This window comes from Streptomyces sp. NPDC001315 (assembly GCF_042896175.1).
In the GTDB taxonomy this organism is placed as follows: Bacteria; Actinomycetota; Actinomycetes; order Streptomycetales; family Streptomycetaceae; genus Streptomyces.
The window spans coordinates 26,760-83,148 of the sequence record NZ_JBIAWZ010000003.1; the positions used below are offsets into that span (position 1 = coordinate 26,760).

Annotated in this window: 51 protein-coding genes, 9 tRNA genes, 1 other RNA gene and 3 pseudogenes (1 of these 64 running past the window's edge); 36 read left to right on the forward strand and 28 right to left on the reverse strand. The window is 71.0% G+C overall.

What is annotated here, in order from left to right; translation table 11 throughout:
- From ACFY16_RS10530 to ACFY16_RS10540, 3 genes are all read right to left on the reverse strand, one after another.
- Positions 1–2,019: DEAD/DEAH box helicase (locus ACFY16_RS10530; protein WP_390646730.1), on the reverse strand; the 2,019-nt coding region annotated here is incomplete at its 3' end.
- Positions 2,020–2,280: 261 nt separating this feature from the next.
- Positions 2,281–2,811, reverse strand: coding sequence for a hypothetical protein (locus ACFY16_RS10535; RefSeq protein ID WP_390646731.1), 531 nt, complete (start codon positions 2,809–2,811; stop codon positions 2,281–2,283).
- Between the two features lie 120 nt (positions 2,812–2,931).
- Positions 2,932–3,282, reverse strand: coding sequence for a metallopeptidase family protein (locus ACFY16_RS10540; RefSeq protein ID WP_390646732.1), 351 nt, complete (start codon positions 3,280–3,282; stop codon positions 2,932–2,934).
- 94 nt (positions 3,283–3,376) lie between these two features.
- On the opposite strand from ACFY16_RS10540, the gene ACFY16_RS10545 reads away from it, so the two are divergent.
- The 7 genes from ACFY16_RS10545 (at position 3,377) to ACFY16_RS10575 (ending at position 10,174) form a co-directional block, all read left to right on the forward strand.
- Positions 3,377–4,927, forward strand: a complete 1,551-nt coding sequence (locus ACFY16_RS10545; RefSeq protein WP_390646733.1) for a metallophosphoesterase — start codon at positions 3,377–3,379, stop codon at positions 4,925–4,927.
- 80 nt (positions 4,928–5,007) lie between these two features.
- Positions 5,008–5,080, forward strand: a tRNA-Glu gene (locus ACFY16_RS10550).
- 50 nt (positions 5,081–5,130) lie between these two features.
- Positions 5,131–5,205: transfer RNA gene (locus ACFY16_RS10555), tRNA-Asp, on the forward strand.
- Between the two features lie 24 nt (positions 5,206–5,229).
- Positions 5,230–5,303 (forward strand) — tRNA-Phe (locus ACFY16_RS10560).
- Positions 5,304–5,467: 164 nt separating this feature from the next.
- The gene (hrpA, locus tag ACFY16_RS10565; RefSeq protein ID WP_390646734.1) at positions 5,468–9,436 is read left to right on the forward strand and encodes an ATP-dependent RNA helicase HrpA; all 3,969 of its coding nucleotides are present in this window, start codon (positions 5,468–5,470) and stop codon (positions 9,434–9,436) included.
- A 93-nt stretch (positions 9,437–9,529) separates the two neighbouring features.
- A tRNA-Asp gene (locus ACFY16_RS10570) sits at positions 9,530–9,604 on the forward strand.
- A gap of 378 nt (positions 9,605–9,982) precedes the next feature.
- Entirely contained in the window at positions 9,983–10,174 is a 192-nt protein-coding gene (locus ACFY16_RS10575) for a DUF6274 family protein (RefSeq protein WP_390646735.1), read from the forward strand.
- A 510-nt stretch (positions 10,175–10,684) separates the two neighbouring features.
- Here the strand turns inward: ACFY16_RS10575 and bldC are convergent.
- Both bldC and ACFY16_RS10585 read right to left on the reverse strand, forming a co-directional pair.
- Complete coding sequence (gene bldC, locus ACFY16_RS10580) at positions 10,685–10,891, reverse strand: developmental transcriptional regulator BldC (RefSeq protein WP_003949541.1); 207 nt, start codon at positions 10,889–10,891, stop codon at positions 10,685–10,687.
- 543 nt (positions 10,892–11,434) lie between these two features.
- Complete coding sequence (locus ACFY16_RS10585; RefSeq protein WP_390646736.1) at positions 11,435–12,286, reverse strand: hypothetical protein; 852 nt, start codon at positions 12,284–12,286, stop codon at positions 11,435–11,437.
- Between the two features lie 222 nt (positions 12,287–12,508).
- On the opposite strand from ACFY16_RS10585, the gene ACFY16_RS10590 reads away from it, so the two are divergent.
- Together ACFY16_RS10590 and ACFY16_RS10595 are read left to right on the forward strand one after the other, a co-directional pair.
- Entirely contained in the window at positions 12,509–13,606 is a 1,098-nt protein-coding gene (locus ACFY16_RS10590; protein WP_390646737.1) for a Leu/Phe/Val dehydrogenase, read from the forward strand.
- Positions 13,607–13,914: 308 nt separating this feature from the next.
- Entirely contained in the window at positions 13,915–14,172 is a 258-nt protein-coding gene (locus tag ACFY16_RS10595; protein ID WP_351139419.1) for a DUF3073 domain-containing protein, read from the forward strand.
- Between the two features lie 279 nt (positions 14,173–14,451).
- Here the strand turns inward: ACFY16_RS10595 and purM are convergent, their stop codons facing one another.
- The 3 genes from purM to ACFY16_RS10610 form a co-directional block, all read right to left on the reverse strand.
- Positions 14,452–15,519 (reverse strand): phosphoribosylformylglycinamidine cyclo-ligase, encoded by a 1,068-nt coding sequence (gene purM / locus ACFY16_RS10600; RefSeq protein WP_390646738.1) that lies wholly within the window; start codon positions 15,517–15,519, stop codon positions 14,452–14,454.
- A gap of 42 nt (positions 15,520–15,561) precedes the next feature.
- Positions 15,562–17,091, reverse strand: a complete 1,530-nt coding sequence (gene purF / locus ACFY16_RS10605) for an amidophosphoribosyltransferase (protein WP_390646739.1) — start codon at positions 17,089–17,091, stop codon at positions 15,562–15,564.
- 231 nt (positions 17,092–17,322) lie between these two features.
- A complete protein-coding gene (locus ACFY16_RS10610; protein WP_390646740.1) occupies positions 17,323–18,120 on the reverse strand; it encodes a sterol carrier family protein in 798 nt (265 codons plus the stop codon).
- 138 nt (positions 18,121–18,258) lie between these two features.
- Between ACFY16_RS10610 and ACFY16_RS10615 the strand changes: the two genes are divergently transcribed.
- Complete coding sequence (locus ACFY16_RS10615; RefSeq protein WP_390646741.1) at positions 18,259–18,477, forward strand: hypothetical protein; 219 nt, start codon at positions 18,259–18,261, stop codon at positions 18,475–18,477.
- A 60-nt stretch (positions 18,478–18,537) separates the two neighbouring features.
- Here the strand turns inward: ACFY16_RS10615 and purL are convergent, their stop codons facing one another.
- Genes purL through purS form a run of 3 tightly spaced genes read right to left on the reverse strand, consistent with a single transcriptional unit; the run spans position 18,538 to position 21,733 of the window.
- Entirely contained in the window at positions 18,538–20,796 is a 2,259-nt protein-coding gene (gene purL / locus ACFY16_RS10620; protein WP_390646742.1) for a phosphoribosylformylglycinamidine synthase subunit PurL, read from the reverse strand.
- Positions 20,793–21,473, reverse strand: coding sequence for a phosphoribosylformylglycinamidine synthase subunit PurQ (gene purQ / locus ACFY16_RS10625; RefSeq protein WP_390646743.1), 681 nt, complete (start codon positions 21,471–21,473; stop codon positions 20,793–20,795). Before purQ ends, purL begins: the two co-directional genes overlap by 4 nt.
- Positions 21,470–21,733, reverse strand: coding sequence for a phosphoribosylformylglycinamidine synthase subunit PurS (gene purS, locus ACFY16_RS10630; RefSeq protein WP_030043829.1), 264 nt, complete (start codon positions 21,731–21,733; stop codon positions 21,470–21,472). The genes purQ and purS overlap by 4 nt, the downstream gene beginning before the upstream one ends.
- Positions 21,734–22,073: 340 nt before the next feature.
- Here purS and ACFY16_RS10635 point away from each other — a divergent pair, with 340 nt between their 5' ends.
- The 6 genes and pseudogenes from ACFY16_RS10635 to ACFY16_RS10660 all read left to right on the forward strand — a co-directional run bounded on the left by ACFY16_RS10635 (position 22,074) and on the right by ACFY16_RS10660 (position 24,366).
- Complete coding sequence (locus ACFY16_RS10635; RefSeq protein WP_351139402.1) at positions 22,074–22,391, forward strand: Lsr2 family protein; 318 nt, start codon at positions 22,074–22,076, stop codon at positions 22,389–22,391.
- 126 nt (positions 22,392–22,517) lie between these two features.
- Positions 22,518–22,589, forward strand: a tRNA-Gly gene (locus tag ACFY16_RS10640).
- Between the two features lie 80 nt (positions 22,590–22,669).
- A tRNA-Gly gene (locus tag ACFY16_RS10645) sits at positions 22,670–22,745 on the forward strand.
- A 208-nt stretch (positions 22,746–22,953) separates the two neighbouring features.
- Positions 22,954–23,600: pseudogene (locus tag ACFY16_RS10650) on the forward strand (sensor histidine kinase); the annotation flags it as partial.
- A gap of 9 nt (positions 23,601–23,609) precedes the next feature.
- Positions 23,610–24,267, forward strand: a pseudogene (locus tag ACFY16_RS10655) (LuxR C-terminal-related transcriptional regulator).
- A gap of 23 nt (positions 24,268–24,290) precedes the next feature.
- A tRNA-Gly gene (locus ACFY16_RS10660) sits at positions 24,291–24,366 on the forward strand.
- Positions 24,367–24,414: 48 nt separating this feature from the next.
- Here ACFY16_RS10660 and ACFY16_RS10665 read toward each other — a convergent pair.
- The 6 genes from ACFY16_RS10665 to ffs form a co-directional block, all read right to left on the reverse strand.
- On the reverse strand, positions 24,415–25,311 hold the full coding sequence (locus tag ACFY16_RS10665; RefSeq protein ID WP_390646744.1) for a phosphoribosylaminoimidazolesuccinocarboxamide synthase: 897 nt from the start codon (positions 25,309–25,311) through the stop codon (positions 24,415–24,417).
- Between the two features lie 69 nt (positions 25,312–25,380).
- Entirely contained in the window at positions 25,381–26,883 is a 1,503-nt protein-coding gene (locus tag ACFY16_RS10670) for a N,N-dimethylformamidase beta subunit family domain-containing protein (protein WP_390646745.1), read from the reverse strand.
- Positions 26,884–27,043: 160 nt separating this feature from the next.
- Entirely contained in the window at positions 27,044–28,834 is a 1,791-nt protein-coding gene (locus ACFY16_RS10675; protein ID WP_390647230.1) for a hypothetical protein, read from the reverse strand.
- A gap of 306 nt (positions 28,835–29,140) precedes the next feature.
- Entirely contained in the window at positions 29,141–30,394 is a 1,254-nt protein-coding gene (purD, locus tag ACFY16_RS10680; RefSeq protein WP_390646746.1) for a phosphoribosylamine--glycine ligase, read from the reverse strand.
- Positions 30,395–30,625: 231 nt separating this feature from the next.
- Positions 30,626–32,917 (reverse strand): DNA polymerase III subunit gamma and tau, encoded by a 2,292-nt coding sequence (locus ACFY16_RS10685; RefSeq protein ID WP_390646747.1) that lies wholly within the window; start codon positions 32,915–32,917, stop codon positions 30,626–30,628.
- Between the two features lie 45 nt (positions 32,918–32,962).
- Positions 32,963–33,061: signal recognition particle sRNA small type (ffs, locus tag ACFY16_RS10690), an RNA gene on the reverse strand.
- 96 nt (positions 33,062–33,157) lie between these two features.
- Here ffs and ACFY16_RS10695 point away from each other — a divergent pair.
- Positions 33,158–33,245 (forward strand) — tRNA-Ser (locus ACFY16_RS10695).
- Between the two features lie 79 nt (positions 33,246–33,324).
- On the opposite strand, the gene ACFY16_RS10700 is transcribed toward ACFY16_RS10695, so the two are convergent.
- The 6 genes from ACFY16_RS10700 to ACFY16_RS10725 form a co-directional block, all read right to left on the reverse strand.
- A complete protein-coding gene (locus ACFY16_RS10700; protein WP_390646748.1) occupies positions 33,325–34,149 on the reverse strand; it encodes an Fpg/Nei family DNA glycosylase in 825 nt (274 codons plus the stop codon).
- Positions 34,150–34,225: 76 nt separating this feature from the next.
- Complete coding sequence (locus ACFY16_RS10705; RefSeq protein ID WP_390647231.1) at positions 34,226–35,977, reverse strand: copper resistance CopC/CopD family protein; 1,752 nt, start codon at positions 35,975–35,977, stop codon at positions 34,226–34,228.
- 217 nt (positions 35,978–36,194) lie between these two features.
- The gene (locus ACFY16_RS10710; protein WP_390646749.1) at positions 36,195–36,962 is read right to left on the reverse strand and encodes an SDR family NAD(P)-dependent oxidoreductase; all 768 of its coding nucleotides are present in this window, start codon (positions 36,960–36,962) and stop codon (positions 36,195–36,197) included.
- Positions 36,959–37,432 (reverse strand): cupin domain-containing protein, encoded by a 474-nt coding sequence (locus ACFY16_RS10715; RefSeq protein WP_390646750.1) that lies wholly within the window; start codon positions 37,430–37,432, stop codon positions 36,959–36,961. Before ACFY16_RS10715 ends, ACFY16_RS10710 begins: the two co-directional genes overlap by 4 nt.
- Positions 37,429–38,049, reverse strand: coding sequence for a GNAT family N-acetyltransferase (locus ACFY16_RS10720; protein WP_390646751.1), 621 nt, complete (start codon positions 38,047–38,049; stop codon positions 37,429–37,431). Before ACFY16_RS10720 ends, ACFY16_RS10715 begins: the two co-directional genes overlap by 4 nt.
- Positions 38,042–40,111, reverse strand: coding sequence for a penicillin acylase family protein (locus ACFY16_RS10725; protein WP_390646752.1), 2,070 nt, complete (start codon positions 40,109–40,111; stop codon positions 38,042–38,044). Before ACFY16_RS10725 ends, ACFY16_RS10720 begins: the two co-directional genes overlap by 8 nt.
- An 81-nt stretch (positions 40,112–40,192) precedes the next feature.
- Between ACFY16_RS10725 and ACFY16_RS10730 the strand changes: the two are divergent.
- From ACFY16_RS10730 to ACFY16_RS10750, 5 genes and pseudogenes are all read left to right on the forward strand, one after another.
- Positions 40,193–40,473 (forward strand): annotated as a pseudogene (locus ACFY16_RS10730) (SIP domain-containing protein).
- 24 nt (positions 40,474–40,497) lie between these two features.
- Complete coding sequence (locus ACFY16_RS10735) at positions 40,498–41,082, forward strand: HhH-GPD-type base excision DNA repair protein (protein ID WP_390646753.1); 585 nt, start codon at positions 40,498–40,500, stop codon at positions 41,080–41,082.
- 60 nt (positions 41,083–41,142) lie between these two features.
- On the forward strand, positions 41,143–41,814 hold the full coding sequence (locus tag ACFY16_RS10740) for an HdeD family acid-resistance protein (RefSeq protein WP_390646754.1): 672 nt from the start codon (positions 41,143–41,145) through the stop codon (positions 41,812–41,814).
- Between the two features lie 118 nt (positions 41,815–41,932).
- Positions 41,933–42,262, forward strand: coding sequence for a hypothetical protein (locus tag ACFY16_RS10745; protein WP_390646755.1), 330 nt, complete (start codon positions 41,933–41,935; stop codon positions 42,260–42,262).
- A gap of 57 nt (positions 42,263–42,319) precedes the next feature.
- Positions 42,320–42,466 (forward strand): hypothetical protein, encoded by a 147-nt coding sequence (locus ACFY16_RS10750; protein WP_390646756.1) that lies wholly within the window; start codon positions 42,320–42,322, stop codon positions 42,464–42,466.
- 44 nt (positions 42,467–42,510) lie between these two features.
- Here the strand turns inward: ACFY16_RS10750 and ACFY16_RS10755 are convergent, their stop codons facing one another.
- Complete coding sequence (locus ACFY16_RS10755; protein WP_390646757.1) at positions 42,511–44,085, reverse strand: helicase HerA-like domain-containing protein; 1,575 nt, start codon at positions 44,083–44,085, stop codon at positions 42,511–42,513.
- 104 nt (positions 44,086–44,189) lie between these two features.
- Between ACFY16_RS10755 and ACFY16_RS10760 the strand changes: the two genes are divergently transcribed.
- The gene (locus ACFY16_RS10760; protein WP_010352268.1) at positions 44,190–44,486 is read left to right on the forward strand and encodes a type II toxin-antitoxin system VapB family antitoxin; all 297 of its coding nucleotides are present in this window, start codon (positions 44,190–44,192) and stop codon (positions 44,484–44,486) included.
- Between the two features lie 120 nt (positions 44,487–44,606).
- A complete protein-coding gene (locus ACFY16_RS10765; protein ID WP_390647232.1) occupies positions 44,607–45,227 on the forward strand; it encodes a LytR C-terminal domain-containing protein in 621 nt (206 codons plus the stop codon).
- 171 nt (positions 45,228–45,398) lie between these two features.
- Here the strand turns inward: ACFY16_RS10765 and upp are convergent, their stop codons facing one another.
- Positions 45,399–46,034 (reverse strand): uracil phosphoribosyltransferase, encoded by a 636-nt coding sequence (upp, locus tag ACFY16_RS10770; protein ID WP_390646758.1) that lies wholly within the window; start codon positions 46,032–46,034, stop codon positions 45,399–45,401.
- A 136-nt stretch (positions 46,035–46,170) separates the two neighbouring features.
- On the opposite strand from upp, the gene ACFY16_RS10775 reads away from it, so the two are divergent.
- The 9 genes from ACFY16_RS10775 to ACFY16_RS10815 all read left to right on the forward strand — a co-directional run bounded on the left by ACFY16_RS10775 (position 46,171) and on the right by ACFY16_RS10815 (position 51,486).
- Positions 46,171–46,365 (forward strand): hypothetical protein, encoded by a 195-nt coding sequence (locus tag ACFY16_RS10775; protein ID WP_390646759.1) that lies wholly within the window; start codon positions 46,171–46,173, stop codon positions 46,363–46,365.
- Between the two features lie 303 nt (positions 46,366–46,668).
- Complete coding sequence (locus ACFY16_RS10780) at positions 46,669–47,211, forward strand: hypothetical protein (RefSeq protein ID WP_390647233.1); 543 nt, start codon at positions 46,669–46,671, stop codon at positions 47,209–47,211.
- Between the two features lie 56 nt (positions 47,212–47,267).
- Positions 47,268–47,699, forward strand: a complete 432-nt coding sequence (gene tadA / locus ACFY16_RS10785; RefSeq protein WP_390646760.1) for a tRNA adenosine(34) deaminase TadA — start codon at positions 47,268–47,270, stop codon at positions 47,697–47,699.
- 68 nt (positions 47,700–47,767) lie between these two features.
- Positions 47,768–47,852 (forward strand) — tRNA-Ser (locus ACFY16_RS10790).
- 152 nt (positions 47,853–48,004) lie between these two features.
- Positions 48,005–48,184: a hypothetical protein gene (locus tag ACFY16_RS10795; RefSeq protein ID WP_390646761.1), complete on the forward strand. Its 180-nt coding sequence runs from the start codon at positions 48,005–48,007 to the stop codon at positions 48,182–48,184.
- Between the two features lie 9 nt (positions 48,185–48,193).
- Positions 48,194–48,487, forward strand: a complete 294-nt coding sequence (locus ACFY16_RS10800) for a Dabb family protein (RefSeq protein ID WP_390646762.1) — start codon at positions 48,194–48,196, stop codon at positions 48,485–48,487.
- A gap of 147 nt (positions 48,488–48,634) precedes the next feature.
- Positions 48,635–49,528, forward strand: coding sequence for an RNA polymerase sigma factor SigF (locus tag ACFY16_RS10805; protein WP_390646763.1), 894 nt, complete (start codon positions 48,635–48,637; stop codon positions 49,526–49,528).
- A gap of 269 nt (positions 49,529–49,797) precedes the next feature.
- Positions 49,798–50,700 (forward strand): RNA polymerase sigma factor SigF, encoded by a 903-nt coding sequence (locus ACFY16_RS10810; protein WP_390646764.1) that lies wholly within the window; start codon positions 49,798–49,800, stop codon positions 50,698–50,700.
- 54 nt (positions 50,701–50,754) lie between these two features.
- The gene (locus ACFY16_RS10815) at positions 50,755–51,486 is read left to right on the forward strand and encodes a hypothetical protein (protein WP_390646765.1); all 732 of its coding nucleotides are present in this window, start codon (positions 50,755–50,757) and stop codon (positions 51,484–51,486) included.
- Positions 51,487–51,507: 21 nt separating this feature from the next.
- On the opposite strand, the gene ACFY16_RS10820 is transcribed toward ACFY16_RS10815, so the two are convergent.
- The gene (locus tag ACFY16_RS10820; RefSeq protein ID WP_390646766.1) at positions 51,508–51,711 is read right to left on the reverse strand and encodes a hypothetical protein; all 204 of its coding nucleotides are present in this window, start codon (positions 51,709–51,711) and stop codon (positions 51,508–51,510) included.
- A gap of 207 nt (positions 51,712–51,918) precedes the next feature.
- On the opposite strand from ACFY16_RS10820, the gene ACFY16_RS10825 reads away from it, so the two are divergent.
- The 3 genes from ACFY16_RS10825 to ACFY16_RS10835 all read left to right on the forward strand — a co-directional run bounded on the left by ACFY16_RS10825 (position 51,919) and on the right by ACFY16_RS10835 (position 55,866).
- Positions 51,919–52,410, forward strand: a complete 492-nt coding sequence (locus ACFY16_RS10825; protein WP_390646767.1) for a MarR family winged helix-turn-helix transcriptional regulator — start codon at positions 51,919–51,921, stop codon at positions 52,408–52,410.
- A 13-nt stretch (positions 52,411–52,423) separates the two neighbouring features.
- Positions 52,424–54,937, forward strand: a complete 2,514-nt coding sequence (locus tag ACFY16_RS10830) for an MFS transporter (RefSeq protein ID WP_390646768.1) — start codon at positions 52,424–52,426, stop codon at positions 54,935–54,937.
- Between the two features lie 107 nt (positions 54,938–55,044).
- Positions 55,045–55,866: a YceI family protein gene (locus ACFY16_RS10835; RefSeq protein WP_390646769.1), complete on the forward strand. Its 822-nt coding sequence runs from the start codon at positions 55,045–55,047 to the stop codon at positions 55,864–55,866.
- A gap of 41 nt (positions 55,867–55,907) precedes the next feature.
- On the opposite strand, the gene ACFY16_RS10840 is transcribed toward ACFY16_RS10835, so the two are convergent.
- Complete coding sequence (locus ACFY16_RS10840) at positions 55,908–56,303, reverse strand: hypothetical protein (protein WP_390646770.1); 396 nt, start codon at positions 56,301–56,303, stop codon at positions 55,908–55,910.
- A 58-nt stretch (positions 56,304–56,361) separates the two neighbouring features.
- Positions 56,362–56,389, reverse strand: partial view of an ANTAR domain-containing protein gene (locus ACFY16_RS10845; RefSeq protein ID WP_390646771.1) — the 3' end only. The gene runs 695 nt beyond the window's last position; 28 of the gene's 723 nt are visible here — the last part of the coding sequence; its start codon lies beyond the right edge, outside the window; its stop codon occupies positions 56,362–56,364.

Sequence of the window (56,389 nt, forward strand, 5' to 3'; positions counted from 1 at the left end):
TCGGCGCTCGAAGGAACGGCCACCACGGTCGTTGTCCCGACGCTCGAACCCACGGTCGTCACGACGCTCGAAGGAACGGCCACCACGGTCGTCACGGCGGTCGTCGCGGCGGAAGCCGCCACGATCGTCACGGCGCTCGAAGGAACGGCCACCACGGTCGTTGTCCCGACGCTCGAACCCACGGTCGTCACGACGCTCGAAGGAACGGCCACCACGGTCGTCACGACGGTCGTCACGGCGGAAGCCGCCACGGTCGTCACGACGGTCCCGGTCGCGGTTGAACCCGCCCCGGTCGTCACGACGCTCGAAGGAACGGCCACCACGGTCGTCACGACGGTCGTCACGGCGGAAGCCGCCACGGTCGCCACCCCGGTCGTCGCGACGGTCGTCCCGACGGAAGCCGCCACGGTCGTCACGACGCTCGTACGAGGAGGACGACGTCGTACGCTCCTCGCGCTCGGCCCGGTCGACGTCCTGCGCCGCCGGCTGCTCCGGCACCGAGACCTCGGCGACCGACTGCGACGCCTCGGCCTGCGCCTCGGCGACCGCCGCCTCCGGGTCCTCGCCGCGCTCACGGGCGACCCGGGCGACGAGGCGGTCGGCATCCTCGCGCAGCTCGGTCGCGCGGCGCTGCGCCCGCTCCAGCTCCTTGGTCAGCTGGGCGACCTCGCGCTCGGCCTGCTGGGCGGCGTTGCCCGCGGACTCGGCCTGGACCTCGGTCATCGACCGGGCGCCGGTGATCTCGGCGACCTCCGGCTCGAAGGCGGTACCGCCCTGGATGATGTGGCGCCCGGCGTCGACGCCGGCGTCCTCCATGAGGCGGAAGATCTGGCGGCGCTGGTGCGGGAGGGAGAGGGAGACCACGGTGCCCGTGCGACCGGCGCGGGCCGTACGGCCGGCGCGGTGCAGGTAGTCCTTGTGGTCGCCGGCCGGGTCGACGTTCAGGACCAGGTCGATCCCGTCGACGTGAATGCCTCGCGCGGCCACGTCGGTGGCGACCAGGACGTTGACGTAACCGTCCTTGAAGTCCGCCAGCGTCCGGGTCCGGGCGCCCTGGGTCATGCCGCCGTGCAGCGCGTCGGCCTTCACACCGGCGTCGCGCAGCTGCTCGGCGACGCGGTCGGCGCCCAGCTGGGTACGGACGAAGATGATCGTGCGGCCCTTGCGGGAGGCGATCGCGGCCGTGACCGGCGCCTTGTCCTTGGGCTTCACGATGAGGATGTGGTGGGACATCGTCGTGACCGCGCCCTGCGCCGCGTCGACCTCGTGGCTGACCGGGGCGTTGAGGTAACGGTCGACGAGGGTCTTGATCTCGTTCTCCATCGTCGCGGAGAAGAGCATGCGCTGACCGCCGGCCGGGACCTGGTCCAGCAGCTCGGTGACCTCGGGCATGAAGCCCAGGTCGGACATCTGGTCGGCCTCGTCGAGGACGGCGATCTGCACGTTCTCGAGGGAGCAGGCACCGCGGTTGATGATGTCGCGGAGGCGGCCGGGGGTGGCGACCAGGATGTCGACGCCGCGCTCGAGGGCGTAGATCTGGTTGCCCATCGACGTACCGCCGCAGACGACCTTCATCTTCAGGCCGACGACGTCGCCGTACGGCTGCAGCGCGTCCGCGACCTGCATGGCGAGCTCACGGGTCGGCGTGAGGATGACGGCGCGCGGCTTGCGCTTCTCGGTGCGACCGCCGGCCAGCGTGGCCAGGGTCGGCAGACCGAAGGAGAGGGTCTTGCCGGAGCCGGTGCGGCCACGGCCGAGGATGTCCTTGCCGGCCAGGGCGTCCGGGATGGTCGCGGCCTGGATCGGGAAGGGGGTGGTCACGCCGTTCTGGGCGAGCTTGCGCACGACGCCCTCGGGGAGGCCGAGGTCCGCGAAGGTGATCTGCGGGGCCTCGGTCGTCGTCTCGGTCTCGGCGACGGCCTCGACGGTCGTCTCGACAGCCGTCTCGACGCTCTCGGCGTCGATGGGGTTCTCGCCGTTCTCGGGCACGACGACGTGATCAGTACTGGAAATGGACATGCGAATGCGAAACCTTCCGGAGTCTCGTCGGCACGCGCCCGTCAACTCCGTGTTTCGCAAACGACCGCCTCAATGCGGTCAGCCACGGCAAGGGAGAGTACGCGCCACACGGCGCGCTCTGCATTGGCGCCGGGCAAATGGGATCAAACGATCTGCCACCATACGCACCCTCCACCCCCCAAGGCAAATCCGACCCTATAACCGCAGGTCAGGAATAGTTTCCCACCTTGGAAACCATGGCCGTGACGGCCGTCGTGGTCATCAGGGCGCCGGCGATCCCGCCTCCGGCGCCGGTTCCCGCTGCACCAGCTGAGGCCCGGTCTCCTCGTGCGCCGACGACGACGGCTCCGCCACCGTCGGGTCCGGCGACACCGGCGGCTGCGGCGACGGCTCCTTGGTCGGCTCCGGCGGCGGAGTGGTCCTCGTCGGGCTCGGCTGCGCCCCGGTCGGCGACGGCTCCCCCGGCTTCACGGTCTGGCCCGGCCCGGCGTCCGCCGACGCGCCCGCGCTCGCGCCCCCCGACGGCGAGGCCGACGGGGACGCCGACTTCCCGTCCTTCCCCTCGTCGTCCTTGCCGTGCCCGTGCTCACCGCCGGCCGCCGCCCCGCCGTACCCGGCACCGCCGCCGGAGACGGCCTGTCCCCCGTCCGGCGCCGCACCGCCCCGCTGCCCCGCCGAGTGCGACGGCCTGGCCCGGCCTCCGTCGTCGCCCCCCACGCTCATGCAGCCGGCGGCGGCGGCCACGGCCATGACCGTCACGGCCAGGCGGACGGGTACGTACAAGGGGCGCACGGGAGCCACCTCCGGGTGGGCGAAGAAGTCAACGTGCCCAACTCCCGCCGCCCACAAGAAGACACGCGCCCGCCGGCCGTACCCGAGCGCGCCCCACCGGCCGCACCCGAGGACGTCCCGTCAGCCGTACCCGAGCGCGTGCAGCCGCGCGTCGTCGATGCCGAAGTGGTGGGCGATCTCATGCACCACCGTCACCTCGGTCTCCGCGACGACGTCCTCCCTCGTGTCGCACATCCTGAGCGTGGGCCCCCGGTAGATCGTGATCCGGTCCGGCAGCACGCCCGCGTACCACTCGCCGCGCTCCGTCAGCGGAGTCCCCTCGTACAGCCCGAGCAGCTCGGGGTCGTCGGCAGGCGGTTCGTCCTCGACGAACACCGCGACGTTGTCCATCAGCCGAGTCAGCTCCGGCGGAATCCGGTCGAGCGCCTCGGCGACCAGTTCCTCGAACTCCTCGCGCGTCATCTCCAGCACAGGGCCATTGTCCGGTACGACAGCCCCGCAAGCCCCGTCCGAGAGTCGCGCGCTCGTCCGCATACCCGCCCCTGGGCGTGGGCATACGGGACCAATGGTCCGCGTCCCCGTCGCCGCCCTGAACCGCATCCGCAGGGCGCCCCACGCCCTGTCCCGCCGCCGCCGAACCCGCCGCCCCCAGCCGGCCGTCGAGCTCGTCCCCCAGCCGCGCCCCTGGGCCCGTGCCCTCGGTCTGGTGACCGTGGTCCTCGCCGGGGCCTGGCTGGGACTGCTGATCGTCGGGAACGTGCGGGTCCCGGTGGGCCCGATGGACACCACCATGACCCTGCGCCCCTCCCTGACCGGGGGCACGAAGATCAACGTCTCCCCGCTGGGCGCGCTGAGCCTGGACAGCCACGTCGCGCCCGTCCGGCTGGACGTGAACGTCGACCAGCTCGACCCGGTCCGCTCCCAGGCCCTGGTCGACCACCCCGAGCGCATCACGGGCCTCCAGGACGAGGTCACCCGGGACGTGGAGCAGGGCACGCTCGACCTGGCCGTACGCTCCTGCGTCGCCGTGGTCTCCGGCGCCACCGCCCTCGGTCTCGCGGTCTACCGCCGCCCCCGCCGCGCCCTCGCGGCCGGCGGACTGGCCCTGGCCCTGCTCGCGGCCTGCGGCGGAACGGCGTACGCCACCTGGAACCCGAAGTCGGTCCTGGAACCGAGGTTCTCGGGCCTGCTGTCCTCCGCGCCCTCCCTGGTGGGCAACGCGCGCAGCATCGTCACCGAGTTCGACGTCTACCAGCAGGAGCTGGCACGCCTGGTGACGAACGTGACGAAGCTGTACGACGTCACGTCCACGCTGCCCACCTACTCGCCGGACCCGAGCACCATCCGCGTCCTGCACGTCTCGGACATCCACCTCAACCCGGCGAGCTGGAAGATCATCGCCTCGCTGGTGGAGCAGTACAAGGTGAACGTGATCGTCGACTCCGGCGACACCATGGACCACGGCACGGCGGCGGAGAACGGCTTCCTGGACCCGATCGCGGACCTCGGCGCCCCCTACGTGTGGGTCCGAGGCAACCACGACTCCCTCCTCACCCAGCGCTACCTGGAGCGGATGAAGAACGTGCACGTCCTCGACGAGGGCCACGCGGAGACCGTCGCGGGCCTGCGCTTCGCGGGCATCGGCGACCCGCAGTTCACGCCGGACCGCTCGACGCAGCCGAGCGGCGGCGCGGCGGAGGAGCTGGCGGGCGCCCGCCTGGCCTCGGCCCTGCGCGACCAGAAGGCCGCGGGCGCCCCGGTCGACGTGGCCATCGCCCACGAGCCCTCCGCCGCCCGCGGGACGGACGGCGAGGTGCCCCTCGTCCTGGCCGGCCATCTGCACCACGAGGGGACGGAGGTCATGAAGTACGGCACCCGGCTCCGGGTGGAGGGCTCGACGGGCGGCAGCGGACTGCGGGCCGTGGAAGGCAAGTACCCCGACCCGATCGAGGCATCGATCCTCTACTTCGACCGCGACTCCCGGCGCCTCCAGGCCTGGGACGAGATCGAACTGGGCGGCCTGGGCCTGACAACGGCCGAGGTCAGCCGCCATCTCCCGAAGGAGAACCAGCCGGGAGCCCCCCAGTCCCCCACTTCCTCCACCAGTGCCCCGTAAACCGTTTTGGCGATACCTCCCGCCATCCCATATGCTTCTCACGTCCCCGACGCGCTGAGAAGCGCCCAGGCGGGCCGATAGCCCTCATCGTCTAGCGGCCTAGGACGCCGCCCTTTCAAGGCGGTAGCACGGGTTCGAATCCCGTTGGGGGCACGCAGTATGGTGTGCGACACTTACGTTCGCTGGTTCGCACACAACAGCATGGTCCTGTGGAGCAGTTTGGAGTGCTCGCCACCCTGTCAAGGTGGAGGCCGCGGGTTCAAATCCCGTCAGGACCGCTGAGGTTTCCTCGGAAGCCTCGTGGCTGGGTAGCTCAGTTGGTACGAGCGATCGCCTGAAAAGCGATAGGTCGCCGGTTCGACCCCGGCCCCAGCCACAAGCCAAGGGCCCTGTCCATATGGACGGGGCCCTTGTCGTGCACTCCCTCCGTACTTCCGGCGCGGCGCGACCTCCGATCTGCGCCACCCCTGACCTGCGCCACGCGCCGGAGGCAATAAGTGTTCGCCACGGATTTCCCCGGGATGAGATCCTGGATCGCGTATGTCTACGCACCCTGCCCCCGCCCTCGGCGCCCTCGCCCCCCGCCTGACCGAGCTGACCCTGCGCGACGCGCACCGGCTCGGGCGCAGGCTCGAGGGTGCGCGCAAGATCCGTAAGCCGGAGGCCCGCGCCGCCGTCCTCGCCGAGATCGAGGCGGAGGTCGCGAAGGCCGAGGGCCGGATGGGTGAGCGGCGCGCCCGCGTGCCGGCCGTCACCTACCCCGAGCAGCTGCCGGTCAGCCAGAAGAAGGACGAGATCGCGGCCGCCATCCGTGATCACCAGGTCGTCATCGTCGCCGGCGAGACCGGGTCCGGAAAGACCACGCAGATCCCCAAGATCTGCATGGAGCTGGGGCGTGGCGTGCGCGGCATGATCGGGCACACCCAGCCCCGCCGGATCGCCGCCCGTACCGTCGCCGAGCGGGTCGCCGAGGAGCTGCGGACCCCCCTCGGGGAAGCCGTCGGCTGGAAGGTGCGGTTCACCGACCAGGTGAACCCGGACGCCACCTTCGTCAAGCTCATGACGGACGGCATCCTGCTCGCCGAGATCCAGACCGACCGCGAGCTGCGCGCCTACGACACGATCATCATCGACGAGGCCCACGAGCGGTCCCTCAACATCGACTTCCTGCTCGGCTACCTCGCCCAGCTGCTGCCCAAGCGCCCCGACCTCAAGGTCGTCATCACCTCGGCGACCATCGACCCCGAGCGCTTCTCCCGGCACTTCGGCGACGCCCCGATCGTCGAGGTCAGCGGGCGCACCTATCCCGTCGAGGTGCGCTACCGCCCCCTCCTGGAGGAGGACGGCGACGACTCCGACCGCGACCAGATCACCGCGATCTGCGATGCCGTCGAGGAGCTCCAGGCAGAAGGCAAGGGCGACATCCTCGTCTTCCTCTCCGGAGAGCGGGAGATCCGGGACACGGCCGACGCGCTCGTGAAGAAGAACTACCGCTTCACCGAGGTCCTCCCCCTCTACGCCCGGCTCTCCCACGCCGAGCAGCACCGCGTCTTCCAGCCCCACACCGGCCGCAGGATCGTTCTGGCGACCAACGTCGCGGAGACCTCGCTGACCGTCCCGGGCATCAAGTACGTCATCGACCCGGGCTTCGCCCGTATCTCCCGGTACAGCCACCGCACCAAGGTCCAGCGGCTCCCCATCGAGCCGGTCTCCCAGGCCAGCGCCAACCAGCGCAAGGGCCGCTGCGGTCGTACGTCCGACGGCATCTGCATCCGCCTGTACTCCGAGGACGACTTCGTCACCCGGCCGGAGTTCACGGACGCGGAGATCCTCCGTACGAACCTCGCCTCCGTCATCCTCCAGATGACCGCGGCCGGCCTCGGCGACATCGAGAAGTTCCCCTTCATCGACCCGCCGGACCACCGCAACATCCGCGACGGTGTGCAGCTGCTGCAGGAACTGGGTGCCCTCGACCCGGCTCAGAAGGATGTACGCAAGCGGCTCACGGACACCGGCCGCAAGCTCGCCCAGCTGCCTGTCGACCCCCGCCTGGCCCGCATGGTCCTGGAGGCCGACAAGAACGGCTGCGTCCGCGAGGTCATGGTGATAGCGGCCGCGCTCTCCATCCAGGACCCGCGCGAGCGCCCCGCCGACAAGCAGACCCAGGCCGACCAGCAGCACGCCCGCTTCAAGGACGAGACGAGCGACTTCCTCGCCTTCCTCAACCTCTGGCGCTACATCCGCGAGCAGCAGAAGGAGAGGGGTTCCTCCGCCTTCCGCCGGATGTGCAAGCAGGAGTACCTGAACTTCCTGCGCATCCGCGAGTGGCAGGACATCTACACGCAGCTCCGCACGGTCGCCAAGCAGATGGGGATTCATCCCAACGAGGACGACGCCCCCGAGCAGAGCGTGCACGTCTCGCTCCTCGCCGGCCTCCTCTCCCACATCGGGATGAAGGACGTGAAGGAGGCCGGAGGGGAGAGCGGGAGGAACACGGCGAAGAACGAGTACCTGGGCGCCCGCAGCGCCAAGTTCGCGATCTTCCCCGGCTCGGCCCTCTTCAAGAAGCCCCCGCGTTTCGTGATGTCGGCGGAACTGGTGGAGACGAGCCGCCTCTGGGCCCGCGTCAACGCGAAGATCGAGCCGGAGTGGATCGAGCCGCTCGCCGAGCACCTCCTCAAGCGCACGTACAGCGAGCCGCACTGGGAGAAGGACCAGGCGGCCGTGATGGCGTACGAGAAGGTCACGCTGTACGGCGTGCCGATCATCGCCCAGCGGAAGGTCAACTACGGGCGGATCGACCCGGAGACGTCCCGCGAACTTTTCATTCGCAACGCCCTCGTCGAGGGCGACTGGCGCACGCACCACAAGTTCTTCGCCGACAACCGCAAGCTCCTGACCGAGGTCGAGGAGCTGGAGCACCGCGCCCGGCGCCGGGACATCCTGGTCGACGACGACACCCTCTTCGACTTCTACGACCAGCGGGTGCCCGAACACGTCGTGTCGGGCGCCCACTTCGACTCCTGGTGGAAGCACAAGCGGCACGAGCAGCCCGACTTCCTCGACTTCGAGCGGGAGATGCTCATCCGGGAGTCGGCGGAGGCGGTCACCAAGGCCGACTATCCGGACTCCTGGCGGCAGGGGCCGCTGAAGTTCCGCGTCACCTACCAGTTCGAGCCGGGCGCGGACGCCGACGGTGTGACCGTGCACATCCCGCTCCAGGTCCTCAACCAGGTCACGGACGAGGGCTTCGACTGGCAGATCCCGGGCCTGCGCGAGGAGGTGGTGACGGAGCTCATCCGTTCCCTCCCCAAGCCGATCCGCCGCAACTACGTGCCCGCGCCGAACTACGCGAAGGCGTTCCTGGAGCGGGCGGTGCCGTTGCAGGAGCCGCTCACCACCACCATGGCCCGTGAGCTGAAGCGCATGGTCGGCGTCCCCTTCGAGGCCGACGACTTCGACTGGGCCAGGGTCCCCGACCACCTGAAGATCACCTTCCGGATCGTCGACGAGCGGCGCCGCAAGCTGGCCGAGGACAAGGCTCTGGAACCCCTGAAGCTCCGGCTCAAGCCGAAGGCCCGCCAGGCCCTCTCCCAGGCCGCGGCAGCCACCGCCGAGCGCCAGGGCGGCGAAGCCATTGAACGGACGGGCCTGACCGACTGGACCATCGGCGCGCTCACCCGCGTCTTCGAGACCCGCCGCGCCGGCCAGCCGGTGAAGGCGTACCCGGCGCTGGTCGACGACGGCGACACGGTTTCCGTACGCCTCTTCGACACGGAGGCGGAACAGGCCGAAGCCATGTGGAAGGGCACGCGGCGCCTGATCCTCCGCAACATCCCGGTGAACCCGGCGAAGTTCGCGTCCGAGAAGCTGACGAACGCCCAGAAGCTCGCCCTGTCCGCGAACCCGCACGGCTCGATCCAGGCGCTGTTCGACGACTGCGCGATGGCCGCGGCGGACAAGCTGATCGGCGACTTCGGGGGGCCGGCGTGGGACGAGGAGTCGCACCGGAAGCTGTACGACAAGGTCCGCGCGGAGATCGTCGACACGACGGTCCGTACGGTCGGACAGGTGCAGCAGGTGCTGGCCGCCTGGCAGGCCTGTGAGCGCCGTCTGAAGGGCGTACGCAGCCCCGTCCTCCTGGCAAACCTCCAGGACGTACGCAAGCAGCTGGACGCCCTCGTGAAGCCCGGTTTCGTCACGGCGGCCGGGTTGCGGCGCCTGCCCGACCTGATGCGCTATCTGGTGGCCGTCGATCGCCGCCTCCAGCAGATGCCGACCAACGTCCAGCGGGACACGACCCGCATGGAGAAAGTCCACGAGATGCAGGACGAGTACGCGTGGCTGCTGGAGCAGATGCCCCAGGGCCGCCCGGTGCCCTCCTCGGTCCTCGACATCCGCTGGATGATCGAGGAGCTCCGGGTCAGCTACTTCGCCCACGCGCTGGGCACGGCGTACCCCGTCTCCGACAAGCGGATCGTGAAGGCGATCGACGCGGCGGTGCCGTAACGGCGTACACACTCTGGGTGAGTTCGACCAGGGGCTCACCCTCCTGTACAGTTTCTTCTCGCAGCGCAACGCAGGAAAAGCGCCGCGAAACCTGGTCCTGTGGAGCAGTTTGGAGTGCTCGCCACCCTGTCAAGGTGGAGGCCGCGGGTTCAAATCCCGTCAGGACCGCACAGATCGACTGAGGCCCGCGCCCATCATGGGAAGCGGGCCTCAGTCATTCCCGCCAGGACTCCCCTCCCCGGACAAGACGGAGGCCGCGCCCGCGGCGCAGCCGCAATCAGGCACGGCACATCCCGTCAGGACCGCACAGATCGACCGAGGCCCGCGCCCGTCACGGGAAGGCGGCCTCGGTCATTCCTGTGTCCCTGTCAGGACCGCATGGGGCAAGAGCGCCCCGGCCTTCGGAGCCGGGCCCGCCCGCACGCGTCCACGCCTCGCCTTCTGTCGACCGCACAGGCCCCCGGCACCCACGCCGTCTTGACGCCGTCACATCCGCCCAGTACCCAGAGAGCAGGTCCCTTCCCCGCACGGCCCCGGAGGTGGCGTATGGCGGCGTCGGCCAGGCATGAGACGCGGGCGTTGCTCCGTGCGCATCTGGCGGCCGCGTCGTCCTACCGGCATCTGACGCGCCACTGCCCGGTCTGTCACCGCCTGCTGCGGCTGGCGATGGACGCGGCTCCCCGAGGCACGGAAGGTGCCCCGGAGGCCGTCGAGGACGAACGCGCCGCCACGGCATGACCGGCGCAGCCGCGCCTCTTTTAGCGCACATGAGCCAGAGGCAACAAGGAGTTCGGCGTGTGACGGGTGTCACCGCATGAGTTTTTGAAAGCGCGGTACTTAACCGGCTCCTACAACTAGTCAATTTAATATGTGCAATTGCACCGGTGTCGGCACCCGCACACAGGAGATCCGACACGCCTCCCCAGACTCCGACAAGGCCGCTCACAGGCCGACCGCCGGCACATGGTCGGGGCACCGACCGGGCACCACCGGTTCACATCGGTACACCGTCAGGGCCACGCCGGGGCACCCGCCAGGGCGACGCCAGGGCGGGTGCGGGCACAAAAAAAGATCGCGCTGGACCCGGCGGAGTCCAGCGCGATCCACGACGCACCCTGTTCAGTTGCCTGACCGCTTGGGCGGGGGGCCTGTTGGGGCAGGACCCGCGTCGCTTGGAGCTGTGATGTCGGGCGCCTCGGCGGGTTGGGGGGCCTGCCGGTTTGCCCGGTATTCAGTTGTTCAGGCTGTTCAGGCCTCGCTGCGCTGCTGCGGGATGCCCGCGAGCAGCGCGCGGACCTCAGCCTCGCGGTAACGGCGGTGTCCGCCGAGCGTGCGGATGGACGTGAGCTTGCCGGCCTTCGCCCACCGCGTGACCGTCTTGGGGTCGACGCGGAACATGGTGGCGACCTCAGCCGGGGTCAGCAGCGGCTCGGCATCAGGGGTGCGAGCGGTCATGAGCGGCCTCCTCGGGAGAACCGAACCTTCTCGGTTCTTTCCTCTAAATTCTGCACCTTGACCCGCGTTGCCCGAAATGGCGGACGCGAGTCGAGTCGGTTATAGGACGAACGGCTTGTCCTCGGCACTACAACTACACCATCTGTCCAGCCGCGTCGGCCAAACCGATGGAATTGCCCTCCCAGGTGTTCATCAGCGACGGAAGCCGATGGACCATGCCATAGCGGACAGTCACGCCACTGTGACGATCAGTCACAGTGGCGATCAGGAGTCACCAGACCCCCTAAAGCACGCAATACCGAGAATCCGCCCACAGTGGAGCACAGTTGGACAGACGGAGCCCTCCCCGGACTCCTTGTCCTATTTTGGCACGAGGGGGGGCAAGGGATGCAAGAGACGGGTACGTGCGATCTGTCACGCTTGATACGAAAGCCCGGATCGGGACCTACGTCCCGTCAGTTCCTCGAAGTCCGGTAGACCGTACGTCGTTCGAAGCGCTCTCGGATCGTGACGTACGTCACCCCCGTAACGCCTGTCACCTCGTCAGTTCGCCGAACGCCGGTCCCGTACCGACCGCCACCGCTCCACGAGCCGGACGTACGCCTCGCCCGCCGCGGCCCCGTCGCCACGCCGCAGCGCCTCGATCCCCTCGGCCACGTCCGCCGCCGAGTGGTCGTCCTCCAGCTCGCCGGCCGGCAGGACGTGCACCAGGCCGCCGTAGTCCAGCTCCACCAGCGAGCGCGGATGGAACTCCTCCAGCCAGCGCCCCACGTCCACCAGCCCGTCGATGAGCGGCCCCTCGTCCATGGCGCCCCTGAGGGTGCGCAGCCCACGCGCCACCCGGCGCCGCGCCTGCACCATCGGCGTGCGGTATCGCAGCACGGGCGGCTCGTCCTCGGCGGCGCCGGCTCCCTTGTCGTACTCCCGCTCCTCGTCGGAGACGAGCACGAACCAGCTCAGCGGCACCTGCCAGGTCGCCGTGCGGATCCAGGGGCGGGCGTCCGGGTTGCGGGCGAGCCAGCGCTCGTAGTCCTGGGCGGCCTGCCCGCGCACGAGCGGCGGGAGCACGGCGTCCAGCACCGTCCTCGGCAGCTCCTCGGGCAGCTCCTCCAGCGCCTGCCAGCCGCGCAGCCGGGTGCGCCAGGGGCAGACGCAGAGCACCCCCTCCACGTCGAGCACGAACCCGTCCCCGCTCTCGTGCACCGGCACCGGGACCGGCGGGGTGGGCAGCAGGTCGGCCAGCGAGCGGCGCAGCTCGTCCTGGTAGGAGGGTTGCTCCGCACGCCGGGCGTAGCGCGCCCAGTGGCTTCGCTCCGGTTCCGGGAAGGCGGCCAGCGGTTCGTAGACGCGTAGATAGGTCGCGTACGGGACGATCACCGAGGACACCTTGGGCACGCCTGCTCCATCCCCCACGGACCGACCGGGAAACCTGCGGAACTCGCGCACGAACACGCGGGAAAACTATGCAAATGGTCGCACGGCCGTACTCCGGGGGTAGGTGATCCTCAGCACTGCGCGGTCGGCGGGCACGGGCAGGCTCTACCCTCATGCCACAGCGCCCGCCACCTGTACGGGAGCTGGTCTCCGACCGCCGCTACTTACCCAGGAGTCACCACAGTGACCGATGTAACCGGCGCGCATGCTGATGTACTGCACACCCTGTTCCACTCGGACCAGGGGGGTCATGAGCAAGTCGTGCTCTGCCAGGACCGCGCCACCGGCCTCAAGGCCGTCATCGCCATCCACTCCACCGCCCTGGGCCCCGCCCTCGGTGGTACGCGCTTCTACCCGTACGCGACCGAGGCGGAGGCCGTCGCCGACGCCCTGAACCTCGCGCGCGGGATGTCGTACAAGAACGCCATGGCCGGCCTGGACCACGGCGGCGGCAAGGCCGTGATCATCGGTGACCCCGACAGGATCAAGACGGAGGAGCTGCTCCTCGCCTACGGCCGTTTCGTCGCCTCGCTCGGCGGCCGGTACGTCACCGCCTGCGACGTCGGTACGTACGTCGCCGACATGGACGTCATCGCGCGCGAGTGCCGCTGGACCACCGGGCGCTCGCCCGAGAAGGGCGGCGCCGGCGACTCGTCCGTCCTCACCGCCTTCGGGGTCTACCAGGGCATGCGGGCCTCCGCCCAGCACCTGTGGGGCGACCCCTCGCTGCGCGGCCGCACGGTCGGCATCGCGGGCGTCGGCAAGGTCGGGCACCACCTGGTGGAGCACCTGCGGGCGGAGGGCGCCCAGGTCGTGATCACGGACGTGCGCGCGGACGCCGTACGGCGGATCCTCGACAGGCACCCGGAGGGTGTGTCCGCCGTGGCCGACACCGACGCGCTGATCCGGGTCGAGGGCCTCGACATCTACGCCCCCTGCGCGCTCGGCGGGGCGCTGAACGACGCCACCGTGCCGGCGCTGACCGCCAGGATCGTCTGTGGCGCGGCCAACAACCAGCTCGCCCACCCGGGTGTGGAGAAGGACCTCGCCGATCGCGGGATCCTCTACGCGCCGGACTATGTGGTGAACGCCGGCGGGGTCATCCAGGTCGCCGACGAGCTGCACGGTTTTGACTTCGAGCGGTGCAAGGCGAAGGCCGCGAAGATCTTCGACACCACGCTGGCCATCTTCGCACGTGCGAAGGCGGACGGGATTCCGCCGGCCGCCGCGGCCGACCGGATCGCCGAGCAGCGGATGGCGGAGGGCCGTACAGCACACTGATCGGGGGCGCACCGAGCGTGCGCTCGCGGGTTCGAGCGGTACCCGTCGGCGGGAACTTGGAGAGAACTCTCACGTCCACCGGCGGGTCGTGCTCGGATAAGTGGTTAAAATCGCCACTGACCAGCGAGGACAGGGCGCCTCGAAGGTCCTGCGCACACGCGCGTCCTGCGGGCGACGTACCGTATGGGCGCGGGCTCAGGTACCGTGGAAGCCCTACGGACCGGCCTCTCTGCGGAGAGTCCGTTCCGGATCATGAACGCGTGTCAGACTCTGGGGCCGTCGAGCCCCGTCACCGAGGGGGTCGAGCCATGGGGCGCGGCCGGGCCAAGGCCAAGCAGACGAAGGTCGCCCGCCAGCTGAAGTACAACAGCGGTGGGACTGACCTGTCGCGTCTGGCCAGCGAGCTGGGCGCATCGACTTCGAGCCAGCCGCCGAACGGCGAGCCGTTCGAGGACGACGACGAAGAAGACGACCCGTACGCGCAGTACGCGGATCTGTACAACGACGACGATGAGGACGAGGACGACGAGTCCGGTCCCTCGTCGCAACAACGTCGCGGCGCTTGACGCAGCAGCGCCTCCTGCAGTTTCCGCGACTCTCGTAGCAACTGCACCTCACCCGGTCCGGGGCATCAGCACCGGACCGGGTTTCGTGCTGTCGTGTCTGAGACCGGCGTGCCTGACACGGTCGCGTCTGGGACCGTCATATCCGAGACCGGCGCGGCTGGGCTGCCGCGGGTCCAGGGCGGCCGTCTCTCGGACTGCCATGCCCCGGACCGCCGTGCCTCGGACCGCCATGTCCCGGACCGCCGTGCCTCGGACCGCCATGTCCCGGACCGCCGTGTCTCAGGCGGCGTAGTCGCCGACCAGCTCGGCGCCCGTCGCGTGGTCGCCCCGGTCCGTGATCTCACCGGCGACCCAGGCCTCGACCCCGCGGTCGGCCAGCGTCGCCAGGGCCACGTCGGCAGACTCCTCCGGCACGATCGCGATCATGCCGACGCCCATGTTCAGGGTCTTCTCCAGCTCCAGACGCTCGACGTTGCCGGTCTTCCCGACGAGGTCGAAGATCGGCGCCGGGGTCCAGGTCGAGCGGTCGACGATCGCGTGCAGGCCGTCCGGGATGACGCGGGCCAGGTTGGCGGCCAGTCCGCCGCCGGTGATGTGCGAGAAGGCGTGCACATCGGCGGTGCGGGTCAGGGCCAGGCAGTCCAGCGAGTAGATCTTGGTGGGCTCCAGGAGCTCCTCGCCCAGCGTGCGGCCGAGCTCCTCGATCCGCGCGTCCAGCGACAGGCCCGCCTGGTTCAGCAGGACGTGCCGGACGAGGGAGTACCCGTTCGAGTGAAGCCCGGACGCCGCCATGGCGATCACGGCGTCACCCTCGCGGATGCGATCCGCGCCGAGCAGCCGGTCGGCCTCCACAACGCCCGTACCGGCGCCGGCGACGTCGAAGTCGTCCGCACCCAGCAGGCCCGGGTGTTCGGCCGTCTCACCGCCCACCAGGGCGCATCCGGCCAGCACACAGCCCTCGGCGATGCCCTTGACGATGGCGGCGACACGCTCGGGGTGGACCTTGCCGACACAGATGTAGTCGGTCATGAACAGCGGCTCGGCGCCGCACACGACGATGTCGTCCATGACCATCGCGACCAGGTCGTGGCCGATGGTGTCGTACACGCCCAGCTGCCGGGCGATGTCGACCTTCGTGCCGACGCCGTCCGTGGCGGAGGCGAGCAGCGGACGCTCGTAGCGCTTGAGTGCGGAGGCGTCGAAGAGGCCGGCGAAGCCGCCGATGCCACCGAGGACCTCGGGACGCTGGGCCTTCTTCACCCACTCCTTCATCAGCTCTACGGCGCGGTCGCCCGCTTCGATGTCGACGCCCGCGGCTGCGTAGCTGGCACCAGTTGTCTCAGACATGACGGTGAGAACTTTCGTGTCGTACGGCAGGTATGACGAGCTCTACGGGCGACGGATCGCGTCGGTCGCGGCCGTGGCGGCCGGTCCGGCGGCCAGCTCGGTCTCCAGGAGCTGCTTGCCGAGCAGTTCGGGGTCCGGGAGCTCCATCGGGTACTCACCGTCGAAGCAGGCGCGGCAGAGGTTCGGCTTGGCGATGGTGGTCGCCTCGATCATGCCGCCGATGGAGATGTACGCCAGGGAGTCCGCGCCCAGCGAGGTGCCGATCTCTTCGATGGTCATGCCGTTGGCGATGAGCTCGGCGCGGGTCGCGAAGTCGATGCCGAAGAAGCAGGGCCACTTCACGGGCGGGGACGAGATCCGGATGTGGACCTCCGCCGCGCCCGCCTCGCGGAGCATGCGGACCAGGGCGCGCTGGGTGTTGCCGCGCACGATCGAGTCGTCGACGACGACCAGACGCTTGCCCTTGATGACTTCCTTGAGGGGGTTCAGCTTCAGGCGGATGCCGAGCTGTCGGATGGTCTGCGAGGGCTGGATGAAGGTCCGGCCGACGTACGCGTTCTTGACCAGGCCGGCGCCGAAGGGGATGCCGGAGGCCTCCGCGTAGCCGATCGCGGCCGGCGTGCCTGACTCCGGGGTCGCTATGACGAGGTCCGCCTCGGCCGGGGCTTCCTTCGCCAGCCGGCGGCCCATCTCGACCCGGGAGAGGTACACGTTGCGGCCCGCGATGTCGGTGTCCGGGCGGGCCAGGTACACGTACTCGAAGACGCATCCCTTGGGCTTCGCTTCCGCGAACCGGGAGGTGCGCAGGCCGTTCTCGTCGATCGCCACGAACTCGCCCGGCTCGATCTCGCGGACGTACGCGGCGCCGCAGATGTCGAGGGCGGCGGACTCGGAGGCGACGACCCAGCCGCGCTCCAGGCGGCCGAGGACCAGCGGGCGGATGCCCTGCGGGTCACGGGCGGCGTAGAGGGTGTGCTCGTCCATGAAGACGAGGCTGAAGGCGCCCTTGACCTGCGGGAGGACCGCGTGGGCGGCCTCCTCGATGGTCAGCGGCTTGCCGTCGGCGTCGACCTGGGCCGCGAGGAGCGCGGTGAGCAGGTCGGTGTCGTTGGTGGCGGCCACACGGGTGGAGCGGCCGTTGGTGTCCTTGGGCAGGTCGGCGACCATTTCGGCGAGCTGCGCCGTGTTCACCAGGTTGCCGTTGTGACCGAGCGCGATGGAGCCGTGCGCGGTGGCGCGGAACGTCGGCTGGGCGTTCTCCCACACGGAGGCGCCGGTGGTCGAGTAGCGGGCGTGTCCGACCGCGATATGACCCTGGAGCGAACCGAGCGAGGTTTCGTCGAAGACCTGGGAGACGAGGCCCATGTCCTTGAAGACGAGGATCTGGGAGCCGTTGCTGACCGCGATTCCCGCGGATTCCTGACCCCGATGCTGGAGGGCGTAGAGCCCGAAGTAAGTGAGCTTGGCGACCTCTTCGCCGGGAGCCCAGACACCGAAGACGCCGCAAGCGTCCTGGGGGCCTTTCTCACCGGGGAGCAGATCATGACTGAGTCGACCGTCACCACGTGGCACGCCACCGAGTGTAGGCGAGATCGACCACTGGTCCGAATTGGGGATACCCGGCGGTAATGGATCACTCGTCCTGGACCCCTTGTAGGGTCTCGCCGTTTTCGCTGGTCAGCGCGGGTATACGGTGGTCCGGCCGGTGGCCGACCGGACCATCCCGGAGCCTCGGCGGCGTCCGTTCCGTGTGCATGAGTGAGGCGTCGCACATCTTCGGGTGGTGGACCGGGCCGGTTACCGCTACGCCATCAACGGCAGTAGTCCCCCGAGGTCCGCCCGCTCACCGCTCGCGCTGACCCTCGCCTCGTCCACCGCGTCCTTCCACTCCGCCCGCCCGGTCGCCAGCCGGATCCAGGTCAGCGGGTCGGTCTCGACGACGCTGGGCGGGGTGCCGCGGGTGTGCCGGGGCCCCTCGACGCACTGCACGACGGCGTACGGCGGGATCCGCACCTCCGTGGAGCCGCCGGGTGCCCGCACGGCGAGCGCGTCGGCGAGGAGGCGGGTGCAGGCGGCGAGGGCCTGGCGGTCGTAGGGGATGTCGAGGCCCGGCACGGCGGCGTTCAGGTCGTCGGTGTGGACGATGAGCTCGACGGTGCGGGTGACGACGTAGTCGGCCAGCGGCATGGCGCCGACGTTGGTGGCGAGCAGTCGGGTGCCGGGGTGAGCGTCGAGGTGCTCGGTGACGCGCCGCTCGATGTCGGCGAGGAACATGTCGAGGTCGGGGTTCCGCTCGGCGAGCAGGTGGGCCATGGCGTCGATGCCACCGGAGTTCGCGGAGGTCGCGAACGGCCAGTCGAGGACCGTGGCGTCCTGCTTCACCGGCTCCGGCTTGTCGAGGAACCGGCCGACGGCCATGAGCGCCATCCCGATGTGCGCGACCAGTTCCCGTACGGTCCACTCCCCGAGCCGGGTGGGGAGCACGAGCTGTTCGGGGGTGAGGGTGCGGACGGCTTCCCGTACGTTCCCGAACTGGGCGAGGACCGCCGTACGGGTCTTGGCGGGATCGTAGGTCCGGGTGCGCTTCTTTGCCGGGGACATGGCGTGAGCGTAGTGCGGCAGCACGCCTCGCGGGCGTAGTCGCTCAGGCCGCTCTCCACCAACGCGAAGGCACGCTCGGCGAGTCGGGGTGCGCCGGCGGCGATGGCGTCGAGGGGTTCACCGGCCTCGAGGCGGCGGTTGTGCTCCTCGATCAGGGCGTTGCGGGCGGCGCTCAGCGTGGATGCGGCGATCAGTGCGGGCGCGGTGTCGGAGGCGTACGTCGCCGCCATGGACACCGTGTTCCTGTGCGGGGCCGCGCTGATGGCGCTGTGCCTGGTCCTGGCGCTGCGGCTGCCCAAGCCGAGGCCCTCGGCGGACGTGGACCCGGCGCCGGAGGAGGAGCCGGTGCCGGTGTGAACGGCACGCCGAAGGCCCCGCCCGTGGGAACGGGCGGGGCCTTCGGCGTCGTACGGCTTCTTACGCGAGCAGCGCCGGGATCGTGCCCTCGTGGGCCTCGCGCAGCTCCTCCAGGGACAGTGCGAACTCGCCCTGCACGTCCACCGCGTCCCCGTCGACGACGCCGATGCGGGCGACGGGCAGACCGCGCGCCCCGCACATGTCGTTGAAGCGGACCTCCTCCGAACGCGGAACGGCGACGACCGCACGGCCCGCCGACTCCGAGAAGAGGAAGGTGAAGGCGTCGAGCCCGTCCGGTACGACCAGACGCGCGCCCTTGCCGCCGAGCAGCGCCGACTCGACCACGGCCTGGATCAGACCGCCGTCGGACAGGTCGTGCGCGGAGTCGATCATGCCGTCGCGGGAGGCGGAGATCAGGATCTCGCCGAGCAGCCGCTCCCGCTCCAGGTCGACCTTGGGCGGCAGCCCGCCCAGGTGGTCGTGGACCACCTGCGACCAGGCCGACCCGCCGAACTCCTCGCGGGTGTCGCCGAGGAGGTAGAGCAGCTGGCCCTCCTCCTGGAAGGCGACGGGCGTGCGGCGGGCGACGTCGTCGATGACGCCCAGCACGGCCACGACCGGCGTGGGGTGGATGGCCGCCTCGCCCGTCTGGTTGTAGAGCGAGACGTTGCCGCCGGTCACCGGGGTGCCCAGCTGCTGGCAGGCGTCGGCGAGGCCGCGGATGGCCTCCGCGAACTGCCACATGACGGCCGGGTCCTCGGGCGAGCCGAAGTTCAGGCAGTCGGAGACCGCAAGCGGCTTGGCGCCGGTGGTGGCGACGTTGCGGTACGCCTCCGAGAGGGCCAGCTGCGCGCCCGCGTACGGGTCGAGCTTCGCGTACCGGCCGTTGCCGTCGGTCGCGATGGCGACGCCGAGCCCGCTCTCCTCGTCGATGCGGATCATTCCGGAGTCCTCGGGCTGGGCGAGAACCGTGTTGCCCTGCACGAAGTGGTCGTACTGGGAGGTGATCCACTTCTTGGATGCCTGGTTCGGGGAGGAGACCAGCTTCAGGACCTGGTCCTTCAGCTCCTCACTCGTCGCCGGCCGGGGCAGCTTGTTCGCGTCGTCGGCCTGGAGCTCGTCCTGCCAGGACGGGCGGGCGTACGGACGCTCGTAGACCGGGCCCTCGTGGGCGACCGTGCGCGGGTCGACGTCGACGATCTTGCCGCCGTGCCAGTAGATCTCGAGGCGGTCGCCGTCGGTCACCTCACCGATGACGGTGGCGATGACGTCCCACTTCTCGCAGATCTCGAGGAACCGGTCGACCTTCTCCGGCTCGACGACCGCGCACATCCGTTCCTGCGACTCGCTCATGAGGATTTCCTCGGGCGAGAGCGTGGAGTCACGCAGCGGTACGTCGTCCAGGGTCACGCGCATACCGCCGGAGCCGTTGGAGGCGAGCTCGGACGTGGCGCAGGACAGGCCCGCCGCGCCGAGGTCCTGGATGCCGACGACCAGCTTCTCCTTGAAGGCCTCCAGGGTGCACTCGATGAGGAGCTTCTCCTGGAAGGGGTCACCGACCTGCACGGCGGGACGCTTCGACGGCTTGGCGTCGTCGAAGGTCTCGGAGGCGAGGATCGAGGCGCCGCCGATGCCGTCGCCGCCCGTGCGGGCCCCGTACAGGATGACCTTGTTGCCGGTGCCGGACGCCTTCGCGAGGTGGATGTCCTCGTGCCGCATGACGCCGATGGCACCGGCGTTGACCAGCGGGTTGCCCTGGTAGCAGGAGTCGAAGACGACCTCGCCGCCGATGTTCGGCAGGCCGAGGCAGTTGCCGTAGCCGCCGATGCCGGCGACGACACCGGGCAGGACGCGCTTGGTGTCGGGGTGATCGGCCGCGCCGAAGCGGAGCGGGTCGACGACCGCGACCGGGCGCGCGCCCATCGCGATGATGTCGCGCACGATGCCGCCGACGCCGGTCGCGGCGCCCTGGTAGGGCTCGACATACGACGGGTGGTTGTGCGACTCGACCTTGAAGGTGACCGCGTAACCCTGGCCGACGTCGACGACACCGGCGTTCTCGCCGATGCCGACGAGGAGGGCGTCGGACTCGGGGGCCTTCTCGCCGAACTGGCGGAGGTGGACCTTGGAGGACTTGTAGCTGCAGTGCTCGGACCACATGACCGAGTACATGGCGAGCTCGGCACCGGTGGGCCGGCGGCCGAGGATCTCCACGACCCGCTCGTACTCGTCCTTCTTCAGGCCGAGCTCGGCCCAGGGCAGCTCGACGTCGGGGGTCGCGGCCGCGTGCTCGACCGTGTCCAGAGGCGTCCGGCTCATGCGTTGACCAGCTTCTTGAGGATCGAGGTGAAGAACGGGAGGCCGTCGGTGCGGCCGGAACCGATCAGCGGCTCGACGGCGTGCTCGGGGTGCGGCATGAGGCCGACGACGTTCCCGGCCTCGTTGGTGATGCCGGCGATGTCCCGCAGCGAGCCGTTCGGGTTGAAGTCCACGTACCGGAAGGCGACCCGGCCCTCGGCCTCGAGCTTGTCGAGGGTGTACTCGTCGGCGACGTACCGGCCGTCCATGTTCTTCAGCGGGATGTGGATCTCCTGGCCGGCCGAGTAGTCGGCGGTCCAGGCGGTGTCCGCGTTCTCCACCCGCAGCTTCTGGTCGCGGCAGATGAAGTGAAGGTGGTTGTTGCCGAGCATCCCGCCCGGGAGCAGGTGGGCCTCGGTGAGGATCTGGAAGCCGTTGCAGATGCCGAGGACCGGAAGACCGGCCTTCGCCTGCGCGATGACGGTCTCCATCACCGGCGAGAAGCGGGAGATGGCCCCGGCGCGCAGATAGTCGCCGTAGGAGAAACCGCCGGGCAGCACCACGGCGTCGACCTGGTGAAGGTCCTTGTCCTTGTGCCAGAGCGCGACCGGTTCGGCGCCCGCGAGGCGGATCGCGCGCTGTGTGTCCCGGTCGTCGAGGCTTCCAGGGAAAGTGACGACGCCAATACGAGCGGTCACTTCGCGGCCTCCGCGACTTCCTCCACCTTGACGGAGAAGTCCTCGATCACGGTGTTCGCGAGGAAGGATTCCGCAAGATCGTGGATGCGGGCGAGGGCGGCCTCGTCGACCGGGCCGTCAACTTCCAGTTCGAATCGCTTTCCCTGACGTACGTCGGAGATGCCTTCGAATCCCAGCCGCGGCAGTGCGCGCTGCACCGCCTGGCCCTGGGGGTCGAGGATCTCCGGCTTGAGCATGACGTCGACTACGACGCGTGCCACTGGCACTCCCGGTGTGTGGTGCTGAGCAGGTTCCTTCAGACTACCCGCACAAAATTTCTACGCGGGTAGAGTTGTAGGAAAGTACGTGACGACCATCACGATCCGGCATCGGAGGGGTGCCCTCACGAAAATTTCCGGGAAAGATCCGGGATCTGCGCCCGGCGCCTATTGCGCCCCGGACACGCAGGGAGATTTAGTCGGGCTTCACATTGCAATGCCGGGCACTGTACAAATGAATTGGCAATAGCCGATACTTTGTCCAATAACAGGCGGACAGTCGGCATCTCCGAGACGTCCTGGCACGTCATCGCGGAGATGTCGCACGAAGGGACCGATATTCGTGGCGCAGAAGGTCGTGGTCACTCTCTTTGACGACATCGACGGCTCGGAAGCGGCGGAAACGATCGCCTTCGGACTCGACGGCAAGTCGTACGAGATCGACCTGAATGAAGCCAACGCCAGGAAACTGCGCAAGGCACTCGCCCCGTACGTGGACGCCGGCCGCAAGCGGTCGAAGTCGGGCAAGGCCTACCGGCAGACGGAGGTCGCCCCCGACCCGGCGGCGGTCCGGGCCTGGGCCCAGGCGAACAAGATGGACGTTCCCGCGCGCGGGCGGATCCCCAAGAAGGTCTACGAGGCGTTCGCCGAGGCTCAGTGAGGCCTGGGCCGACGGCCGGTCACTCGCCCTTCGGGACAACCGACTTGCGCTGCACCCCTCCTGGTCAGCTAGAGTCTGGAGCACGCCGAGGGGCGAGGCCGAAAGGCCCCACCTCACGGAGTACATGCGGGTGTAGTTCAGTAGCAGAACATCCCCCTTCCAGGGGGAAGGCGCAGTGTGCAATTCCTGTCACCCGCTCTGCAGCACAGTCTCAACCACTCTTGTGGATCAGGTAGGCTGGTGCTTGCACCGATCGGTGAGAGCCGGTCGGAGGCAATGCGGACGTAGCTCAGTTGGTAGAGCGCAACCTTGCCAAGGTTGAGGTCGCGAGTTCGAGCCTCGTCGTCCGCTCCACGAAAGCCCCGGTCATCGCGACCGGGGTTTTTTCGTGCCTCCCCTCGCCTTCCCCCCCCGCTTCTGACATTTGCCATGCGGAGTGATGACAGCGCGCACTCCTGCCGGGCCCTGTCCGTCGGGACGCTGAGGTCATGGACACCGACGAACGCGAGCACGTGATCGAGGTCACCGACCTGCGGCGCGCGTACGGGGCGGGTTCGAAGCCGTGCGCGCCCTCTACGAACTCGACGAGGCCCGCGAGACCCGCGCCCGGCTCGCCGTCGCCGTCGCCGGGAAACGGCTGCGGTTCGGGCGGGATCTGCACGACGTGATGGAGCGCAACCTCGCCCTGGTCGCGCGGAAGAGCGAGCCGGCCGTGCAGCCGGCCCGGCGCGGGCAGCTCGAAGCGGTGGAGCAGAGGATCGAGGTGCAGCGGATCGCGCAGGAGTCGCAGCGCACGGTGCGGGATGTCGTACGCGGCTGTCGCGCGGCCGGCCTCGCGGTCCAACTCGCGGGGGCACAGGGGGTGCTGACGACGGCCGGGATCGCGTGCGAGGTCGGGGGAGACGGCCGGGCTGCCCGCCGCGGTGCAGCCGGCGCTCGGCCGGGTGGTGCGGAAGGCGACGCCGAACGTGCTGCGGCACGGGCACGCCGGGCGGTGCACAGTGCGCCTACTGGTGCTGGAGGAACGGGTGGTGCTGACGGTGGAGGACACCGGGCGGCCACCGAGGAAGGCGAGACCGGGGACTCGGGACTCGCGGGGCTGCGGGAGCGGCTGCGGGCGGTGGACGGGACGCTGGAGGCGGGGCCCTCGGCGGGGACGGGTCCCGGCTGGTGGCGGAGGCGCCCCTGACCCGCGGGCGCTGTGAGTGAGGTCACGGCGTGACGACTCCGGTCCGGCTGCTGCTCGCCGACGACGACGAGCACCTCATCCGGGGGCGCTCGCCGCGCTGCTCTCCCCGGAGGACGACCCGTTGATCGTCACCGAGGCGGCCACCGGGTCCGAGGCGCCGGCGAGGGCGCGGGTGCACGAACCCGACATCGTCGTGCTGGACCTCCAGAACCCCGCGCCGACGGTGTGAGGGTCGCCACATCACTGCGGGCCGAACTTCCGTCCTGCCAGCTGCTGATCGGCACCAGTCACGGCCGGCCGGGGATCTGAAGCGGGCGCTTGCAGGGGTGCGCGGGTTCGTCCCGAAGACGGTCAGCACGTAGCGGCTCGCGGAGATCATCCGTACCGTGCACGCCGGAAACGTCCCCCACTGCCTTGAAGGCGTCTGCCTTAAAGGCGTGGCGGGACCCCACCGTTGGCCCCCAGTCGGCCGCCGCCGCCATCACCTCCAGGGACTCACCGCTGACCGCACGGGAGGCCGAGGTGATGGAACTCGCGGCCGACGGGGCACCCGTCGCGGAGATCGCCGAGCAGGTCGCGCTGGCGCAGGGGACCGTACGGAACCACCTGTCGTCGGCCGTCTCCAAGCTCGGGGCGGAGAACCGGCACGCCGCGGTGCGTCTCGCACACGCGCGAGGTTGGGTATAGTTGCTCTCGCGCCACGGCGCACTGCGGACGTAGCTCAGTTGGTAGAGCGCAACCTTGCCAAGGTTGAGGTCGCGAGTTCGAGCCTCGTCGTCCGCTCCAGAGAAAAGCCCCCCGGCTCCGGCCGGGGGGCTTCTTTCTTCACCGGCTTTACCAGCTGACGCCCGTCAGTCGCTCGTACGCCTCCACGTACTTGGCGCGGGTCGCGTCCACGACGTGCTGCGCCAGCGCGGGCGGGGGCTGCTCGCTCTTGCGGTCCCAGCCGGACTCCGCGGAGGTCAGCCAGTCCCGGACGAACTGCTTGTCGTACGACGGCTGCGCGCGGCCCGGCTGCCACTGGTCGGCCGGCCAGAAGCGGGACGAGTCCGGGGTGAGGACCTCGTCCGCGAGGACCAGGTCCTCGCCCTCGAAGCCGAACTCGAACTTCGTGTCCGCCAGGATGATCCCCCGGTCCCGGGCGATGTCGCGGGCGCGGCCGTAGACCGCGAGCGTCGCCTGGCGCAGCTGGGCAGCGGTGTCGGCGCCGACCTGGCGGGCGACCTCCTCGTACGACACGTTCTCGTCGTGCTCGCCGACCGCTGCCTTGGTAGCCGGGGTGAAGATCGGGGCGGGCAGCTCCGAGCCGTCGACCAGGCCCTCGGGGAGGGCGAGACCGCAGACCGTACGGGACTCGTTGTACTCGAGCAAGCCCGAGCCGGTGAGGTAGCCGCGGGCCACGCACTCCACCGGGACCATCTGAAGGGACTTGCAGACGAGGGTGCGGCCGAGCCAGTCGGCGGGGGCCCCGGCGGGCAGTTCGGTGCTCAGGACGTGGTTGGGAGCCAGGTCGGCGAGCTGGTCGAACCACCACAGCGAGAGCTGGGTGAGGATGCGGCCCTTGTCGGGGATCTCCGTGGGCAGCACCCAGTCATAGGCGGACATGCGGTCGCTGGCGACCATCACGAGGTCGCCCGCCTCGTTCTGGTACAGGTCGCGCACCTTGCCGGTGTGCAGATGTACCAGACCCGGAACCTGGATCGGCTCGGGCTTTTCGACGAATCCGGACACGGTTCCTCCCCGTGGTTCTGTCCAAGTGGCTCGATTGTCCCGTATGCGGGGCCGGAGCCGGACAGCGGGTCAGTCGCGCTTGCAGATGCGGTCCAGAAGGTTCGCGGTGGCTCGCTGGACGCGTGGGTCGACGTGGCCCGGGCGGTCCAGGGCCGGTGACCAGGCGAACGTTCCCGACGCGAAGACCAGGGCGCCGGAGGGGGCTCGGTACAGGGACGTCTCCTGGTGCCGCAGGACGCCGTCGTTGTCGGTGTACGGAGAGTGGGCGAGCAGGATGCGCTCCTCGTGGTCGGGGAGCGGGGTGCGCGGGAAGTAGCGGTCGGCCTCGCCCGCGACCAGGCCGTCGAGCGCGTCGCCCTCGTGTGCGCCGGTCGCGTCCCACAACCAGTGGTCGGCGTTGCGGACGATCAGGGGGTGGGGCTCGGGGACCCTGCCCGCGTACTGGATGCCGACCAGCTGCTGCTCGGGACGGTCGATCTCGCGCCACAGCGAGGGCTTGCCCGGGCCCTTGCGCTTGCGGCAGGTCAGCAGGCGGTCGGGGACACCTGACGGGGAGGGGCCCAGCTCCACCTGCCAGTACATGGTGTTGGCGGAGAGGAAGACGAGCGAGGTGCCGTACTCCCGGGCGAGTTCCACGGTGCGGCGCATGGCCGTCGACCAGTACTCGTCGTGGCCGGGGAAGACCAGGCCGCGGTAGCGGGTGGGGTCGACGCGGCCGGCGTGCAGGTCGCGGGCGTCGGCGTAGGCGAGGTCGTAGCCGTAGCGCTCCGCCCAGCGGATGAAGTCGTAGGCGTGGCCGACGTGGAGCGGGAGGCCCGCGCCGGCGTACGGGCGGTCGAAGGAGACCGTCGTCGCGGCGTCGGCCTCGCCGAGGAGGCGGCCCTGCTCGTCCCAGGCGTGGTAGAGGCTGGCTCCGGTGCGGCCGTCCTCCGGGTAGAGGTTGTAGGCCTGCCAGGTGATGTCGGGCAGGAGCAGTAGCAGGTCCGCGGGGTGCTGGTCACGGACGGTGAACGGGATGTGGGAGCGGTAGCCGTCGACGGTGGTGAGGACGGCGACGTACGCGCCGATGCTCCAGTGGGGCGGGATCTGGAGCCGCCAGGACAGCCACCAGTGGTGGCAGGAGACCGTGCGGTCGGCGGTGAGCGGGGGCGGCTGGACGATGCCGGACAGCCGGGGGCTGGTGGTGATCTTGGCGGCGCCGTCACCGCCGTAGTGGCCGATGCGGTAGATGTCGACGGCGAATTCCTGGGGCGGGTCGACGGTGACATGGAAGTCGACTGCTTCGCCGGGCGCGACCGCGCCGGTGGAGATGAAGCCCTTGATCTGGCGGTGGACGTCGTCGGCGGAGCGCGGACCGCCGCCGGGGGCGGGGCGAGGGGCGGGGATCCGGGGGGTGCCCTGCTGCGTCGCGTGGCCCGGGGCCGGGTCGACGTACCAGGGGACGACGTGGCCGGTGTCGTCGAAGTACGTCTCGCTGCCTCGGAGCCAGGGAACGGGGCCCTGGCCGAAGGGGTCCGTCACGGCGTGCGCCAGTGCTCCCGACTCCCAGCGACGGATCTGCTCCGATCCCATGCTCGCTCCCCTCCCTCGCTCCCCGGCTGTCGTATGTCGCAAGCGCATGCCATGTGCGCGTTCGGTCCCAGCACATCACATTACGCACGCATGCTGTCACTATTCGTTGCGAATTCGCCGAAAGTGGAACCGGGGGCTCCGACAGGAAGCTCGGCGGCCGTCAGACGAGGCGTACCGGCTTCTCCGGCCGTATCCCGCACTCGACCAGCCACGTCCGCAGCGGAGCCGGGTTGCCGTCCTCTATGAGGCTCAGGACTCTCGGCGTCAGGTCGGTCGTGCGTTCGCCGCCGATCAGCAGGGAGGGGCCGTCGAGCCAGTCGAGGCCGGGGGTGGCGCCGGCGGTGTCCATCGCGGCACAGCAGACCATCGCGGTGACGTGGTCGGCGAGGAGTTCACGGGGGGTGCGTGGGGGCTGGAGGGGGAAGAGCGGGAGAGCGCCGTCGTCCCAGAGGGCCATGTCGGGGCCCTGGCCCGCGATACCGGCGGGCGGCTTCCGTACCGCCGGGGCGTCGGCCTCTTCGCGGGCCAGTTCCGCGGTGAGCCCGGAGGCCAGCGCCATGCTCCGCTCGGTGCCGCCCCCGGGTGTCTCCTCGTCGCCCTCGGCGGCCATCGCCTCGTAGGGCTGCGGCGGGGGTTTCGGGGTGCTGGTGGGGCGAGTCGGGTCCGGGGCCGCCAGGTGGTCGAGTACGCGGGCCAGGGTGGGCCCGTCGCGGTGCGGTGCGGTGCGGTCGGCGCAGCGGCGGACGCCCAGCCTGTCCAGGACGCGGTGCAGACGGGCTGCGTCGGTGCGCCACTTGCGGTCGACGACCTCGTCCGGGTACTCCTGCCAGTCCACCGGGGCCCAGTCCGGGCCGGCCTCGGCGGGGCCGCCGTGGAAGAGACGGGCGGCCAGCAGCGAGGCGGCCTCGTCCACCAGGCCGGGCTCTTCGAGCAGGTCGCAGGCGGGGCGCTCGCCCAGGCGGGACGTGAAGCCCTCGGCGAGACGGTCGCGGCGGGACAGCTCGGTGAGGGCGGCCACCACCCCCGCGTCCAGGCGGGAGGGCCAGCGGCCCATCCGCCAGGCGGGCAGCGCGACCCGGGTCAGCAGTCGGTCCCAGCCCGCGTACGCCAGGCCCACCTGTTCCTGGGCGACGATCCTGAGTCCGTAGTCCACAGCCTGTGCACGCTCGGCGGCGGCTGCCGCCACGCCCCGCTCCATCAGCGCCGCGTGCTCCCGGCAGCCGCGCAGCAGCAGCCGGGCCACCCAGCCGATGCCGGCGCACACCACGCGGGACAGCGGGCAGCGGCCGGGCGTCGAGGCGACGGCCACCGCCGCGTCCAGGCCCCGCACGAAGCGGCGGGCGGCGGCTATGTCCGGGTGCGCCGAAGGTCCCGTACCGGCGACGACCGGGGCGAGAACCGCGCGCAGTTCGCCGACGCGCATCCACCACAGGAACGGGGAGCCGATCACGAGGACGGTGGCGGCGGTGCGGCGGGGCGGCCTGCCCAGGGCGGCCATCTCGTCGCGGTCGTGGCCGTCCGGCGGCGCGGGCGGGCCGTGCGGCGGGTGGGTGCGGTCCTCCAGCCAGCTGTCGCAGTCCGGGGTGAGCGCTATGGCCGACGGCGCGGGGACGTCGAGGCGGTCGGCGAGGTCGCGCACCAGCCGGTACAGATCGGGGGCCGACTCCTCGGCGATCGGGACCGTCGGGCTGACGGCGGGACGGGCCCTGGCCACCACCAGCGCGATGACGCCGGCGGCGAGCAGCACGAGCACCGCGACGGGGGTCACGATCCAGCGGGCGAGATCCCAGCCCCGGCCCACCAGGTGCCCGGTGGAACCGCCGGCCAGCAGGATCACCGCCACAGCGGCCGGCAGCAGGGCGACCGCCAGCGCCCGGCCACGGATGCGCAGCACGGCCAGGCCCCTCGAGCGCGCGGCCTGCGCGCCCACCTCCACACCGATCCCGGTCACGGCCGGACTCACCCCCTCCCTGCTGGCCTGGCTGTCCCGGCTCTCCCGGTTGTCCTGGTGAAGCTCACTCCCCCACTGTGGCACCCGCCACTGACATCGCAATGCCGGTGGGCCAAGTGCCCGAACGCTTGCGCCGCACCCTAGTTGGGGCTCCGGCCCCCGTCAGCCGGATAGGGCATCGGTCACTCGATGGAATGGCTTTGGTCAGAGGTGGACGACGGACAGCAAGGATCAGGCCCCGGATTTCTCCGGGGCCTGATCGACGGAAAAGGGGTGGCCGGCGTGAGCGGCGGCGGGGTTCGGGTGTTACGCGCCCGCCGCCGCCTTCGCCGCGATGTCCGTACGGTGCTGGGAGCCGTCGAGCCCGATGCGCGAGACCGCCTGGTAGGCGCGGTCACGGGCCTCGGAGAGGTCCTTGCCGGTCGCGGTGACCGAGAGCACCCGGCCGCCCGCGCTGACCACGACGTCGCCGTCGTGCTTCGTGCCCGCGTGCAGGACGTACGCGTGGGGGGCGTCCTGGGCGGCCACCTCGTCGAGGCCGGTGATCGGGTCGCCGGTGCGCGGGGTGTCGGGGTAGTTGTGCGAGGCGACGACCACGGTGACCGCGGCGTCGTCGCTCCAGCGCAGCGGCGGGAGGTCGTGGAGGGTGCCGTTCGCCGAGGCCAGCAGGACACCGGCCAGCGGGGTCTTCAGGCGGGCCAGGACCACCTGGGTCTCGGGGTCGCCGAAGCGGGCGTTGAACTCGATGACCCGTACGCCCCGGCTGGTGATCGCGAGCCCCGCGTAGAGCAGACCGGAGAACGGCGTGCCGCGGCGGCGCATCTCGTCGACGGTGGGCTGGAGAACGGTCTCCAGCACCTCGTCCACCAGCTTCGGGTCGGCCCACGGCAGCGGGGAGTACGCGCCCATGCCGCCGGTGTTCGGACCCTCGTCGCCGTCCAGCGCGCGCTTGAAGTCCTGGGCGGGCTGGAGCGGGACGACCGTCTCGCCGTCGGTGATCGCGAAGAGGGACACCTCGGGGCCGTCGAGGAACTCCTCGATGACGACGCGGTCGCAGGCGGCCGCGTGCGCCTTGGCCGCGTCGATGTCGGAGGTCACGACGACGCCCTTGCCGGCCGCGAGTCCGTCGTCCTTGACGACGTACGGGGCGCCGAACGCGTCGAGGGCCTCGGTGGCCTCGTCGGGGTTCGTGCAGACGTAGGACCGTGCGGTGGGGACGCCGGCCCGTGCCATGACGTCCTTGGCGAAGGCCTTCGAGCCCTCGAGCTGCGCGGCCTCCTTGGACGGGCCGAAGACCGGGATGCCCGCCTCGCGGACGGCGTCCGCGACGCCGGCGACCAGCGGGGCCTCCGGGCCCACGACCACCAGCTCGGCGCCGAGCTCCGTGGCCAGCGCGGATACGGCCGCGCCGTCCAGGGCGTCGACCTGGTGCAGCTCGGCGACCTCCGCGATGCCGGCATTGCCGGGGGCGCAGTACAGCGCCGTGACGTCGGGGTCGAGGGACAGGGAGCGGCACAGGGCGTGTTCGCGGGCGCCGCTGCCGATGACGAGGACCTTCACGGGGTCAGCCTAACGGGCACGGGCCAGGATGCTTTGTGCGGGCTTCCGAGGCGGAGGGGGCGGGGCGGTTGTGGGTTCCTCCAAGCCGGGGGCGCGGACGGGACCGTGGAGTCGGGTTCGGGTTCGGGCTCCGGGTCGGAGCCGCGTACCGGGTCGGCCTGGAGTCAGCCCAGGATTCAGCCCGGAGTCAGCCCCGGCCTCGGGCTCGGGGCCGGGGCCGGGGCTCGCGGACTACTCGTTCGAGATCTCCTCCACCACCGTCGCCCCGAGCTCCCGCACGATCAGTTCGTGCCCGGAGAGGGCCGACTCGTCGAGGTCGGGGTCGTCGTCCTCGGGGATGTCGTCCTCGGGGGAGACCGGAGGCGGCTCGGGGGCGGAGGACTGGGGGGTGGGAGCGGGGGTGGAGGCCGGGTAGGCCGACGTGTCGGCGGGTGCCGGAGTGGAGGACGCGGGCTGCGTGGGTGCCGGGCGCTGGGCGGCGGGGGCGCCACCGCCGTAGCCACCGGCCCCGCCTCCGTAGCCACCAGCACCGCCGTAGGCGCCGCCACCGCCTCCGTAGCCGGCGGGCGCGCCCGTCGCCGGGGGTGTCGAGGTGCCGCCCGACGGGTCGACGACCGCCTCGATCTTCCATTGGACGTTGAACTGCTCGGCCAGCGCCTGCCGCAGTACGTCCTCGCTGCCGCTGCTCGTGAAGTTGTCGCGGGCACCGGCGTTGACGAAGCCGAGTTGGAGGGTGGTGCCGTCGAAGCCGGCCACCTGGGCGTTCTGGCTGAGCAGGATCCAGGTGAACCGGCGGCGGTTCTTCACCGCCTCCAGGATGTTCGGCCAGAGATTGCGGGGGTCGAGGCCACCGGCGGGGGGCGCGTAGGCGGCGGACGCAGCCGGGGCTGGGGCGGCGGGGGCAGGCGTGGCTGGGGCAGGCGTCGCCGGAGGCCTGCTGCCGCCGCTGCCCGCGGGCGCTGCGGTGGGCCAGCCGCCCGGGCGTCGGCCACTGCCGACGGCCGTGGCGGTGGGCCAGGCGCCCGGGGGCGGCGTCTGCGTGCTCGCGTCGGCAGCGGCCGCGGCGTCCTGCGCCGGAGGCGCGCTGGTCGCGGCCGCGGCAGGAGCTGGGGTCGGGGCCGGTGCCTGAGGGGCGGCAGCCGGAACCTGCGCGGCGGCCGGAGCGCCCGTTCCCGGCGCCGGTGCACCCGTCGTCCCCGGACCCCGCACCGCGGCCCGGGCCGCCGCGGCCCCGCCCCCGGGCGGAATCGCCACACCGCCGGAAGGCTGCTGCTGGGCGGGCGGAGCACCGACCGGCGCCGCTCCCCCGTGCGCCTCGGGCCCGGGCACGTATGCCACCGCGGGCGCGCCGCCGGCGGAGAAGTTCACGCCGCGCTCGACGCGGTCCAGGCGAGCCATCACCGAACGTTCGTCGCCGTAGGCGGCGGGCAGCAGCACGCGCGCGCAGATGAGCTCGAGCTGGAGGCGGGGCGAGTTGGCGCCGCGCATCTCGGTCAGCCCTTGGTTGACGAGGTCGGCGGCGCGGCTGAGCTCGGCGGCGCCGAAGATGCCGGCCTGGGCCTGCATGCGCTCGACGACGTCGGCGGGGGCGTCGATGAGTCCCTTTTCGGCCGCGTCCGGCACAGCGGCCAGAATCACCAGGTCCCGGAGCCGCTCCAGCAGGTCGGCGACGAAGCGCCGCGGGTCGTTGCCGCCCTCGATGATGCGGTCGACGACCTCGAAGGCGGCGGCGCCGTCACCGGTGGCGAAGGCCTCGACGACGGAGTCGAGCAGCGAGCTGTCGGTGTAGCCGAGGAGGGACGTCGCCATGGCATACGTCACACCGTCCGCCCCGGCGCCGGCCAGCAGCTGGTCCATGACGGACATGGAGTCACGTACGGACCCGGCACCGGACCGCACGACGAGCGGCAGAACGCCGTCCTCGACAGGGATGGCCTCCTTCTGGCACACCTCGCCGAGGTAGTCCCGAAGGGTCCCGGGCGGCACGAGCCGGAAGGGGTAGTGATGGGTCCGCGACCGGATCGTCCCGATGACCTTCTCGGGCTCGGTGGTCGCGAAGATGAACTTCAGATGCTCCGGAGGCTCCTCGACGACCTTCAGCAGGGCGTTGAAGCCGGCCGGCGTGACCATGTGGGCCTCGTCGATGATGTAGATCTTGTACCGGCTGCGGGCGGGCCCGAAGAAGGCCTTCTCCCGCAGGTCACGGGCATCGTCCACACCACCGTGCGATGCGGCGTCGATCTCGATGACGTCGATGGACCCGGGCCCGTTCCGCGCCAGGTCACGGCACGAGTCGCACTCGCCGCACGGGGTCGGCGTGGGACCTTGCTCACAGTTCAGGCACCTGGCGAGGATCCGCGCACTGGTCGTCTTGCCGCACCCGCGGGGCCCGCTGAACAGGTACGCGTGATTGACCCGGTTGTTCCGCAGCGCCTGCTGCAGCGGGTCGGTGACATGCTCCTGCCCGATGACCTCGGCGAAAGACTCCGGGCGATAGCGGCGGTACAGCGCGAGAGACGACACACATACGAGGTTATAGGCGCCCACTGACAACCAGCCCCGCCCGCGAACGCAAGCGCCCCCCACGCACCCGCCAGAGCCGACCTACCCTTGCTGCCTTCCGGCCCTGGGGGAGTTCAGTCAGATAGCGCCGCGTGAGGGGCTGCTCAAACAGTACCCGATACCGGGGGTCGGGCAGTAACCGATGCCAGGGGTCGGGAACGAGTTCGCGAGCACTCCTCAACGTCTTGTATTGTTTGCGGCGGAGGATTCGCCTAGAGGCCTAGGGCGCACGCTTGGAAAGCGTGTTGGGGGCAACCCCTCACGAGTTCGAATCTCGTATCCTCCGCCAGTGCCTCACCGGGCACGATGTCGAAGGGCCCCACCGCTTGCGGTGGGGCCCTTCGACGTTGTCCGTTTCGGTTTCCGCCTCAGTTTCCGTCTCCGTCGGATTTTCCCGGGGCTCTGGACTCCTCCGGCTGGCAGCGCGGGCACCACACCGTGGTGCGGCTTGCCATACGGGACCGGCGTAGGTGGCCGTCGCAGCGCGGGCAGGTCGGGTCGGGGGCGTCGCGGTGGCCGGTGAGCCAGGAGGCACGCGGTGGGACGCGGCCGGCGGTGACCGCGGAGCGCAGGGTGCGGCGCATCTGTGAGTACAGGCGGCGGCGCTCGGCATCGGTGAGATCGTTCGCCCGGCGGGCAGGGCTCAGCCCGGCACGCCACAAGATCTCGTCGGCGAGCAGGTTGCCGAGTCCGGCCAGGACGGACTGGTCGGTGAGGACGGTCTTGACGCGGCCACGGCGTGCGGAGAGCGCGGCCTCGAAGTCCTCACGGTCGACCGCCATCGCGTCGGGGCCCTGGTCGTCCAGCAGCCGTGCGACGTCGGAGTCGTCGTCGGCCAGCCAGAGCCCCTGGAGCTTGCGCTGGTCGCGATAGCGGAGCTGACGGTCGCCGCTCACGGTGAACAGGACGCGGTCGTGGGCTTCTGCCGCATCGTCCGGGCGGCCGCAGACCAGGCGACCGGTCATGCCGAAGTGCAGCATGAGGGTCGGGCCGTCTCCGGTGCGGGCGAGCAGCCACTTCCCGTGCCGCTCCGGCTCGGTGAACCGCCGGCCTTCCAGCGCCTCGCGCAGCCGCCGCCTGCTCACGCCGTGCAGTACGCCCGCGTCGCGGACGTCGACGCGCTCGATGACCCTGCCCTTCGCACAGGACTCGAGCACCTTCCGGAATCCCTCGACATCTGGCAGCTCGGGCACGGGGTCCATCCTTCAACCGGCTGAGGCCCGGCGCGTCCTGGGCGCGGCCACAGGGGTCGGAACCGTCCGACCCGGCCTAGCGGCCGATCCGCACCTCCCGCGTCTCGCTCATCTGGTCCACCTCCGACACCCTGACCGTCACCTTCATCGTCCAGGTGCCGGGCAGCGGGAGGTTGAACGCGTCGGTCGCCCAATAGCCGCCCTTGTCCGTCACCTTGGTGTCGAGCGGGCCGATCTGCCGGCTGGGGAGGGTGAAGGAGATGCGCAGTTCGGGGACCGAGGACAGGCCGCCGTCGGGGCCGTAGACCACGGCCTCCACCGAGTTGTCGCCCACCCGGCCGGGGTCGAGCGTGACCTGCACCTTGCCCTGGGCGCCGGGGGTGCCGAGGTCGAAGGGGACCATGGTCACGGAGGCGGTGGCGATGCCGGTGGCGGACGTCCCCGACTCCGACTCCGCTGCCTCGGCCTCGGCGCGGCCGGGGAGGGTGCCCGTCAGCACCGTCGTGATCACCAGCACCACCACTCCGACGGCGACCTCGGCCAGCACGGAGCGGCGCAGGCCGCGCGCGGCACTGACGTCCGGCTCCGCCTCGGGAGGCGGTACCGGTCCCGGTCCTGGTCCCGGGAGCGGTGGTCCGCCCGCCATCTCCGGCACCCGTTCCCCCACGGCCGCCTCCGCCGACGCAGGCCGTGCCGTCCAGCGCCGCGAGTAGGACGCCGCCGTCAGCAGCAGCGTCACCGCGGCCAGCTTGAGGAGCAGGAGGCGGCCGTACGTCGTGCCGGTGAGCGTGGTCCAGGAGCCGAGGCCGCGCCAGGACTGGTAGACGCCGGTCACCACCAGGACGGTGACGGCCGTGAACGCGACGCGGGAGAAGCGGGTGACCACGTCGGCCGGGAGCGCGGTGCGGTGGAGCAGCGTCAGCAGGGCCGTCAGGCCGCCCAGCCAGACCGCCATCGCCAGCAGATGCAGGGCCGAGGACGTGATCGCGAGCGGGACCTGGATCCCGGCCGACGCGTGCTCGGCGGCCGCCCAGGTCAGGGCCAGGCCGACGGCGAGCGCGGCGGCGGACGCGGGGGTCACGCGCGAGAGGCGACGCCTGCGTGCCCGTACGAGGACCACGGCCGCCGTGGCCAGCAGGGCCAGGCGGGCCAGGAGCAGCACGCCCGTTCGGCCCGTCAGTGTGCGGGCCAGGGCGGACGGGTCGAGGGCCGTCGCCGGGCCCGTACCCGCCTCGTACGGGGCGCGCAGCACCAGCAGGACCGCGGTGGACGCCAGGAGGATCCACCAGCCCACGACGAGCGGTTTGCGCAGCGGGGCGGTGTCGGGCGGGCGGCAGGCCAGGACGAACGCGGCCGTGCCGATGAAAAGGGCCGCGGCGAGGTAGGCGGCGTAGCGGGCGATGTCGTAGAGGCCGGCGGTGGCCGGGTCCTCGGTCGGGCCGGTGTTCACCGCGGCCGTGGCCGGGGTGGGTTCGCCGACGGAGAAGGTGAAGGCGCCGGAGACCGGGTGGCTGTCCGCCGACACCACCCGCCAGGCCACGGTGAAGGTGCCCTTGCCCAGCTCGGCGGGCAGGGTGACCCGGGCCGTGTCCGAGCTGCCCGCCGCGTGTTGCGGTTCGCCGGTGCGCACCCGGTGGTTGTCGGGGTCGAAGACGCGGAAGGAGTCGTCGAGCAGGCCGACGGACTCGGTGAAGGTCAGGGTGATGTCACGGGGGGCCGCCTTGAGGACGGCGGCGTCGGCGGGGTCGGTGTCGCGGAGGGCGGCGTGGGCCGAGGCCGGTCCCGCGCTGCCGAGGAGGAGCAGGACCAGCACGGTGCCCAGCAGCACCAGCCCTTGAAGTCGCCGCTTTCCGTGCCGTGCGCCGTCCCGTGGTCCGCCATCGCGCCGTTCGCTCACGTCACCGCTCCGTCTTCGGACTCGTGTGCTCCGGGATACGTACGGACGCGAGCCCCTGTCGTGCTCACCGCGGACGGACGGGTACGAACGAAGGGCCCCCGTCGAGCGCACCACCGACCGGTACGCACCCGGGAAAACCCCGTCGTGCTCACCACGTGGGCCGCGCCGACACCCCGCCGTCCACCACCAGGTCGTGTCCCGTGATCCAGGACGCGAGCGGCGAGGCCAGGAACACGCAGGCGTCGCCCACGTCCTCCGGGCGCCCCAACCGGCCGGCCGGGGCCGCCCGCTGCCACCGCCGCACCCCCTCCGGCCAGGCCTCCGCCAGTCCCGCGCGGTCGATGAGGCCGGGCGAGACGGTGTTGACGCGGATGCCGTACCGCCCGTACTCCAGGGCCGCGGAACGGGCGTGCATCACCACCGCGGCCTTGGAGGCGGCGTAGTGGGCGTGCTCGGCGGCGGGCATCCGGGCCTCGATCGAGGCGATGTGCGTCACCGTGCCGCCTGCGTCCTGTTCCCGCATGATCTCCACGGCGGCCTGCGTGCAGGCGAACACGCTCGACAGGTTGGTGTCGACCACCGCCCGCCACTGAGCCGCGGTCATCCCCGCCAGCCCCTGCGTGGGCTGCACGCCCGCGTTGTTGACGAGCGCCGTCAGCCGGCCCCCGCCCCACTCGGCCGCCTCGCCGACCAGGCCGCGGCACTCGTCCTCGTCGGTCAGGTCGGCTTGCAGTACGACGGTCCGGGCGCCCAGGTCCCGTACGGCGGCCGCCACTTCGCGCGCCGCCGTCATCCCCGTACGGCAGTGCAGCGCCACCGCCGCGCCCTCCTGGGCGAACCTCAGCGCGATGCCCCGGCCGATGCCGCCGCCCGCACCCGTGACCAGGGCGACCTGTCCCTGGAGAAGACCGCTCATGGGCGGCACAGTGCCACGATCCGCGCGGCCTCGGCCGGATAGCGCGCCGTCAGTTCCGCCGGGTCGCCGTGCTCGTAGTCCTCGTACGTGAAGCCGGGGGCCATCGTGCAGCCGAAGAACGTCCACGCGCCGCCGGCGTCGACCCGCGCCCCCATCCAAGTGCCCGCGGGCACGGTGAACTGGACGTGCTGGCCTGCCCGTAGGTCCGGGCCCAGGACGACCGTGTCCGAGGTGCCGTCGGGGGCGAGGAGCAGGAGGCGGAGCGGGTCGCCGAGGTAGAAGTGCCAGACCTCGTCGCTGGGCAGGCGGTGCAGGGCCGAGAAGTCGTCCGCGGTGAGCAGGGCGACGATCGCGGAGCCCTCCGGGCGGCCGTCGGGTCGCTCGGGGCCCGCCCAGGTACGGCGGAACAGGCCGCCCTCACGTGGCAGGGGCTCAAGTCCATAGTGGGCGACGAGATCTTCCGGGGTCACCCGGGAAACGCTACCTCCCGGCGCAGGAAGGCCAGTTGGGCGTGCTTCTCCGGCAGGTACACGTCCGGGATGTCGATCTCCGGCAGGACGACGACGGGGCCCGCCTCGAAGCCCTGCCGCAGGAAGCGGGCGATCGCCTTCTCGTTGCGCACGTCGGGGTCGACCACGATCCGGCGCCGGTCCAGGCCCAGCAGGACGTACGAGGCGAAGGCGCTCAGGAGGGCCGCCGACCAGCCGGGGCGCGAGCCCGCGTGCCCGGCGGGCGCGAGCAGCACGTGCACGCCGATGTCGCCGGGCCGGACCTCGTAGCACTCGCTGACGCGGTCGGCCTCGGGCTCGTAGGTCTGGAGGAGGCCGACCGGGTCGCCGTCCTTGACGACGAGGTGGGCGTGGTGGGTGTCGAGGGTGTCCATGTGGGCGTAGATCTCAGCCACCTGGTCCTCCGTCAGGCCGTTCATGCCCCAGAAGGCGGCGCGCTCCTCGCTCACCCAGCGGTGGACGACCCCGGCGTCGGCCCGCGCGTCGAGGGGAAGGATGCGGACGGTTCCGAAGCCGTGGGTCACGTGCTCGTGGACGGCCTCGCGGGCGGGGGCGGAGGGGTCGTACGGGTCAGCCATCGGTCTCCTTCTCCAACTGGTCCCAGTCGGTGACGACCGGAGCGAGATCTCCCGCCAGCCACAGCGGGAGCTGGTCACGGTGGTGCGGTGCGCCGGGGACTCCTGAGGCGCCGAACGGCACCACCCAGCGGCTGTCCTCGCGGCGGGCCAGGTCCCACACGTAGCGGGCCGCCGGGCCGCGCGCGGCGAGGTCGGTGAGGCCGGGCACGGCGGAGGTGCACAGCACGCAGTCGTGGTCGCCGGAGAGTGCGGGCCCGGCGTACGACGGGTCGGGCAGTGCCTGCCAGGGGGCGAGGCGGTGGGTGTCGCCCCACGGGCGGTCGGTCGGGTGGGCGGCTGCCGTCTCCTCCAGGGCCGCGCGGACGACGGCCGCGCGGTCGATGCCGTACAGCTTCTCGGCTCGCAGCAGGTGTTCCAGGGCAAAGCCGATGCGTGGGGCGAGGGCGAGCCAGGGGAGGAGGACCTCGGGGTAGGCAGGCGGGACGGTCAGGGCCGCGAAGGCGGGGTGGGCGGCAAGCCGTCGGACCACCGCGCCACGCAGGGCCGCGTAGGCGGACGCGTCCGTGCTGGTGGCGTCCATGTGGCGGTTCCAGCGCAGGAGGCGGTCGCGCAGGGCGGCGGCTTGCGGAGTGAGGTCGTCCAGGGCCGCCAGCCGGTCCAGCAGGGGGGCGGCGGAGGCGAGGTGGGTGTCCATGTGGATGGCCGGCATGTCGGCGGCGGAGAGGGTACGGCGCTCGTCGAGCAGAGCGCGGATGCGGTCGGCGCGGTGGGGCGGGGCGAACTCGACGCCCAGGGGGGCCGCGGGACCGCGCTGGTTGGCCATCACCGCGATGCCGTCGGTCACGCCGGCGCGGGGTGTCTCGTGCCAGCCGGTCCACTCGTGGCCGGGCTCCCAGGCGGGGACCGGACGGGTGCGGTTGGCGTCGGCGCGCACCGGCACCCGGCCCGCGACCCGGTGCAGCAGTCCGCCCTCGGTGTCGGCGGCCTGGACGACGTTGACGGGCTCGGCCCAGACGTCGAGGGCGCGGTCGACGTCGGCGACCCGGCGGGCCCGCAGCAGGGGAAGGAGCGCGCCGAAGCCGAGGTCGGCGGTGACGCGGGGCGGGTAGCGGAGGCTGAGGGCGAGGGGGGTGCCGTCGTCGAGGCCCTCGGGCCCGCCGGCGATGACCGGGCCGCGGTCGGTCTCGATCACCTCGACCTCGACCGTCGCCTCGCCGGCCACGCGGACGAGTTCGGTGTGCCGGGCGGCGCGGTGCCAGACGCCGTCCGGGCCGAGGGCCTCGACGCCGGCGCCGGTGCGGCGCAGCCGCTCGCGGTAGAGGTCCTGGTAGTCGGCCATGGCGTTGGTGATGGCCCAGGCGACCGTGCCGGTGTGGCCGAAGTGGGCGATGCCGGGGACGCCGGGGACGGCGAGGCCGACGACGTCGAACTCGGGGCAGGCCAGGCGGATCTGCTGGTAGACGCCCGGGGCCTCGATGTAGCGGTGCGGGTCGCCGGCGATGACGGCCTGCCCGGTGACCGTGCGCTCGCCGCTCACCAGCCAGCCGTTGCTGCCGGACGTGCCGGGGCCGTCGGTGGCGAACAGGCCGACCGCGTCCGGGCCGAGGTGGCGTACGGCCTCCTCGCGCCACAGCTTGGCGGGGAAGCCCGCGAAGAGGATGTGGGTGGAGAGCCAGACGGCGAGCGGGGTCCAGGGTTCCCAGTGGCCGGGGGCGAGGTCCACCTGGGTGAACTCCGGAGCCTTGGTCGCTGCCAGGCCCTCGTTGACGCCGTCGGTGTAGGCACGGACCCAGTCGGCCGTCTCGGGGTCGTTCTCGTCCAGGGCGGCGTAGCAGCGTCTGGCCGTGTCGTCGAGGCGGGCGCGTCGCGCGAAGCGGTCCCAGGGCAGGGCTTCGGGGCCGAGGAAGGCGGCGGAGGTGCCCTGGGCGCGGTGTCGCTCGACCTCCAGCTGCCAGGCGCGGTCGCGGGCGGTGACCCGGCCCTGGGCGTGGGCCAGTTCGCGGGCGCTGTCGGCGCGCAGATGCGGGATTCCCCACGCGTCTCGGTGGATCTCGGTGGTCACCCCTGTGGCCCCTCTGTCTTTTAGGTTAGCCTTGCCTAAGTAGGCCGTGGTGGAATCGTACGCGAGGCGTGAAGGAGTGCCATGGGGCAGGGTCGCGGATGGGAGGGCGCGGTCCTCAGGCTGCTGCGCGCCAAGGACTTCACCTTCACGGTGACCGGCGTCGAGGACGTCACTCCCCACTACCGGCGACTCCACCTCACCGACGGCGGCATGCTCCCGAACTGCTCCGGACCACCCAGGACCCGTACGTGTGGATCGCCTGCGACACGGTGACGACCCGGGCGCTGTCGTCGTACGTACGCAAGGACCTGGGCGTTCCGAGACAGCGGGTGCACGCACTGGGGTACTGGCGCGCATCCTGACCCCGCAGGCGCGATCATCGACCCATGGACGTCACCCTTCACCTCGCCCAGGACCCCGAGGCCGACGAACTCCTCGGCCGCTCCCCGCTCGCCGCGCTGGTCGGGATGCTGCTGGACCAGCAGGTCCCGATGGAGTGGGCGTTCAAGGGGCCGTCGACGATCGTCCGGCGGACGGGCACCGACGACCTGGACGCGCACGACATCGCGGCGACGGACCCGGAGGCCTTCACCGCGCTGCTGTCCGAGAAGCCGGCCGTCCACCGCTACCCGGGGTCGATGGCGAAGCGGATCCAGCAGCTGTGCCAGTACCTCGTCGAGCACTACGACGGTGACGCCGAGGCCGTCTGGCGGGACGTCGGCAGCGGGCCGGAACTGTTGAAGCGGCTCCAGGAGCTGCCCGGGTTCGGCAAGCAGAAGGCGCAGATCTTCCTCGCGCTGCTCGGCAAGCAGCTCGGGGTGCGGCCCGAGGGATGGCGGGAGGCCGCCGGTGCCTACGGCGAGCCCAAGTCCTTCCGTTCCGTCGCCGACATCACCGGGCCCGAGTCGCTGGCCAAGGTGCGGGCGCACAAGCAGGAGATGAAGGCGGCGGCGAAGGCAGCCGGCAGGTAAGCGTCAGTCGACCGGCCCACCCGGCTGGCGACACTCCGACGTCCGGTCCAAGGATGGACCATGACCGAGCCAACGAGCGGCTCCTCCTGGGGCCCGGAGTACGACGATCGCAAGGTCCACGCGAAGCACGCGCCCGGCCCGGCGGGCGGCCACGAGCCCGAACCGCCGCTCGTGGGGCCGCTGCAGACCCTGTCCGAGGCCGCCTGGCAGGTCGTCCTGGTCACCGGCGTCGCCTCTCTCATCCTGGGCGTCCTGGTCCTGGTCTGGCCGGGCGCCTCCCTGCACGCCGCCGGCATCCTCTTCGGCGTCTACCTGGTGGTCAGCGGCGTGCTCCAGCTGAGCTCCGCCTTCGGCACCCACAAGACGACCTCGCTGCGCGTGCTGGCCTTCATCAGCGGCGCACTGTCGATCCTGCTGGGCCTGTTCTGCTTCCGCGGCCCCATGCAGTCGATCCTGCTGCTCGGACTGTGGATCGGCATCGGCTGGCTGATCCGCGGGGTCACCCAGACGCTGGCCGCCGTCCACGACCGGAGCATGCCCGCGCGCGGCTGGCAGATCTTCCTCGGGATCGTCACCTTCATCGCCGGGATCGTGCTGATCGACTCGCCGATCGAGTCGGTCGCCGTCCTCACCCTGGTCGGCGGGATCTGGCTGATCGCGGTCGGCATCGTCGAGATCGTCACCGCGATCCGGATCCACGGGCGGGCCCGGCAGACCCCGCGCACCGTATGAACCCCGCCCACGCCGACCCGGCAGACCCCACACCCCGCATGACCTCCACCTACGCCGAGCGGGCGATTCTCGCGTACCGCGCGATGAACGCCGTCCGCCGCCCGGGGAGATGAGCCTCGTGAGCAGCACCGCACCGCACCTCCCCCCGTACGGCCGTGGCTGGCTGCGGGTGCTCGTCCTGCTGCTCGCGCTGCTGGTGCCGGTCACCCACGCCGAGGTCCATGCCGCACCCGCCGTCGCCGCCTCCGGCGAGACGGTCGAGTACGACGCCCTCGACACCGCCCTGCGCCCACCGGCCCGCGCCGCCCACCGGCCCATGGTGCCCACGCGTCCGGCGCCCCTTCAGGACCCGGCGCCCGAAGCGGCTGAGAGCCAGGCCGGCCGCGCTCCGGTCGAAACCTCGTGCGCCCCGCACGCCGCCCTGCGCACGGTGGTCCTGCGCTGCTGACGAGAACCGATCCTCCCGGTCCCCTCGGTTCAGTACGACGCAAGGAACACGACAGCCATGCCCAAAGACCCGTACGCGGTCCTGCACGCGCTGCTGCGCGCGGAGGCCGCACGCAACGCGCCGAAGCCCGACGTGAGAGAAACGAAGGCAGCGAAGGAAGTGAAGCCGCGGCCGTCATCCGTGATGCAGCGGGAACACGGCTGATCTTGCGGGCCGGGCGCCTGCGCGCGTCCGGCCCGTCCCGTCTCTCACCGCCGGCGGCGGGTCGTACCGAAGAGCGAGCGGGTGATCTCGCGGCCGATCTGGGTGCCGACGGAACGGGCCAGGGACTTGAACATGCCGCTGCCGACGACCTGTTCGACGACGGACGGTTCCTCCTTGGCCCTGGGGGCCCTGCGGACCGGCTGCTCGGGGGCCTGCTCCTGCCGCGCCGCGAGCTTCTCGTACGCCGACTCCCGGTCCACAGCCTGTGCATAACGGCCGTGGAGCGGCGAGGACCGCACCGCCTGGTCCAGGGCCGTGGCGTCGACCGGGCCCATCAGGGACTCGGGGGCGCGCAGGCGGGTCGCGGCGACCGGGGTCGGGGCGCCCTTCTCGCTCAGGACCGTGACGACGGCCTCGCCGGTGCCGAGGCCGGTGAGGAGCTCCTCCAGGTCGTAGGCGGAGTCCGGGAAGGTCTTCACCGTGGCCCTGAGGGCCTTCTGGTCCTCGGGGGTGAAGGCGCGCAGGGCGTGCTGGATCCGGTTGCCGAGCTGGGCGAGGACGTCGCCGGGGACGTCCTTCGGGGTCTGCGTGACGAAGAAGACACCGACCCCTTTCGAGCGAATCAACCGGACGGTCTGCGTGATCGAGTCCAGGAACGCCTTGGACGCGTCGTCGAACAGCAGGTGCGCCTCGTCGAAGAAGAAGACCAGCTTCGGCTTGTCGGCGTCGCCGACCTCGGGCAGGTCGTGGAAGAGGTCGGCCAGCAGCCACATCAGGAAGGTGGAGAAGAGCTGCGGCTTGTCCTGGACGGCGGGGAGTTCGAGGACGGAGACGATGCCCCGGCCGTCGGACGCCGTGCGCAGGAACTCACTCGTGTCGAACTCCGGTTCGCCGAAGAAGTCCGCCATGCCCTGGGCCTCGAAGGAGGTGAGGGAGCGCAGGATGACGCCGGCCGTGGCGGTGGACAGACCGCCGATGTTCTTCAGCTCGGCCCTGCCCTCGTCGGAGGTGAGGAAGGCGACGACCGCCCTGAGGTCCTTGAGGTCGACGAGCTCCAGGCCCTTGGTGTCGGCGTAGTGGAAGATCAGGCCGAGGGACTGCTCCTGGGTCCGGTTGAGCTGGAGCACCTTCGACAGCAGCACCGGCCCGAAGCTGGTGATCGTGGCCCGGACCGGGATGCCGTACCCGAGTCCGCCGAGAGCGAGGAACTCGGCCGGGAAGCCGGCCGGCGTCCACCGCTGGTGCGCCTCGGCGGCGCGGGACCGCACCTTGTCGTCGGACCGGCCCGGCTGCGAGATCCCGGACAGGTCGCCCTTGATGTCGGCGAGGAAGACGGGCACGCCCTGCGCCGACAGCTGCTCGGCGATCAGCTGGAGCGTCTTGGTCTTCCCGGTGCCGGTGGCGCCGGCGACCAGACCGTGGCGGTTGAGCACGGCAAGCGGGATGCGGACCTGGGCGTCGGGCAGGCAGTTCCCGTCCCAGATCAGGGCGCCCAGGTCGAGCGCGGGCCCGGCGAAGGCGTAGCCGGAGGCGATCTTCAGGGCCTCCGGCGGGAGGGCGGGGGCGCTCCCGCCGGTCTCGGGGGCGGCGGCCTGCGGCACGGTCTCGCTGTCACTCATCTCCGGCCCCTGTTCCCCTTTGCCCCGCTTTACGGCGTCTTTTCCAGCGTTGCACTCCGCCGCCATGGCTGCGCCCGGAAGGTCTGGGCCGGTAGGCTTTCCGTGTGATCTTCAAGCGCATCGGAAACGGCCGGCCGTACCCCGACCACGGCCGGGAAAGCACCCGGCAGTGGGCGGACGTCGCGCCGCGCCCGGTCCGCCTCGATCAGCTGGTGACCACCAAGCAGCAGCTCGACCTCGAGACCCTCCTCGCCGAGGACTCGACCTTCTACGGCGACCTCTTCGCACACGTCGTGAAGTGGCAGGGCGACCTGTACCTGGAGGACGGGCTGCACCGCGCGGTGCGGGCGGCACTCCAGCAGCGCCAGGTGCTGCACGCGCGCGTGCTCGAACTGGAATGACCTCCCCAGGCCACGGTTGACCCTTTCGGGTCCTCATTGACCGTCTCGGATGATCATCTATTAGTCAGGGCCGCTCAGGCGCACTACGCTGCGTTCATGAGCATGCTGACTCCTCCTGGCATGGGCGGCCAGTACCGGATCACGGGGGACAAGTACCCGCGAATGCGCCCTCCCCGGCGGCGCGGCAGGCTCGTCGTCGTGGCCGTCGCCTCCGTGGCCGTGCTCGGCGTGGTCGGCTGGGGCACGCTGCAGCTCATCGACGTCTTCACGGGCGGCGGCAAAGAGGCGGCGGCGGCCGGTACCAAGGCGAGTTGCTCGACGAAGGTGAGCCCCTCGGCGGGAGCGACCGCGCACGCGGTGCCCAAGCCGGCACAGATCACCGTCAACGTCTTCAACGCCACGCCCCGCAGCGGGCTCGCCAAGCAGACCGCGGACGAGCTCAAGAAGCGCGGCTTCCGCATCGGCGAGGTGGGCAACGCGTCGAAGGAGTACGACAAGAAGGTCGCCGGCACCGGGATACTGCTCGGCCCCGCGTCCTCCCTGAACACCTCGCTGCCGGTGCTCGCCACCCAGCTCGGCACCGCCGAGCGCCGTACCGACGCCGCCCGCAAGGGCGACGCCGTCGACCTCGTCATCGGCACCGGCTTCAAGGCGCTGACGGCCAAGGCGGACGCCGACAAGGCGCTGGCCGGCCTGACCGCGCCGGAGCCGTCGTCCACCACGTCGAAGAGCAGCTGCTGAAGGTCGTGGTACGGCCGGGAGCGGCTGCTCCGCCGGGAGCAGGTGCTCAAGGGCGTGACACCGCCTTGAGTAGCTGCTCAAGCGCGTGACACCGCCGGGAGCAGGTGCTCAGGGAATACGGCCTGGAGCAGCCACTGACGGCCGTACGGCCTGTTCAGCGAGTCCGCAGAGCTATTCAGCGGCTCCGTAGAGCCGGTCCCCCGCGTCGCCCAGGCCCGGCACGATGTAGCCGTGCTCGTTGAGGTGGTCGTCGACGGCCGCCGTGACCACCGTGACCGGGGTGCCCGCGAGCTCGCGCTCCATGACCTCGACGCCCTCGGGGGCGGCCAGGAGCACCACCGCTGTGACGTCGTCGGCGCCGCGCTTGATCAGCTCCTGGATCGCCGCGACCAGTGTGCCGCCGGTGGCGAGCATCGGGTCGAGGACGTAGACCTGGCGGCCCGAGAGGTCCTCCGGCATGCGCGAGGCGTATGTGGAGGCCTGCAGCGTCTCCTCGTTGCGGACCATGCCCAGGAAGCCCACCTCGGCGGTCGGCAGCAGCCGGACCATGCCGTCGAGCATGCCGAGCCCGGCCCGCAGGATCGGCACCACCAGCGGGCGCGGGCGGGCGAGCTTGACGCCCGTCGTCGAGGCGACCGGCGTCGCGATGTCGACCTGTTCGGTGCGCACGTCACGCGTGGCCTCGTAGGCGAGGAGGGTGACCAGCTCGTCGGCGAGACGGCGGAAGGTCGCGGAGTCCGTGCGCTGGTCGCGCAGCGTGGTGAGCTTGTGGGCGACCAGGGGGTGGTCGACGACGTGGAGACGCATGACCACAACACTAACCGCGTCGAACCGGCCCGGCGCCCCACACACAGTGAGCCTCCGCCCCGGGCTTGGGCCGTTCGCTGGCGTCGAACCGCCCGTCGGGGGGAAAGTGGTGAGGACGGACCGGGGTGATGTGTCTATGCCTGAGCTGCCTGGCCGCGACTCGCCGAACGCGGGCGAAGCGCGGGAGACGGACGCCGAGCGCCGTCGGCGACGCGCCCGGTTTTTGCGCGAACTGGCCGAGGCCCGGGAGCTGCGCGACCGCGTCCAGCCGCGCCGCGCCAGGACGGCCCGACTGCGGCACGCGATGCGCATGCGGACCTTCCGCTGGTAGGACTCGCCCGGCCCACGGAGCCGATCGAGTGGAGGCGATCAAGGGGTGGTCGTGCGTGGGCGGCGCGCAAAGCCGCGTACGATCCGCAGGTGGCGGCAACGAGTGCGCTGGTGAGTCCCGTTCGGACGCGCTTGCCCCCGTGCGATCAAAACTGCCAGACACAGGGAGCCGAAGACGTCCCCTGAACGCCTTGTTTCTGCCACGATTCCGAGTGGGTGGGGCTCGGAGCACAGCTCTCCCCGCCCACAACCTCCGCCGGGGGGACCCCCAACCGGCACGCCTATGACCAGTGGGAGAGTCACGGTGTACTTCGCCGCACTGCTCGCGCGCACCGAAGACGGGTGGGAAGCGAGCGACACAGAGCTGGACGATGTGGAGACCCTGTCGGATCTGGCCGACCTGGCCCGGGAAGCCTCTCCCGATGACGACACGGTGCTCGTGCTCATCGAGCAGGAGGACGGGTGGTTCGGGGTCGTCCGGGTGGACGGCGAGGACGATCCTCGTATCTACATCTCCGACGCCGCCGCCGCTGCCCGCAGCAGCTACGGGGAGATCCTGCTCACGGACGAGTTGCTCGGCCGTGACCCGGGTGACCCCGACGACGAGCTGGACTCGCTCGACCTCGACGGCACCGAGGACGGCGACGACGAGGACGAGGACGAGGACGACGAGACCGCCGGGGACGGCGGCTCCGCCGAGGCGGTGCCGCACGGCCCGGTCGGCGACCCCGGGATCCTCGACGACCTCGGCATCAGCGAGAAGGAGCTGAAGTCGTTGTCCGACGACGCGCTCACCGAGATCGCCGAGGCCCTGGGCGCCGCGGACGTCCTGGAGACCGTCCGCTGACCGCACCAGACGCGGCACGGGCACCGGACCCGGTACGCGACCGCTGGCGGGCCGCGATGCGGCTCGCCCTGGACGAGGCCGGCCGGGCAGTCCAGGGCGGGGACGTCCCCGTCGGCGCCGTCGTACTGGCTCCGGACGGTACGACCGTGCTCGCGGCCGGGCACAACGAGCGTGAGGCCGGCGGGGACCCGACCGCGCACGCGGAGGTCCTCGCGATCCGGCGGGCGGCGGCCGCGCTCGGCGAGTGGCGGCTGACCGGCTGCACGCTCGTCGTCACGCTCGAACCGTGCACGATGTGCGCGGGCGCGCTCGTGCAGTCCCGCGTGGACCGGGTCGTCTACGGCGCCCGCGACGACAAGGCGGGCGCGGCCGGCTCCCTCTGGGACGTCATACGGGACCGGCGGCTCAACCACCGCCCAGAGGTCGTCGAGGGCGTCCTGGCCGAGGACTGCGCGCGACTCCTCACGGAGTTCTTCCGGGACCGCTGAACCCGGGCCCCGAGGACGTCGGGAAACGGATTTCAGAGCACGGCCCACCTTGGGGTAGGGTCTCCCTCGGTAGCGTGTCCGAGCGGCCGAAGGAGCTCGCCTCGAAAGCGAGTGTGGCGCAAGTCACCGAGGGTTCAAATCCCTCCGCTACCGCTGAAGAAGGGCCCCGTCGCGAGACGGGGCCCTTCCTGCGCTCCGGGCAAGAAATGCCCGAAGATCGTTGGTCCTTAAATAGGACGTGAAGTTAAACTCGCCGCCGGTAACCGGGGGCCCACGGGGCACGGGCAGTCACAGGGGAGGCCGCCATGGCGGTGAACGCGAAGAAGATCGCCGTCTATGCGCTCGTGGTCTTCGCGCTGTATGTGATCATCACAGACCCGGCCAAGGCGGCGGACTACGTCCAGATAGGCTTCGAGGGCATATCGGACGCCGCCCAGGCCATCGGCGACTTCATGACCTGGCTCATCGACGGAGCCAAGAACTAGGGAGTGCTCGTGATCCGCCACCTGGTCCTCTTCAAGCTCGACGAGGGCGTCGAGCGCGACGACCCGCGCGTCGTGGAGGGCGTCGCGGCCTTCCGGGCGCTCGGCGGCCAGATCGAGGAGCTGCGCTTCTGGGAGCTCGGCTGGAACGTCACCGACCGGCCCATCGCCTACGACTTCGCGATCAACTCGGCGGTCGAGGACGCGGACGCCCTGAAGCGCTACCTCGAGCACCCGGCGCACCAGGCGGGCGTGGCGCTGTGGCGGGAGTTCGCCTCGTGGGTGGTCGCGGACTACGAATTCTGAGCCGTAGGCCGTACGCCGACACCGACAGCCCCGCGGAGCCTCGCAACTGAACGAACAGTGCGAGGCTCTTTTGCGTCATATACACCAACTCGCCCTCAACACGGCGTTATGCGGTGCTTGCACACGGTGCACATGTCTTGTGATGCTATGACCGCTTTTGACGGATGGTTGAGCGATGAAGAGGTGGCGTTGACCGTGTCGGCCAGTACTGCGCCACCCCAGGAGGAGGCCCCTGCCCAGGAGGAGGCCCCCGCCTTGGCTCCGACTCCGGAGAAGCGTCGCGGCGCCGACACCCGGGCTCTCACCCAGGTGCTCTTCTCCCAGCTCCAGGACCTCCAGCCGGGCACGCCGGAGCACAACCGGGTGCGCGGGGCGCTCATCGAGGCCAACCTCCCGCTCGTGCGCTACGCGGCCGCTCGCTTCCGCAGCCGCAACGAGCCGATGGAGGACGTCGTCCAGGTCGGCACCATCGGACTCATCAACGCCATCGACCGCTTCGACCCGGAGCGGGGCGTGCAGTTCCCGACGTTCGCGATGCCGACGGTCGTCGGCGAGATCAAGCGGTACTTCCGCGACAACGTCCGCACGGTCCACGTACCGCGTCGGCTGCACGAACTGTGGGTACAGGTCAACAGCGCGACCGAGGACCTGACGACCTCCTTCGGGCGCACCCCGACCACCGCCGAGATCGCCGAGCGGCTGCGCATCGGCGAGGACGAGGTGCTGTCCTGCATCGAGGCCGGACGGTCGTACCACGCGACCTCGCTGGAGGCCGCGCAGGAGGGCGACGGACTGCCCGGACTGCTCGACCGGCTCGGCTACGAGGACCCGGCACTGGACGGCGTCGAACACCGCGACCTGGTCCGCCATCTACTGGTCCAGCTGCCGGAACGCGAACAGCGCATTCTGCTTCTGCGCTACTACAGCAATCTCACCCAGTCGCAGATCAGTGCGGAACTCGGCGTCTCCCAGATGCACGTCTCGCGGCTACTCGCGCGTAGCTTCCAGCGACTGCGGTCCGCGAACCGTATCGAGGCATAACCGCACACCGGATCGAGTCGTCACCGCCGAGAGCGAATCGCTCACCAGGGCACTTCCCGACAGTTGTGTGGTGAAAAACCGTCAGACCCCTTCTTTCCAGGGCCGATTCGCTACTGTCATGTCGACATGTCACTACAGCGTGTTGCCGACATGTGACATTCTGCGGGAAGAGCGTTTGCCGCGGCTCCGGCTCCGGTATTCAGGGTGCAGGCTGATGTTCCTCTCCGGGAGCGTCCGCCGCGACCGTCCCGCGACCCAAAGGGGGTGGCATGTCCGCAGACCAGGGCAGCTCGAAGGTGCTCACGCTCACGAAGAGTGCTGAGGCGCCCGTAGAGCCCGTCGTGCCCGACGCGCTCGACGACGTTACGGCCCTCGAGGCAACGCCGGCCCCGGCCCTTCCGGCCTCGGGAGCCATCGACACCCGCACCCTCTCCCGCTCCCTGTTCCTGCGGCTCGCCGCCCTCGACGACGAGAGCCCCGAGCGCGCATACGTCCGGGACACCCTGATCGAGCTCAACCTCCCGCTGGTGCGCTACGCGGCGGCACGCTTCCGCTCGCGCAACGAGCCGATGGAGGACATCGTCCAGGTCGGCACCATCGGCCTGATCAAGGCGATCGACCGCTTCGACTGCGAACGGGGCGTCGAGTTCCCGACGTTCGCGATGCCGACCGTCGTGGGCGAGATCAAGCGGTTCTTCCGCGACACGTCATGGTCGGTGCGCGTGCCGCGCCGCCTCCAGGAGCTGCGCCTGGCACTCACCAAGGCCAGCGACGAGCTCTCCCAGAAGCTGGACCGCTCCCCCACCGTGCCCGAACTCGCCGCCGTCCTGGGCGTGTCGGAGGAGGACGTCGTCGACGGCCTCGCGGTGGGCAACGCGTACACGGCGTCGTCCCTGGACTCGCCGGCCCCCGAGGACGACGGCGGCGAGGGCTCCCTGGCCGACCGCCTCGGCTACGAGGACACCGCCCTGGAGGGCGTGGAGTACCGCGAGTCCCTGAAGCCGCTCCTGGCCAAACTCCCGCCCCGCGAGCGGCGCATCATCATGCTGCGCTTCTTCGCCAACATGACCCAGTCGCAGATCGGCGAGGAGGTCGGCATCTCCCAGATGCACGTCTCCCGACTGCTCACCCGGACGCTGGCACAGCTGCGGGACGGTCTCATCTCCGACTGACCCCAGGAGGTCGCGAGACTTCCCATTTGACGGAGCGTCAGCCACCATGGCGCGATGCTTCGAGCGACATGGGCGACATGGACACATGGCCGCCGGGGCGCCGCACTGGGCGCGTCGGCGGCCGTCGTCTGTCTGGGCGGGGTACTGGGCGCCCTCGGGAGCGACGGAGGCGGTGGCGGCTACGTCGCGGTCGGAGCGGCCGGCGGGCCGCCCCAGGCGTCGGGTACGGCGGTCGGGCCGACGGGCGGCGTGACGCTCGTGCCGCTCGACGGGACCGGCGGCGGAACAGGGGGCACGCGCAACTCGCCTGACACGGGCGGCGGTTCGGAGGCCGGCTCGGACCCCACCTCCGGGCCGCGCCCTACGACCGGAAGCCCCGTGCCGGCTTCCGACGGCACCAAGTCCGTTCGCCCGAGCGCGAGTCCGCCGTCATCCACGCCGGCGTCCCCTCGTACGACGCCTCGTACGACGCCCCGTACGCCCGCCGCCCTGAGCGCGGGCGAGCCCGTGCGTGAGGCGGCGGACGAGCGGTGGTGCGAGAAGGTGACCCTCGTTTTCCGCAACACCGGGGGGACCGCGGTGCGTTCGGGCACGGTGACCTTCGGGACGCACGTCATCGGCGCGCTCGGCATCGACTGGGCGACGGTCGAGTCGGCCGTGGAGCTTCCGGCGCCGATCGCGGCCGGTGCGCGGGAAGAGAAGACCTGGACGGTGTGCGTCGACCCGTGGCATGTGCCGCTGGGGATGCACGTGGAGACGCGGGACGTGTCCGTCCAGTGGAAGTAGTAGGGGAAGTAGCGGTTCGTCCTACTTGAGCGCGAGCCAGGCCACCGCGGCGACGATCACCACGGCGACGACGACGCCCACGATCAGGCCGATGCGGGGGCCGCCGCCCGTCGAGGCCGCCGCCTGCTGCTGTCGGCCCTGGGGGGCCTCGTCGACGAACGCGCGGAACATCTGGGTGCTGCCGGCGGGGTCGTAGTTGCCCTGGGGGTCCTGGGTGTTAGCCATGAGCCAGGACCCTAGCGAAGTCGGGGGGTCAGGCCCAAGTGGGGGCTCCACTCCCGGGGCCCACCCGCACCACAGGCACCCACCTGCGGGTTTACGTTCGCAATACTTGCCTTTGCCAAGTTTTTGGACCCGCACCCCCTCTTTTATTTGCCTGTAGCAACCAAGCTCTCCTATGGTTGCCCTAAGCAACGAATACCCGGAGGTGTGATGGCCGAGCAGGCGCAGTTCGAGGAGCTGGCGCATCAGCTCAGCGCTGTCGGGGCCGTGAAACGGGACCTCGGGCGGATCCTGCCGCACGACTGCCCGGCCGGTTCCGCCGCCGTGCTGATGCTGCTCGGCCGTCACGGGGACATGCGCATGAGCAAGCTCGCGGAGTTGCTCTCCGTGGACATGTCGGTCACCAGCCGCCATGTCGCGCACGTCGCGGAGCGGGGCTGGATCAAACGGTCCCCCGACCCGGCGGACAAGCGCTCGCGCATCCTGCACCTCACGGACGCGGGCCGCGACCAGATCGACGAGTTGCACCAGCGGAGCAGCCAGCTGCTCGCCGAACGGCTGAGCGACTGGACCGACGACGAGGTCGGGCAGCTCACCCGGCTCATGACACGACTCAGGGCCAGCTTCGGGGACTGCCGTTCCGCACCCCGGCTGCCACCTGCTGAACTCGAAACGACCACCCGTACACCCGCAAACACTTAAGAAAAGGAAGTCCATGGCAACGACCACACCAGCCGGTGTGCGGGCTCACGCCAAGAACGGGGGAGGCTCCTCCGACGCGCCGATGACGCACCGGCAGATCATGGAGGCGCTCTCCGGGCTGCTGCTCGGCATGTTCGTCGCGATCCTGTCGTCGACGATCGTCTCCAACGCCCTGCCCCGCATCATCGGCGACCTGGGCGGCGGCCAGTCCGCCTACACCTGGGTCGTCACGGCCGCGCTGCTCTCCATGACCGCGACCACGCCCCTGTGGGGCAAGCTCGCCGACCTGTACAGCAAGAAGGCGCTCGTCCAGATAGCCCTGGTCATTTATGTGCTGGGCTCCGTGGTCGCCGGTATGTCCCAGAACCCCGGCATGCTGATCGCCTGCCGCGTCGTCCAGGGCATCGGCACCGGCGGTCTGTCCGCTCTTGCCCAGATCGTCATGGCCGCGATGATCTCTCCGCGTGAGCGGGGCAAGTACTCCGGCTACATCGGCGCGACGTTCGCTGTTGCGACCGTCGGCGGCCCGCTGCTCGGCGGTGTCATCACCGACACCTCGTGGCTGGGTTGGCGCTGGTGCTTCTACGTCGGTGTGCCGTTCGCGATCATCGCGCTGATCGTGCTGCAGAAGACCCTGAAGCTGCCCGTCGTGAAGCGGGAGGTGAAGGTCGACTGGGGTGGCGCGTTCTTCATCGCCGCAGCGGTCTCGCTGCTGCTGGTCTGGGTCACCTTCGCCGGTGACAAGTACGACTGGATCTCGTGGCAGACGTACGCGATGGTCGGCGGCGCGATCGTGCTCGGGCTGATCTTCGTGCTCATCGAGTCCAAGGCGAGCGAGCCGATCATCCCGCTGCGCCTGTTCCGCAACCGCACCATCACCCTGTCGTCGCTCGCCTCGCTCTTCGTGGGTGTCGCGATGTTCAGCGGCACGACCTTCTTCAGCCAGTACTTCCAGCTGGCCCGCGACAAGTCCCCGACGATGTCCGGCGTCCTGACGATCCCGATGATCGGCGGTCTGTTCGTCTCCTCCACCCTGTCCGGCCAGTTCATCACCCGGACCGGCAAGTGGAAGGCGTGGCTCGTCAGCGGTGGTGTGCTGGTGACGGCCGGTCTGGGTCTGCTGGGCACCATCCGGTACGACACGGACTACTGGAAGATGGCCATCTTCATGGCCCTGCTGGGTCTCGGCATCGGCATGATGATGCAGAACCTGGTCCTGGCCACGCAGAACCAGGTGGCGCCCTCCGACATCGGTTCGGCGAGCTCCACGGTCACCTTCTTCCGGTCCCTCGGCGGTGCGATCGGCGTCTCCGCGCTCGGCGCGGTCATGGCCACCCGCATCACCGACTACGTCAAGGACGGCCTGGCCGACCTCGGCCCCAAGTACGCCGGCGCCGCGTCCGGCTCCACCGGCAGCATCCCGGACATGGACGCGCTGCCCGCGCCGCTGCGCACGGTCATGGAGAGCGCGTACGGCCACGGCATCGCGGACGTCTTCCTGATCGCGGCCGGCGTGGCGCTGCTCGCCTTCCTCATCACGCTGTTCATCAAGGAGGTCCCCCTGAAGACCAAGGGTTCCCTCGCGCAGGCCGCCGGCGACGAGTCCCCGGCGCAGGCTCCGGCCGCCGCCGTGGCTCCGGCCGGATCCCCGGCCGAGGAGAACGTCCCGAGCTGGGCCGCCGCCTCCGCCACCACGGAGACCGGTCCCGAGGGCACTCAGCGCCTGGCCGCGGTCGCCACGGTGGCCGTCGGTGAGTCGGCGGGCGGCGGTACGCCGGTGCGCGGCTTCGTCCGCGGCGCCGAGAGCGCGCCCGTTCCGCGGGCCGCGGTCACGCTGATCTCCCTGGCCGGACGTCAGCTGGGCCGGTCGGTCGCACAGGCCGACGGCTCCTACGGGGTGGACGCGCCCGGCGCGGGCTCGTACGTCCTGATCGCCTCCGCCGACGGCTACCAGCCGCAGGCCTCCACGATCGTCGTGAACGACGAGCCGGTGGCGTACGACATCCTGCTCAGCGGCACCAGCGGCCTGACCGGTGTCGTCCGCGGCGCCGAGACCTCGCTGCCGGTCAAGGACGCGATGGTGATCGTCACCGATGTGCGCGGGGACCTGCTGGCCACCGCCGCCACCGGTGAGCAGGGCGAGTTCTCCTTCGCCGAGCTGGTGCCCGGCACGGTGACCCTCGCGGTCAACGCCGTCGGCTACCGGCCGCGCGCCCTGCCCGTCGAGGTGGGCGGCACCGGGGTCACCCGGATCGAGGTCGACCTCGACTCGGGCTCCCAGCTCCAGGGCGTCGTGCGCGCTCCGCACGGTCCGCTGGCCGACGCCCGCGTGACGCTGGTGGACGCGGCGGGCAACGTGGTCGGCACGGCCACCACCGGGATGGACGGGGCGTACGCCTTCACCGACCTGAACGGCGGCGAGTACACCGTCATCGCGACGGGCTACCCGCCGGTGGCCACCGCGCTGACGGTCGCCGGACCCGGCGTCGACGGCCACGACATCGAACTCGCCCACCCCGGCGAGTAGTTCGACCCCGGCCCGTGGCGGGCGGCGCGCTCCGAGCGGAGGCGCGTCCCTGCCGCGGGCCGGCTTCATTGCGACCAATTTCTGATGTTTTGCAGGGAGAAAACGGGATGGGACTGACCGCGAGGATCCGTACCAGGGACGGATGGGCCGTGTCTCACGCGGTCGTCACGGTGACCGACATGACGGGCACGCAGGTGCTGCGGATCGAGGCGGACGCCGAGGGCGCGGTGCGGGACGTGAACCCGCTGGCGCCGGGGGCGTACACGGTGATCGTCACGGCCGTCGGGTACGCGCCCGCCGCCGCGAGCGCCATCGTCACCGCGAGCGGGCGGGCCGAGGTCGGGACGGTGACGCTGGCCCGGCAGGGCGGCACCGAGCTGCCTCCGCCGGGGCCGTGGACCATCGACCCGGCGCACTCCACGGTGGGCGCGGTCGCCCAGCACCTGGGCATCTCCAGCGTGCGCGGCCGGTTCACGGAGTTCGCGGGCACGGTCGAGATCGCCCCGGACGACATCGCCAAGTCCCGGGTCGAGGCGGTCATCCGCGCCTCGTCCATCGACACCGGCAACGGCATGCGCGACACGCATCTGCGCTCCGCGGACTTCCTGGACGTCGAGACCTTCCCCGAGATCACCTTCCGCTCGACCGGCCTGGCGGCGGCGGGCTCCGACCGCTGGACGGTCCACGGGGAGCTGGGCCTGCACGGGGTCGTACGGCCCGTCGACCTGGACCTCGCCTACCTCGGCACCGGCGCCGACCCGTGGGGCGGCACCCGCGCCGCCTTCCGGGCGACCACGGAGCTGCACCGCGAGGACTTCGCCATGAACTACAACCAGATCGTCCAGGCGGGCATCGCGGCCATCGGTACGACCCTCAAGGTCGAGCTGGACATCCAGGCGGTCCAGGGCGAGTCGCTGCCGCAGGCATAGCCACGGCCGGGATTCGCCGGCCGTGGCTCGACACCCCCGCCCTACATGAGTCCGACCGTGCGGGGCGGGGCGAACAGGTGCCGGGCCCGGTGTTCGTCGGCCACCATCACGGTGCCGAGCCGGAACTCCGACGACTCCTCCGTCTGTGCCAGGCGGCCCCGGTGGCCGGCGCAGGTGCGGCAGTCGGGGTCCCAGCCGGGGAGCATCTCCGGGTGGGCGTCGGCCAGGTGGCGGCTGAGGCTGATCTGCGTCCCCACGATGCTGTCCATGAAGTCCCGGTCCACGCCGGGATCGTCGGCGACCAGCCCCGCGATCTCGGCCTGCAGGTACTTCATCGCCTCGTACTTGCGGACACACTCCCGGCAGTCCCACATCCACGCGGGCAGCAGCGGCCACCGGTCGTCGGGGCCGAGGTCGTCGGGGCTGTTGTTCGTCACCAGAAGCATCTTCCCCGGCCGCGGGCGGGTCATGAGGGGCGCCGGCGAAACGCGCCCCTCATGTGGGGTTGTTCGCGTCCACGACC

Excerpts from the sequence above, each read along its gene's own strand:
- ACFY16_RS10835 (WP_390646769.1), top strand. The coding sequence starts at position 55,045 with ATGGGACTGACCGCGAGGATCCGTACCAGGGACGGATGGGCCGTGTCT.
- ACFY16_RS10815 (WP_390646765.1), top strand. The coding sequence starts at position 50,755 with ATGCTTCGAGCGACATGGGCGACATGGACACATGGCCGCCGGGGCGCC.
- bldC (WP_003949541.1), bottom strand. The coding sequence starts at position 10,891 with ATGACCGCTCGCACCCCTGATGCCGAGCCGCTGCTGACCCCGGCTGAG.
- ACFY16_RS10795 (WP_390646761.1), top strand. The coding sequence starts at position 48,005 with ATGGCGGTGAACGCGAAGAAGATCGCCGTCTATGCGCTCGTGGTCTTC.
- ACFY16_RS10810 (WP_390646764.1), top strand. The coding sequence starts at position 49,798 with ATGTCCGCAGACCAGGGCAGCTCGAAGGTGCTCACGCTCACGAAGAGT.
- ACFY16_RS10595 (WP_351139419.1), top strand. The coding sequence starts at position 13,915 with ATGGGGCGCGGCCGGGCCAAGGCCAAGCAGACGAAGGTCGCCCGCCAG.
- ACFY16_RS10820 (WP_390646766.1), bottom strand. The coding sequence starts at position 51,711 with ATGGCTAACACCCAGGACCCCCAGGGCAACTACGACCCCGCCGGCAGC.
- ACFY16_RS10735 (WP_390646753.1), top strand. The coding sequence starts at position 40,498 with ATGGACGTCACCCTTCACCTCGCCCAGGACCCCGAGGCCGACGAACTC.
- ACFY16_RS10775 (WP_390646759.1), top strand. The coding sequence starts at position 46,171 with ATGCCTGAGCTGCCTGGCCGCGACTCGCCGAACGCGGGCGAAGCGCGG.
- ACFY16_RS10755 (WP_390646757.1), bottom strand. The coding sequence starts at position 44,085 with ATGAGTGACAGCGAGACCGTGCCGCAGGCCGCCGCCCCCGAGACCGGC.
- ACFY16_RS10720 (WP_390646751.1), bottom strand. The coding sequence starts at position 38,049 with ATGGCTGACCCGTACGACCCCTCCGCCCCCGCCCGCGAGGCCGTCCAC.
- ACFY16_RS10750 (WP_390646756.1), top strand. The coding sequence starts at position 42,320 with ATGCCCAAAGACCCGTACGCGGTCCTGCACGCGCTGCTGCGCGCGGAG.
- ACFY16_RS10740 (WP_390646754.1), top strand. The coding sequence starts at position 41,143 with ATGACCGAGCCAACGAGCGGCTCCTCCTGGGGCCCGGAGTACGACGAT.
- ACFY16_RS10670 (WP_390646745.1), bottom strand. The coding sequence starts at position 26,883 with ATGGGATCGGAGCAGATCCGTCGCTGGGAGTCGGGAGCACTGGCGCAC.
- upp (WP_390646758.1), bottom strand. The coding sequence starts at position 46,034 with ATGCGTCTCCACGTCGTCGACCACCCCCTGGTCGCCCACAAGCTCACC.
- ACFY16_RS10765 (WP_390647232.1), top strand. The coding sequence starts at position 44,607 with ATGGGCGGCCAGTACCGGATCACGGGGGACAAGTACCCGCGAATGCGC.
- ACFY16_RS10830 (WP_390646768.1), top strand. The coding sequence starts at position 52,424 with ATGGCAACGACCACACCAGCCGGTGTGCGGGCTCACGCCAAGAACGGG.
- ACFY16_RS10575 (WP_390646735.1), top strand. The coding sequence starts at position 9,983 with ATGGCGGCGTCGGCCAGGCATGAGACGCGGGCGTTGCTCCGTGCGCAT.
- tadA (WP_390646760.1), top strand. The coding sequence starts at position 47,268 with ATGCGGCTCGCCCTGGACGAGGCCGGCCGGGCAGTCCAGGGCGGGGAC.
- hrpA (WP_390646734.1), top strand. The coding sequence starts at position 5,468 with ATGTCTACGCACCCTGCCCCCGCCCTCGGCGCCCTCGCCCCCCGCCTG.
- ACFY16_RS10610 (WP_390646740.1), bottom strand. The coding sequence starts at position 18,120 with ATGTCCCCGGCAAAGAAGCGCACCCGGACCTACGATCCCGCCAAGACC.
- ACFY16_RS10805 (WP_390646763.1), top strand. The coding sequence starts at position 48,635 with ATGACCGCTTTTGACGGATGGTTGAGCGATGAAGAGGTGGCGTTGACC.
- purL (WP_390646742.1), bottom strand. The coding sequence starts at position 20,796 with ATGAGCCGGACGCCTCTGGACACGGTCGAGCACGCGGCCGCGACCCCC.
- ACFY16_RS10825 (WP_390646767.1), top strand. The coding sequence starts at position 51,919 with ATGGCCGAGCAGGCGCAGTTCGAGGAGCTGGCGCATCAGCTCAGCGCT.
- ACFY16_RS10710 (WP_390646749.1), bottom strand. The coding sequence starts at position 36,962 with ATGAGCGGTCTTCTCCAGGGACAGGTCGCCCTGGTCACGGGTGCGGGC.
- ACFY16_RS10545 (WP_390646733.1), top strand. The coding sequence starts at position 3,377 with ATGGTCCGCGTCCCCGTCGCCGCCCTGAACCGCATCCGCAGGGCGCCC.
- purM (WP_390646738.1), bottom strand. The coding sequence starts at position 15,519 with ATGTCTGAGACAACTGGTGCCAGCTACGCAGCCGCGGGCGTCGACATC.